Here is a 43,200-nt window from a genome sequence, read left to right as displayed (position 1 = left end):
TAGGTATGACACCGGACATGGGAGGCCACTATGGAGCAAGCGGATCTCAAGGCCAGGCTGGACGCCCTCGGACGCAATATCGAGAGGGCCGAAGAGCGTTTGAAGTTGAAACATCTTTTCTCGGCGGATCATCAGATCAAGGCGTCGGAACTTCGCGAGCGCTACAGGGTTTTGTGCCGGAAAGTGCAGGCCGAGGTGGCTCGGGAAGAGGCTCATGGTCGTCACGTGAGCAATCTGGAGAGGTCGCTTCGCGAGTGGTGGGATAGCTTCGAACTCGACGCGGACTGACCTTTTGGTGACGGTTCGACAGAGTTTTGCAAAGGCGCAAGTGGATGGAATACAAAGACTATTACAAGATACTGGAGGTCGATCGAAGCGCGTCGCAGGACGAGATCAAACGCGCCTATCGCAAGCTGGTACGCAAGTACCACCCGGATGTGAACAAAGGTCCGGGGGCCGCCGAGGCCGAGGCGAGGTTCAAGGATGTCGGTGAGGCTTACGAGGTCCTGCAAGATCCCGAAAAACGCGCGGCCTATGATCAGTTGGGCCCGAATTGGCAGGATGGTCAGGCCTTTCGCCCGCCGCCCGACTGGGATGACGGATTCGAGTTTTCCGGTGGTGGCTTTACGCAGGCCGATCCCGAGCAGTTCAGTTCGTTTTTCGAAGAACTGTTTTCACGCCGCGCCGGTTTCGGGGGTGGGATGCACGGCGGGCGTCAGGTTCATGCGCCGGGGCAGGACCATCACGCCAAGATCGTCATTGATCTTGACGAGGCCTATCATGGCGGCAGCCGTGATTTCACCCTGCGCAAACCCGAACTGGACCAGAGTGGCCACCTTGTCCTGCGCGAGCGTTCAATCCGGGTTGCGATCCCGAAAGGCGTCACCGAGGGCCAGCATATCCGCCTGACCGGGCAGGGTGCACCGGGCATGGGGCAGGGCAAAGCGGGCGATCTCTATCTGGAGGTGGCGCTGGAGGAACGGCCGGGTATGCGCATTGAGGGGCGTGATGTGTTCATGGACCTGCCCGTCACCCCATGGGAAGCGGCCCTCGGAGGGCGGATCGAAATCAAGACACCCGGGGGGAAGGTCAATCTGACCCTGCCGAAACATGCGCAAACCGGCAAAAAGCTGCGCCTCAAGGGGCGTGGCATTCCCGGCAAACCCGCAGGAGACCTATTCGCGGTCATCAAGATCGTCATTCCGCCAGCGGAAACGGCGAAAGCAAAGGCGCTCTACGAGGAATTGGCGCGGGAGGTCCGCTATAATCCACGGGCCCAACAGGGAGAATAGGTTATGGCACAGGAAAACGCGCTGGTCCCGGTCTGTGACGTGGTGACGTCACTGTCTCTCACCGAGTTGTGCCGCGTCAGCGGGTCGTCGGCGGACTGGATCATGGAACTGGTCGAAGAGGGTATCCTGGAACCTGCGGGCCCCGACCGGTCGGCGTGGATATTTGAAAGCACCAGCCTTTCCGTGATCCAGACGGTGCAGCGCCTGCAAAGCGATCTGCGTATCAACCTTCCGGGCGTAGCGGTTGTGTTGACGCTTGCTGAAGAAAATGCCCGGCTCGCAAGGCGCCTGACGCAGTTTGAAGCCGGTCCCGACCCATCGATCTGGATGCCTGCGCCAAAGCGCTAGGCAAGACACGCTCCGGCCACGCCCGATCCGCAGAATGACTTTAGCAATCCTTGAAAAGGAAGGACGCACCATGAGCAGGAAAAGCCAACCTCTTGCAAACCTGATGCCGCTCAGGAATCGCGGGCCAAAATGCCCGCAGACCCCGGACAGGCGCAGGGTAAAGGGAGTTGCCTTGTGACATTCAACACGGAACCTGCTGCCAGTATCGAACCCGGTACTGTCATCGCAAAGCTGCGCAGGGGGATTCTCTGGGCAGGCGGCATCATGATCGGTCTGGGGCTGTTGGCGCTTTTCCTGCCGCTGTTCAGTTCTCTGGTGATTGACATCCTGATAGGGTGGTTTTTGACGGTCAGCGGCTGCGTGGTTGTGGCCGGGGCGTTCTCACTTCGCGGAACCGGCGCGTTTCTGTGGCAACTCTTCACGGGTCTGCTTACCCTTGTGGCGGGTCTTTTCCTTTTCATCTTTCCGCAGCAAGGGTTGGTTGCGCTCACCCTGATTGTGGCTGTGGTCTTTTTGGCGACGGGGATCACCCAGTTCGCATTTGCGCTTTGGATACGCCCGGCTCCGGGGTGGAAATGGGCCATCGGTTCGGCCACGGTCAGTATTCTTCTGGGCGGCGCCATCCTGACCGTCCTGCCAGAGGCGTCTGGCATCATGCTTGGTCTTTTGGTGGGCATTGACCTCGTGAGCACGGGATTGGCGATGGTCGTGCTTGCCCGATCCATACCACGTGGTTTTGACCGCTGAGCAGTGAGTGTCTGACAGCGCGCCTCGTTTGGCCTTGCGCTCACCGTCGCGTTTTAAGGTTGGCGCGACGGCGCTACATTTGGCGGTCGGCGCAACAAATTGTTGCACTCGGGGTGAAAATCGGGGCAAACGGGCCTTCAACCGAAGAAAGCGAATGAGTTGTCTGAGCTGGAAAGCCCTATAAAACAGGGAAAATCCGACGTGACCCGCGCAGCCCGTCTTAGCGTGGCCCCGATGATGGATTGGACCGACCGACATTGCCGGTATCTCCACCGGACATTGTCGGGGCGGGCGTTGCTTTATACCGAGATGGTCACGGCGCCTGCTTTGGTGCGCGGTCATGCGTTGCATTTGCTGGATCATTCGGCGGACGAGCATCCTGTGGCGCTTCAGCTTGGGGGATCGGACCCGAAAGAACTGGCGCAGGCGGCGCGGCTTGGGTTTGAGGCGGGCTATCAGGAGATCAACCTAAATGTCGGCTGTCCGAGCGACCGGGTGCAATCGGGCACCTTCGGTGCGGTTCTGATGAAGGATCCGGGCCTTGTGGCCGAGTGTTGCTCTGCGATGATTGCCGCACAACCCCTTGAGGTGACTGTCAAATGCCGGATCGGCGTCGATGATCAGGAGCCACAGGATGTCTTGCCGGAGTTCCTGGCGCGGGTTGCTGCCGCCGGGGTGGGGCGGTTCATCATCCATGCGCGCAAGGCCTGGCTTCAGGGGCTGAGCCCTAAGGAAAACCGCGATATCCCGCCGCTGGACTATGATCTCGTGCAACAGATGCGGGGGCTGTTTCCGGCGCTGCACCTATCGGTCAATGGCGGGATCACCACGTTGGACGAGGCCGAGGCCTTTCTTGACGCCGGGCTTGATGGGGTGATGGTCGGGCGCGCGGCCTATCATCAGCCCACCGATGTCCTCGCCGAAGCCGACCGGCGGATTTTCGGCGATCGGGGGCCGGATGCCACCGCCGAGGGCGCCGTGCGCGCGATGCTGCCCTATATCGAGGCGCATCTTGTGTCGGGCGGGCGGTTGAATCAGATCACCCGGCATATGCTCGGGCTGTTCGCGGGGCGTCCGGGGGCGCGCGGCTGGCGGCGCATGCTGTCGGAGGGCGCACATCATCCCGGTGCGGGCCCAGAGCTTTTGGAGCAGGCATTGGGCGAAATCGAACTGGCATCGCGCGCCGCTACGGTGTAGGTCGCGCCCATACGGAACCCGGAGCGCGACATGACTGTGACATTGCCCGATACAACCCTTTTGCTGCAAATGAGCCTTATGCTGATGGCGATCGGCGGGTTTGGGGGCATTCTGGCGGGCCTTTTGGGCGTCGGCGGCGGAATCGTCCTCGTGCCGGCCTTTTATTACGCCTTCACCACGCTTGGTTATGGCGGCCCGCAATTGATGCAGATCTGTGTGGCGACCTCGCTGGCGACGATCATCGTGACCTCTGTGCGCTCGGTTCTGAGCCATCACAAGAAGGGTGCGGTGGACTGGCATATCCTGCGGGGCTGGGCGCCCGGTATCGCCATCGGCGCCGTGGCCGGGGTGAGCGTGGCGGCGAACCTGAGTTCGACGGTCCTTCAGGCGGTGTTTGGCGGGCTGGGCATCATCGTCGGGCTTTATCTCGGGTTCGGGCGCGACAGCTGGCGCCTTGGCAGCGAAATGCCCAAGGGCGTGACGCGGGCGGTTCTTTCGCCGATCCTTGGCTTTTTGTCGGTGCTGATGGGCATTGGCGGCGGTAGTTTCGGCGTGCCGATGATGACCCTCTACAACAGCCCCATTCACCGCGCCGTGGCCACGGCTGCGGGCTTTGGAATCACCATTGCCGTGCCCTCGGTGATCGGCTTCCTGTTCCTCGAAATTGCCCCGGAGAACCGCCCGCCCTTCACCGTCGGAGCGGTCAATCTCGTGGCGTTTTTCATCGTCATCGCGATGACCCTGATCACGGCACCGCTTGGAGTCAGGCTGGCGCATGCGATGGATGCCAAGCCTCTCAAGCGCGTCTTTGCCGCGTTCCTGACGCTGATTGCGCTTAACATGCTGCGCAAGGCGCTTGGGTGGTAAGGGGGCTGCTGGACAAGGGCTTTGCGGTCTTTGATCCGGAGCCTGACGTTCTGAGCTGGGCAGAGGCGGCGCGGCGCGCGGCCCTGGCGCGAATCAATGACCCCGAAGAGACGGCAAAAAGCCTGCAATGCGAAGGCACCTGGTTTGTTGGCGTTGATTGCCTGCCAAACGACCGGTGGGGTGCGGTGGCGACAAGCGGGCCATTGACCGGGTCGGGCTATGGCGCGGCACAGGCGCTTTACGGGGCGTTGCCACTGCATCGGGCGCAGGTGTCGGTGATCTATCCCGGCTATCCAAAACCCCGTGCAGGCGAGAGCGAAGCAGCGTTTCGCTATCGGCGCATACGCGATGCGGCGCATGTGGACGGTCTCTTGGCGATAGGCGAGGCGCGCCGCCGGATGCTGCGCGAACGGCACGCCTATATCCTCGGAGTCTCGCTGACGGCGTGCAACGCAGGGGCAAGCCCGCTTGTGGTCTGGGAGGGCAGCCATCACATCATGCGCCGCGCCTTTGAACGCGCGCTTCATGGGGTGGCGCCACGCGATTGGGGTGCGGTTGACCTGACCGAGATTTATCAGGCCACGCGGCGTGAGGTCTTTGAAACCTGCCCGCGTGTGATACTGCCCCTGGCAGTTGGGGGCGTTTGCCTGGTTCACCGGCTTGCGCTTCATGGGGTGGCACCCTGGGAGCAGGGCGCAGAGGCACCGCCCGAAGGCCGGATGATCGCCTATTTCCGCCCGGAATTTGGCGATTTTTCCCGGCCCTGCTGGCTGGCGCACCCCTAAGAGGTTTCGCCGAAAAACCTTACCCCCGGCTCAACCGCGCCGCGCGCCCGCCGCGGCGTTTTTTCAGGATGCTGTTGCGGTCGGGCAGGGCGGCCATAATTTCGCGCCGGGCTTCCGGGGTCATTTTCGACCAGCGGGTGATCTCATCAATCGTGCGCAGACAGCCGGTGCAGATCCGTGCCTCGGGATGGACGACACAGACCTTCACACAGGGCGAATCCACCTCATTGCGTTTCCACGGGGATTCATCGGTCACAGGGCGGCCCTCACATGTCGCAAACGATCAAGTACTCCCTGAAGGATATAGGCCGCAGCGATATTGTCGATCACCTGCTTGCGACGTTTTCGGGTCGCATCCGCCTCCAATAGCGCCCTTTCGGCGGCCACTGTGGACAGGCGCTCGTCCCAAAACCCGATCGGCAGGGTCGTCAGCCGCTCAAGATTGCGCGCAAAGGCGCGGGTCGATTGGCATCTGGGGCCTTCGGATCCGTCCATGTTGCGCGGCAGGCCAAGAATGATCCCGCCGACCTCGCGGCTTGCGGCGATCTCAAGCAGGCGCGCGGCATCGAGGCCGAATTTCTTGCGCTGGACGGTTTCATGCGGACTGGCCACCGACAAAAGCCGATCCGAGAGCGCAACCCCGATCGTCTTGTCGCCAAGATCAAGGCCCATGACCGGGCGTGCCTGCGGCAGGGCGGCGCCAAATTCCTGAATATCCTCGATGATCATTCGGCAATCCCCGCATTGGCTGCCGCCGCACGCAGCGTATCAAGCATCGCCGGATTGGCGGCAAAGACCACCTGTGCCTCGGTCCAGACCTGGCGCGCCTTGCCGAGCTCGCCCAGCACGCCGTAAGCGTTGATAAGCCGCGCCCATTCCTCGGCACTGCCGCCGGTCGTCGCGAGCCGCTCGGCCAGCCCGGCAACCATGCCCCGGATCATGTCCTGACGCCCCTCGGCGCTCAACCCGGCGGCGTTGTCCATATCTTCGGCCGTCGGTCCCCGCAGGTCACCAGCGGGGGGCAGGGCATATTTCACCCCGGCGCGCGCCGCCAGATCCTCGATCTGGGCGCGGATCGGCGCGACCCATGGCGCATCGGCGGTGCTTTCCTCAAGCAGCGCCTGCCAGGTGCGAAACGCGCCATCGGGGCGGTCGACCTGAATGAGGTAAAGCCCAAGGTAAAACCGCGCACTTGGTTCGCGCGGGTCCAGCCGTAATGCCTCGCGTAGCGCCGTTTCGGCCTCGGCCGAGACATAGCCCGCACTGGCATTGATCATCAGATCCGCCAACATCGCCTGATCGGCGGCAGTGGTCGCGTCACCCTTGAGCGCGATAAGCTGTTGCTGGGCGCGGCGTGCGGCGCTCATGTTCCCCAGTGCGGCCTCGCTGCGAACCAGGAATTGCAGGCCCTGCTGATCCTCGGGGCGTTCCTTGACGGTTTTGCGCAGCTGTTCGATCAGCGCGAGATAATCTTGCGATGTGCCCTCGGGTACGCTCTGGCCCTGCGGGCCGAAGCGGGCTTCGGCCTCGTCCTGCGACAGGCGCGCGGCGCGGGCCTCGTCCGAGGCGGCAATCCGCTTGGCAATCGGCAGGTCCCTGTATCCCGGTGCACCGACCTGGCCATAGATCAGGATGCCGCCCCCGGCGATCACCGCCACGATAAGACCGGCCGCAAGCCATCCCGCAGCGCGCGGCTGGCCGCCATCCTCGCCGCCCAGGCGCAATTGCGCATCGGCCGCCAGAACCCGGCGCGAGACCTCGGCGCGCAGCCGCTGTGCCTCGTCCTCGCCGATCACGCCACGGGCAAGGTCGCGGTCGACCTCTTTCAGTTGATCGCGATAGACCTGAAGATCATAGGCCGCGGGCGGGGCATCCCCGACGCGCCCCCGCAACAGCGTCAGCGCCAGAACCGCCCCGATCGCAATGGCCAATGCTGCGACGATGATCCAGAAACCCATGGTTTTCCCCTTCTTTCCCGTCCCATGTAACCCTGCGCGCGCAGGGAAAAAAGGGCCAAGTCGTCACGCCCCCGTCACCGGACAGCGCCGAGATGTCGCAATGTCGCAATTGATGCGCAAATCGCCGCCCAGAGTATCCTTTGAAATGCCGGGGCGTCGCATTACGGTCAAAGCCGCAGCATGGTCTGCGAATCCACTAGTCCTGAGGCCGCGCATGAAACGTTATTCCGCCTTTGCCATCGCCCGCGAAGCCCTTCGGTATCACACGGGATGGGAACGGGCCTGGGCCTCGCCCGAGCCGAAAAAGAAATATGATGTCATCATCATCGGCGCTGGTGGCCACGGCCTGGCCACGGCCTATTACCTTGGCAAGAACTTTGGCATCACCAATGTGGCGGTGCTCGAGAAAGGCTGGCTCGGGGGCGGCAATACCGGGCGCAATACCACGATCATCCGCTCGAATTACCTTCAGGATCCTTCGGCGGCGATCTATGAAAAGGCGCGCTCGCTCTACGAGACGCTGAGCCAGGATCTGAACTACAACATCATGTATTCGCCGCGTGGCGTGATCATGCTGGCCCAGACCGAACACGAGGTCCGCGGCTATCAGCGCACGGCGCATGCCAACGCCCTGCAAGGGGTCACGACCGAGTTCATCTCGCCCGCCCGCGTCAAGGAAATCGTGCCGATCATCAACCTCGACGGGCCGCGCTATCCGGTGCTTGGCGGCCTCTGGCAGGCGCGCGGCGGCACCGCTCGCCACGATGCCGTGGCCTGGGGCTATGCGCGGGCCTGTTCTGACATGGGCATGCACATCCTGCAAAAATGCGAAGTCACCGGCATCACCCGCGACGGCGGCAAGGTCACCGGCGTCAGCACCAATCGCGGCGATATCGCCTGTGACAAGCTTGGCGTCGTGGTGGCGGGTCATTCGGGACATCTGGCCGATATGGCCGGCTTCCGCCTGCCGATCGAATCCGTCGCCCTTCAGGCGCTTGTGTCGGAACCGATCAAGCCCTGCATGGATTGCGTCGTCATGGCCAATACCGTGCATGGCTACATGTCGCAATCCGACAAGGGCGAGATGGTCATCGGTGGCGGCACCGACGGTTATAACAACTTCACCCAACGCGGCTCTTTCCACCATGTCGAGGAAACCGTGCGCGCCCTGATCGAGACCTTCCCGATGGTCAGCCGCCTCAAGATGCTGCGCCAATGGGGCGGTATCGTCGATGTGACCGGCGACCGCTCGCCGATCATCAGCAAAACCCCGGTCGATGGCATGTTCATCAACTGTGGCTGGGGCACCGGCGGCTTCAAGGCGATCCCCGGATCGGGCTGGGGCTTTGCTGAAATGATTGCCAAGGGCCACTCGCCCCTGACCGACGCCTTCGGCCTCGACCGCTTCCACCAGGGCCGCTTTATTGACGAGAGCGTCGCGGCGGGGGTGGCGCACTAATGTTTATAGCTCCAGTCCTCCCAGTCCTCATCTTGGGTGAAGCGTTCTTCTTGAAGTTCCCCTATAACTTGGCAACTTTCCGCCCGCAAAATAGAGGCTTCTCTCAACTTTTCCTCCTTTGCGGACAATATCTCAAGAACCGCGTCTCTATCTTGAAGGCGCGCGTTGAAGAGTTCGTTTATTCCTTCTTTCGCGAGAAGTGCTTTACGCAAATCCCAGTCAATCATGGTCATGTAGTTGCTCAACCGCATCTTTCGGCCCCTTGTTCTCACTTCGTGCCGAATCAAACATATGCCGCTTTCAAGACGCATCGCAAATTGTATATGTCTGTGGATAGGCTGTTGATAACTAACGTTTACTTTAGGTTTCGGAGACAAACACTTGTGATGGATAACTTTTATAGCTCTGAAGCAAAGGGAGTCGTCCAATGCTGATCCTAGAATGCCCCTGCTGCGGCGTGCGCGGCGAAGAAACCGAATTTCATGGCGGTGGCGAGGCGCATCTCAAACGCTTCGGTCCCGGCTCGACGGATGACGAGTTCCACACCTACCTGTTTTCCAAGGAAAACCCCAAGGGGGTGCACTTTGAACGCTGGCGCCACAACAACGGCTGCGGCAAGTGGTTCCTTGCGGCCCGCGACACCATGACACTCGAGGTTTTCGGCACCTATTCCGCCCAGACCCTCGAACCGCCAAAACACATTCGCGATGCGATCACCGCCAAACGCCCCGGTTGGACATGGAGAGATTTCTCATGATCCTTCTTCTTGGCAAAAATACTCAAATTCTCACCGCAGCCACAGGCACGAGGGTCTAACCCATGAGCACACGTCTGGCCACCGGCGGCCGTCTTCTCGATACGGACCGCGCCGTCAATTTCACTTTCAATGGCAAGCGCCTGCGCGGCCATGCCGGCGACACGCTGGCTTCGGCATTGCTTGCCAATGACCAGATGCTGGTCGGGCGCTCGTTCAAATATCACCGCCCGCGTGGTATTGTCGCCAGCGGCGCCGAAGAACCGAACGCCCTCGTTGGCCTCGGCACCGGCGCGCGCTTTGAGCCGAACCAGCGCGTCACCACGACCGAGTTGTTCGACGGCCTTTCGGCGACAAGCCAGAACCACTGGCCGAGCCTCGAGTTCGATGTCGGTGCGGTGAACGCGAAACTTGGCCGTTTTATGCCGGCGGGCTTTTATTACAAGATGTTCATCCATCCGCGTCCGTTCTGGAAGCATGTCTACGAGCCGTTCATTCGCCATGCTGCCGGCCTCGGCAAAGCGCCGAAAGATCGCGATGGCGACCGCTATGAGCATTTCTATGCCTTTGCCGACGTGCTTGTGATCGGCGGCGGTGTGGCCGGGCTTCAGGCCGCTTTGCGTGCGGCTGAAACCGGCGCCAAGGTAATGGTCCTGGAACAGACCGCCCATTGGGGCGGCCGTGCGCCGGTCGATGGTGGCACAGTGGACGGCGCGCCGGTGGCAGAGTTTATCGAGGGTGTCATTGCAAAATTGCAGGACATGCCCAATGTGACCCTGCGCAATCGTTGCATGGGTGCAGGGGTCTATGATCACGGCTATGCGCTTGGCTATGAGCGGATCACCGATCATGCGCCCGAGCTTGACGCGCCGCGTCACCGCCTGTGGCGCATTCGCGCGCGCCAGATCATCACCGCCACCGGTGCCATCGAACGTCCGCTCAGCTTTGCCGGTAACGATATTCCCGGTGTCATGCTGGCCTCGGCGGTGCGCGATTACGCGGTGAATTACGGTGTGTCGATCGGTGACCGCACGGTCGTCGTGACCAATAATGACGATGCCTATCGCACCGCGATCACGCTCAAGTCTCTCGGGCTTGAAATCCCGGTGATCCTCGATGCGCGTGCATCGGGCGGCGGGGCGCTTGCCGATGAGGCGCGCGCGCTTGGCATCCGGGTCGAGAACGGCAAGGCGATCTCGTCGGTCAAAGGTGGCAAGCGCGTCACCGGCGTGGCGATTTGTGCGCAGGCAGGCGAAGGTGCCGTGCTTGAGGAAATCAAATGCGATGCCGTGGCCATGTCGGGCGGCTGGTCGCCGGTGGTGCACCTGTGGTCGCATTGCGGCGGCAAGCTGATCTGGGACGCAGATCGCGCCCATTTCCGCCCCGATGCAGCCAAGCCGCCACTCGGCGCAACAGGCGAAGGCTTTGTGATCGCGACGGGCGCCGCGAATGGCGCGGGCGATCTGGCGACGACGCTGGCGGACGGCGACGCTGCGGGCAAGGCGGCGGCGAAGGCCATCGGCAACAAACCGAAGAGCACAGCCGCGCCGCAAGGCTCGGCGAGTGAAGAGGCGCCGCTGATGCCGGTCTGGCTTATGCCGCAGGGCGCGGGGGTCAATCTTCGGATGAAATCCTGGCTGGATTACCAGAATGACGTCAAGGTCTCTGACGTGCAGCTGGCGGCGCGCGAAGGCTTTGAATCGGTCGAGCACGCCAAGCGCTATACCACGCTTGGCATGGCGACTGATCAAGGTAAGTTGAGCAATATCAACGGATTGGCCATTCTTTCGGATGCGCTGAACCAACCCATCCCGCAGACCGGCACAACCACCTTCCGCCCGCCCTATACGCCGATTTCCCTGGCGGCCATCGGTGGGGAGGCGCGCGACGAGATTTTCCAGCCTCTGCGCAAGACCCCGATCCACGGCTGGCACGAAGACAACGGTGCGCATTTTGAACCGGTTGGCCAATGGCGCCGCCCCTATTGCTATCCCAGAGGCGAAGAAAGCCACCGGGATGCGGTCAGCCGCGAGATCAACCAGACCCGTGGGCAACTTGGCCTGCTTGATGCCTCGACCCTTGGCAAGATCATCGTCAAGGGCCCGGATGCGGGCAAGTTTCTCGATATGCTTTACACCAACATGATGAGCACCCTGAAACCGGGTCGCTGCCGCTATGGCCTGATGTGCAACGAGAACGGCTTTCTGATGGATGACGGTGTGGTCGCGCGGATCGACGACGATACCTTCCTTTGTCACACCACCACCGGCGGCGCCGAGTCGATCCATGGCCACATGGAAGACTGGCTCCAGTGTGAATGGTGGGATTGGAAGGTCTATACCGCCAATGTGACCGAGCAATATGCCCAGATCGCCGTGGTTGGCCCCAAGGCCCGGACGGTCCTTGAAAAGTTGACCTCGGATGATATTTCCGCCGATGGCCTTAGCTTTATGGGCTGGAAGGATCTGACGTTGGCGGGCATGCCCGCACGCGCCTACCGGATCTCGTTCTCGGGCGAGCTGAGCTATGAAATCGCCGTGCCTGCAAGCTATGGCCGCGCGCTTTGGGATGCCCTGCAAGAGGCGGGTGCCGAGTTTGGCGTAATGCCCTATGGCACCGAAGGCCTGCATGTGATGCGCGCCGAAAAGGGCTTTATCATGATCGGGGATGAAACCGACGGCACGGTGATCCCGCAGGATCTCAACATGCAATGGGCGATTTCCAAGAAGAAGGACGACTATCTCGGCAAGCGCGCGCAAGAGCGCAGCCACATGGCCGATCCCAAGCGCTGGAAACTGGTCGGGCTGGAAACGCTTGACGGTTCGGTTCTGCCGGATGGCGCCTATGCCACGGCGCCGGGGCGCAACGCCAATGGTCAGCGTGAAACCCAGGGACGGGTGACCTCGACCTATCATTCGCCGACACTCGGGCGCGGGATTGCCATGGGCCTTGTGCTTGATGGGCCCGACCGGATGGGCGATGTGATCGAATTTCCAAAGGTGGATGGCGGTATCGTCAAGGCGAAGATCGTCGATCCGATCTTCTTCGACAAGGACGGGGAGAAGCAGAATGTCTAACGCAGTCAGCGCATTGGGCGGGGCCAGCTATGATGGCTTTGCCCGCATTGAGGATCAGGGCCTGCGCGGGATGATCACCCTGCGCGGTGATCTTGCCAGCAAGGAAATCAAGGCAGCCGTCAAGGCGGCGACAGGCCTTGGCGTGCCGGGCCAGCGTCAGGCGCTGAGTGGCGGCGATACGGCGGTGCTCTGGATGTCGCCGGATGAATTGCTGTTGATGTGCCCCTATGACGAGGTGAACGACAAGATCGCGGCGCTTGAAACCGCCCTTGCGGGCCAGCATTTCCTTGCGGTCAACGTTTCCGACGCGCGTACTTTCCTGCGCATCAGCGGCGCGGGCGCACGCGAGGTTCTGGCCAAGGTCTGTCCGGTCGATCTTTCGCCGGAGGCCTTTACCCCCGGCATGTTCCGCCGCACCCGCATGGCGCAGGTGCCGGCCGCCTTCTGGCTTGACGACGCGGGGGCGTTTCATCTGATCTGTTTCCGCTCGATTGCGGATTACGCGTTCAACCTGTTGAAGGTCTCGGCCAAGCCCGGCGGTGAAGTGGGATATTTCGCCTGATCCGGGCAAACCTGACGGATAAACTCTGTCAAACGGGGTTGACCTTGGGGCGTTCGGGCCACCATGTATGGTGCATCTGATTTGCATGAAATGAACAGGGGGATAACCCATGAGCTTTGAACTTCCCGATCTTCCCTATGCCCATGACGCGCTTGCGGCGCATGGCATGTCCGCGGAAACGCTGGAATATCACCACGACCTGCACCACAAGGCCTATGTCGACAACGGCAACAAGCTGATTGCCGGCACCGAGTGGGAAGGCAAGTCGCTTGAGGCGATCATTGCCGGCACCTATGACAAGAGTGCCGTGGCGCAAAATGGTATCTTCAACAACATCAGCCAGCTTTGGAACCACAACCAGTTCTGGGAAATGATGAGCCCGACCAAGACCGGCATGCCCGGCGAGCTTGAAAAGGCCATCACCGACAGCTTTGGTTCGGTTGACGAGTTCAAATCGCAGTTTTCGGCCGCTGGCGCGGGTCAGTTCGGCTCTGGCTGGGCCTGGCTTGTCAAGGACACCGATGGTGGCCTCAAGGTGACCAAGACCGAGAACGGCGTGAACCCGGTCTGCTTCGGTCAGACGGCGCTTTTGGGCTGTGATGTGTGGGAGCATTCCTATTACATCGACTTCCGCAACAAGCGTCCGGCTTACCTCAGCAACTTCCTCGACAACCTGGTGAACTGGGAAAACGTCGCCTCGCGGCTCTGAACCACGCAGATTTCGGGGGCAGGACCGTCCCCGCAGGAGTGCCCCGCTGACACGCGTCAGCGGGGCTTTTTCGTGGGCTGGCCTGAATATGATCGTGGCGGGGCACTATCGCCTTGCCTTGGCGCGGCGGATCAGGCAGCACTCCGATAGCCCGTAACCCCGACAGGAGACCCCATGCGCGAAGAGACAAAAGGCATCATCGCGATGGTCGCTACCTGCACGATCTGGGGGCTGTCGGGGATTTATTACAAGCTGTTGGCGCATATTCCGCCGATTGAAATCCTTGCGCATCGCACACTGTGGTCCTGTATCTTCTTTGCACTGGTCCTGACGGTGCAGGGCCGGATTTCGGTTCTGGGCCAAACCCTTTGGGTGAGGCGCTCGTTCCTCCTGATCGGGTTTGCGGCCTTGATGATTTCGACCAACTGGTTCGTATTCATCACCTCGATTCAGGTCGGGCGCGCGGTCGAGGCGTCTTTGGGCTATTACATCTTCCCGCTGGTTGCGGTGCTTTTGGGCGCAATAGCCTTTGGCGAACGCCTTGGCCGGGCACAGATGATGGCGGTTTCGCTTGCCATCGCGGCGGTGGTGACGCTGACCGCCGGACTTGGGGTCGCGCCCTGGATCGCGCTTATTCTGGCCTCGTCGTTCGGGCTTTATGGCCTTGTAAAGAAAGGGCTTCCCGTCGGCCCTGTGGTCTCGGTCACGGCCGAGGTCCTGTTGTTGTCACCGATCGCGCTGGCGGTTCTGTGGTGGTTTCATGCGGATGGCCAAGGCGCCTTTGGCACCTCCTGGCGCGACAGTGCCTTGCTGGCGTTTTCCGGGCCGCTAACGGCAACGCCGCTGATCATGTTCAGCTATGCCACCAAGCGCATCCGGCTGGCCACGGTCGGCCTTGTGCAATATCTGAACCCCAGCCTGCAATTCCTGGTGGCGACGCTGATCTTTCGCGAGGCGTTCAGCTTTTGGCACGCCATTGCCTTTGCGATGATCTGGACCGCGCTGGCGATCTATACCGCCGCTTCGCTGCGTCAGGACAGGGCCGCGCGCAGGGCGATCGTCAAATCCTGAACCGTATCAACGGCTTGCATGTAATCCCTAAGGGATGCATCGGCGAACCCCTGATCGACCACATGATCCATTAGCTGGACTAGGGGTGCCCAATAGCCGTCTGTATTCAAAAGGAAAATCGGCTTGCTGTGAAGGTCGAGCTGGCGCCAGGTCAGGACCTCGAAAAACTCGTCCAGCGATCCGGCGCCACCGGGCAGAACGACGATCGCGTCAGAGTTCATATACATGACCTTTTTGCGCTCGTGCATGTTTTCGGTCACCACAAAGCGCGTCAGGTCTTTTTTGCCAACCTCAAGGCTCATCAGGTGTTTGGGGATCACGCCGAAGGTGTCACCGCCCGCCGCCTGAGCGGCGCGCGCCGTCGCCCCCATAAGGCCGACATCGCCCGCGCCATAGACCAAGCGCCAGCCGTTGTGCGCCAACATCTCGCCCATGGCGGTCGCCTCTTCGCTAAACCTTGGGTTCTTACCGGGACGTGAGCCGCAAAAGACACAGACGGACAGGACTGTCATGAAATCACCCCAGGCTGATAAATGGTTGCTTTGACCCGTGATAGCCTTGTTGCTATTCTGCGGCAACCGTGCACTGTGCCGGGGGTGGAAGGAAAAACATGAGCAAATTCGCCGGTTTAGGGAGGGGGCCCGCGCTTGTCGCTGCGGGCGCTGTTGTGGTCGGCCTTGCCGGACTTGCCATGTATTTTGGCGGCGTCTTTGTGCCTGCGCCGCCGCCGCTGTCAGAGCCGGGCGTCACCGCGCAATCCGAGCAGCCTGAACAGCCCTGGACAGAGCCGGCCGCGCAGGTCGAACAGGCGGATAAGCCGGATGCAGAACCGGCGCCGCCGCTGCCTGACCCGCCGTCGATTGACACCTTTCGGCTTGACCCGGACGGGCAGATGCTTGTCGCGGGACAAGGCGCGCCGGGATGGGATATTTCCATTCTTGTCGATGGCCTGAGCATTGCGACGCTTGCCCCTGATAACGCCGGAAAATTCGTGACGTTTCTGGAGCTCCCGGCAAGCGATCAGCCGCGTATCCTGTGGCTTAGCATGACGTCGGGCGAGGGGGGGCGGACGCTGACCTCGGTTGATCAGATCATTATCGCCCCACCCCCGCGCGCCGTTGCTGCCGCACCTGTGGCGTCACCGCCCGAGCCGACCGTCGAAACGGCCAGCCAGCCCGAAGTGGTACCGGCGCCTGCCCCGACAGAGCCCATGGTGACGGACACAGCCGAGGCACAGGCGATTGAGCCCGCGCAACCGACGACGGACACGCCCGAGGCGGGCGCAGAGACTGCCGTAGCCGCCTCTGATGCCCCGACCCCGGCGGTGTCGCAGACGGTTCTTATGGCTGACGAGGGCGGCGTTCGGGTGCTTCAGGCGCCTACGCCTGATGCGCAGTCGCCCGATGTCATGTCCAGCGTCGCGCTTGATGCGATCACCTATTCTGATGCGGGCGAGGTACAGCTTTCCGGTCGTGCCAAGGGCACCGGCTTTGTTCGCATCTACCTTGACAACAAGCCCGTAACCACCTCGCGCGTTGCCGCCGATGGCAACTGGAGCAGCGAGTTGCCCGACGTCGGGACCGGGGTTTATACCCTGCGGGTCGATGAGGTCAGTAGCGAGGGCACCGTCGTGTCGCGTGTCGAGACGCCGTTCAAACGCGAGGATCAGGCGGTTCTTCTGGCGCAGGATGACGCCGTTACAGCCGAACCGGTCCGCGCCGTCACGGTTCAGCCGGGATCGACCCTCTGGGCCATCTCGCGCGAGGTTTATGGCGAAGGTGTCATGTATGTGCGGGTCTTCGAGGCCAACCGTGACCGCATCCGCGATCCCGATCTGATCTATCCCGGTCAGGTGTTCGCCCTGCCGTAACGGGGGGGCTGGCAATTGAACGGGGCGCAGCCTATGTGTGTGGCAAGTTATTGAAAAGGCCCGTTCATGCGCCACGCCCAGGTGACGACTTCTGAAATGCCCAAGAACGGCTGGCGCACCATCCGGCGTGTCGCGCCCTATCTTTGGCCTGCGGATCAGCCGTGGGTCAAGCGGCGTGTGCTGCTTGCGCTTCTGGCGCTGTTCGTGGCCAAGCTGGTCGCCGTGGGCACGCCGTTTTTCTACAAGGCAGCGGTGGATTCGCTTGCCGCTGAGGGGCAATCGGCGGCCTGGATGCTTGGCGCGGGGGCGGTCGGGCTTACCGTGGCTTATGGCATGGCGCGGTTGATGAATGTCGGCTTTCAACAGCTGCGCGACGTGATCTTTGCCCGTGTCGCACAGCGGGCCCTGCGCTCGCTGGCGCTTCAGACGTTCCGCCATATCCATGCGATGTCGATGCGCTATCACATCACCCGCAAGACCGGCGGACTAAGCCGGATCATCGAGCGTGGCGTGAAAGGCGTTGAATTCCTGCTGCGGTTCCTGCTGTTTTCCATCGGGCCGCTGGTGCTTGAATTGCTGATGATCGGTGTCATTCTCTGGGTGCTGTTCGATGTCTGGTATCTGGCCGTGGTGATGAGCGTGATCGCGGCCTATGTAGCCTTTACCTTCAAGGTGACCGAATGGCGGGTGAAGCTGCGCAAGCAGATGAACGATCAGGATACCGACGCCAATCAAAAGGCCGTCGACAGCCTTTTGAATTTCGAGACGGTCAAGTATTTCGGCGCCGAGGGGCGTGAGGCGGCGCGTTATGACGCGGCGATAGCGGGCTATGAGCATGCCGCGCTCCAGACCTCTTATTCGCTGGCCTTCCTGAATTTCGGTCAGTCCTTCCTGATCACCGGCGGGCTTGTGATGGTCATGGTGATGGCGGCGCTTGGCGTACAGGACGGGACGATGACCGTGGGCGATTTCGTCATGGTCAACGCCTATATGATCCAGATCACCATGCCTCTCAACTTTCTGGGGACGGTCTATCGCGAAATTCGTCAGGCCCTGGTGGATATGGGGGAAATGTTCGAACTGTTAGAGCAACCGCCGGATGTGAAGGACAAACCCGGCGCGGATGTTCTGAAGGTGAAAGGGGCATCGGTGCGCCTTGACACTGTTTCATTCGGCTATGACGATGCGCGACCGATCCTGAAGGGCGTCACCCTTGATGTGCCCGCCGGTCAGACGGTGGCGGTTGTCGGTCCGTCGGGGTCGGGCAAGTCGACAATCGGGCGGCTGTTGTTCCGCTTTTACGATGTGCAGTCAGGAGCGGTCCTGATCGACGGGCAGGACGTGCGCGACGTGACGCAGGACAGCCTGCATGCGATGATCGGTGTGGTGCCGCAGGATACGGTTCTGTTCAACGACACGGTCGGCTATAATATCGGCTATGGGCGCGATGGCGCCACCCAGGCCGAGATCGAAGAGGCCGCGCGCGCCGCGCAGATTCACGATTTCATCACCAGCCTGCCGGAGGGCTATGACACGCCGGTCGGGGAACGCGGGCTCAAGCTTTCGGGGGGCGAGAAACAGCGCGTCGGGATTGCCCGGACGCTTTTGAAGAACCCGCCGATCCTGTTGTTGGACAAGGCCACAAGCGCGCTTGATACCCAGACCGAGCGCGACATTCAGGGCGCGCTTGCCAAGGCTGCCGAGGGGCGCACGGTGATTACCATCGCGCACCGCCTGTCCACCGTCGCGGATGCCGACCGGATTGTCGTGCTTGAAGAGGGGCGCGTGGTCGAAGAGGGAACCCATGCCGAGCTTTTGGCGCGCCAGGGCCGCTATGCCGGTCTTTGGCAGCGTCAGGCCCGCGAACAGGATGAGGTCGCGGCCTGACTCATGGCGGGATCTGTCACATAAGGGTTACGCCAGGCGGCTAAGAATATCGGCAATCGGTCGCTACATATCGCACTTGCCAGTTCGCAAACGCGATATATAGTAGATACTAGGAAGGTGCAGGGGCGCCCGCCCCTGGACCTGTCGCAAGCTTGATCCGGGTGAGGGGAAAGTCAGTCAGATGGACGGCGATTTCAGAACGGAATTTGTCCGAGAACCGGCCGCGCTACGAGAGTTTCCGGCGCTTGTCTTGAATGCCGATTACCGGCCGTTATCCTATTATCCGCTGTCTCTCTGGACCTGGCAGGAGGCGGTCAAGGCGGCCTGGCTTGACCGGGGCGATATCGTGGCGGAATACGATCACTGGGTCCGAAGCCCGAGTACGGAAATACGCATACCCTCGGTCATCGTGTTGAAAGACTATGTAAAACCTCAAAAGCGCGTGGCCTTCACGCGCTTTAATTTATTTTTGAGGGACGAATTTCGCTGTCAGTATTGCGGGGCAAAGGGCGATCTTACCTTTGATCACGTGGTCCCGCGCGCCAGCGGTGGCGTTACCAGCTGGGAAAACGTGGTGGCGGCCTGTAGCCCCTGCAACCTGCGCAAGGGATCCAAAAGCCTGCGTCAGGCGGGGCTGAGCCTGCGCAAGGCGCCACGCCCGCCCGAGGCGGAGCAGCTTCGCAATCTGGGGCGCAAGTTTCCGCCCAACCACCTGCATGAAAGCTGGATGGATTTTCTCTATTGGGATGCTGAGCTTGATGCCTGAAGCGCGTGGGTTTCACCCAGCCTACAGATTTGAAAAGGCGCCGCTGCCATGGGGCAGGGCGCCTTTTGAACTGGTTGTCGAGGCTTCGCGTTAGGCCGGTTTGGCAGCGGCAGGTGCGGGATTGCCGGTAGCGGCGGGCTTGGGCGCGTTCGACTTGCCGCTAAGCGGGTCTTCCTGACGCTGGACCGAGCCCTCGAAGTGGGCGCCGGATTCGATGGCGATGGTCTTGTGGATGATGTCGCCTTCGACGCGCGCGGTCGAGGTCAGGCGCACCTTGAGGCCACGCACACGCCCGACGATGCGGCCGTTGATCACCACGTCATCGGCAATCACTTCGCCTTTGACGGTCGCGCCTTCGCCGATGGTCAGAAGATGCGCACGAATGTCGCCTTCGATGGTGCCTTCGACCTGAATGTCGCCGGTTGTCTTAAGGTTGCCCGTGACATGCAGATCCGAAGAGAGAACCGAAGCTGGCGGCTTGGCCTTGGGGGCCGAGGCCTTGAATTCCGTGCCCGAGGTATCGGGACGTGCGGAATCAAGCCGGTTGTCCGTCGGGGCCGGTTTGGCCTCGGTGGGCTTTTGCGCGGGTTCGTTGATTTTGCTCTTAGAAAACATTTTTTGCAGCCTTGATATATATCATGGGATTGACGGGCTTGCCGCCGACGCGGACTTCGTAGTGTAGATGTGTGCCCGTGGAACGTCCAGAGTTGCCCATATCACCTATCTGTTCCCCGCGCGAGACCCTTTGCCCGACCTTCACGCGGATTTTCGACAGATGGGCATAGCGGGTCTCTATGCCGAACTCGTGTTTCACCTTTACCAGGCGGCCATAGCCCGAAAGCCAGCCGGCGTGGGTCACAACGCCGTCGGCGGTCGAGTGGATCGGCGTGCCATGGGCGGCGGCGAAATCGGTGCCCTGATGCATCCGGCCCCACCGCATGCCATAGCCCGAGGTGAAACGGAATGCGTTCTTGACCGGGATGGCAAAGGGCGCCTTCTGGGCGGCGATCCGATAGAGGTTAAGCTCGTCCATCTGGCCAAGGATGCGATTGGCGCGCTCTGCATCGGGCGAGGGCGCTTCGCCACGGGTTGAAAACGACAGCGGTGTCAGCGGGCCGCCCTGGCCGGTATGGCCGCGGCGCACGCTGCCTATCAGGCTCTCGGTGTTTAGGCCTGCATCGCGGAACATCTTGTCGAGCGGTTTGACCGAAATGGTCATCGCATCTTCAAGCTGGCTGAATATCTGTTCGTTCTGGTCCTGCATGAGGCGAATCTGATAAGCCATTTCATCGGCATGAACCAAGGCATCCTGGGCGTTGGCGATGGTCTCATCGCGTTCACGGGCGGCGTCCTGAAGGGCGGCCGTGAGGAAATCAAGGGTGCCGTCGTCGACCGCGCCGCCGCTTGCGCCATCGCCGGACGCCTCTCCGTCTTCAAGCGCAAGCGCCAGGGCGGTGCTTTCTTCGCGGGCGGTTTCGCGCTCGTTCATGGTGCGGCGCAGGGTGGTCTGGATCACTTCTATCCCGGTTTCAAGTTCGCGGCGGCGGATCTCGGAGGCCAGCAATTCGGATTGCATGACCGAAATCTGATCCAGTGCCGAACTAAAGCGTTCCTGCGCGGCAATCGCCTCTTCGGCGCGTTTGTCGCGTTCATGCGACAGGGAATTCAGACGGTTTTCATAGGTGCGCTGATCGCGCTTGGCCTGTTCACGGAAGTTTCCGGCGCCAATGCTGTCCATCAGCAGGATCGACGTTGCGATGATCGCCCAGGCCACAATCGCCGCGGCACCCGAGAAGGCAACAAGCTGAGTTGCGGGGCGAAGCCGGATAAACCGCGTTTCCGTGTCAGAGCGCAGAAAGACCCGCCGTTCGGGGAAATAACGCTCTAGAATGGCATGCACTTTGATAGCAAGTCGTGTTCTCACGCGGTCTCGTCCCTGTTGTTACCCTTCGCAACGGATGACGCTCTTATTATCAGGTGTGGCGTCCTGCAAAGTGATTAGCCAGTGGTTAACCTTTGGGCAAGAATTTTGACCAAATGTGATAAAATTCTGAGCTATTTCTTGCCAGAGTGGCGAAAAACCGCCGATCACCAAGGGTTTGGCTATTTTGCCGCTGGGGCGATTTCGGTCAGCGGCCAGTAGAAATCCGGCGGTATTCCGGCCTCTGCGCGCTTTTCCTCGTTGAAGGGAGGCTTGAGGGGGCCATGGAAATAGCGTCGCACAAGATCGTGGAACACATCCTTGGGATCAAGATTGTGACGCCCGCAGAGAAAGTGAAACCACTTCGACCCGAAGGCGACATGCGCCACCTCTTCGGCATAGATCACCTGCATAGCCTCGACGGCGGCGGTATCGCCGGCCTTGGTGAACAGGGCGATCATGCCGGGGGTCACGTCAAGCCCGCGCGCCTCAAGCACCATCGGCACCACGGCGAGGCGACCCATGAAATCCTGGGCGGTGTCCTCTGCGGCGCGCCACATGCCGGCATGGGCGGGCAGGGCGCCATAGTGACTTCCCATTGCTTCAAGGCAGTCGCTTATCAGGTTGAAATGCTTTGATTCTTCATCGGCGGACTTGACCCAGTCGTCATAGAAACCGATCGGCATTTCGGTGTCCGTAAAGCGCGCGATGATATCCCAGTGGAGGTCGACCGCGTTCAGCTCGATATGCGCCACGGCATGCAGCATGGCAATGCGGCCCTTTTCCGAACCGGGACGGCGGCGCGGCACATCGCGCGGATCAAGCAGTTCCGGGCGAGCGGGCCGGGCCGGTTGCATCGGCGGAACCGCGTTGCCGAGGGGAATGTCCCGCCCGGCGGCGCGGGCGGCAAACCAGGTTTTGGCGTGGGCCCGCGACAGGGCGGTCTTTTCACGACCGTCGGCGGTGCCAAGCACCTCGACGGCCATCTGCGACAGACTCTGCACGCTCATAGCGCCTTGACTGCGTCAAGCACCTCTTCGGCGTGGCCGGGCACCTTGACCTTGCGCCAGACCCGCGCGATGCGCCCCTCGCCGTCAATCAGGAAGGTCGAGCGTTCGATACCAAGGAATTTCTTGCCATACATGCTTTTCTCCTTCCATACGCCGTAGGCCTCACAGGTTTCGGCCTCTGCATCCGAGACAAGCGGCACGCTAAGCGCCTGTTTGTCGCGGAATTTTTCGTGGCTGGCAACGCTGTCTTTGGAAATGCCCAGAATAGTGGCGCCTGCCGCCTCGAACGTGTCCCTGAGGCCGGAAAAGGCGACCGCCTCTTTGGTGCAGCCCGAGGTGTTGTCGCGCGGATAAAAGAACAGAACCACCGCCTTCGGGCGCAGGGCAGACAGGGTAACGGTGCCGCCGCCATCGCGCGGCAGGGTGAAGTCGGGGGCGATATCGGAAGTCTCGGGCATGGGCACTCCTTGTGATGCGAAATTGTGAGTTCCATATTAGGACGCAAAAGGCGAGAATAAAGGCAAGAGGCAGCATCGGGCGGCGCAAAGCCGCCCCCAACGGATCAGATGAGCAATAAAGACAAGCAAGTCACGCGAAAACGGCGGCTTAGGCGATTTGGGCTGGGCCTGACTTTTTGTGTCTGCGCGCTGGTTCTGGCGGCGACGGTCGCGGCGATACTTGCGATCGGTACGCGGCTGACGGCGCCGGACTGGCTTCATCAGCGGATTGCGCAGCGGATCAATGCGAACCTGCCGAACTATCAACTGGCCTTCGGCGATATGTCGATGGTGGTCAGCGACGATCTGGTGCCGCGACTTCTATTGCGCGATGTGGCGCTTTCGGGGGGCGAGAGCGGGCAGGTGGCGAACCTCTCCGAGCTTGAAATCACAGTCGCGCCAAGCCCGCTTCTGGAGGGCAAGGTTCAGGCCTCGGCGGTGCGGCTTTCGGGGCTGCGGCTTATTCTGCGGCGCCGGGCCGAGGGCGACCTCGCGATTGCGCTTGAGGGGCCTGCCACGACCGGGCCGGAAGGGGCGCGATTTGCCAATGTCACCGATCAGATCGACGCGATCTTTTCGCGCCCGCAATTTGCCGCGCTGAACCGGGTCGAGGCGGGCAATCTGACGCTTCGTTACGAGGATGCGCGAGCGGGCCGCGCCTGGAGTGTGGATGGCGGGCGCGTGGTTCTGACGCGCGACGGCGGGCAGATCGGCATTCGCGGCGATGTCGCCCTGTTGGGCGCGCGTGATTATGCCACCACCCTGGAACTTAGCTATAGCGGCGAAATCGGGCGCAAGGACGCCGAATTTGGCGTCAAATTCGACGACATGCCCTCGGGCGATATTTCAGGTCAGTCCCCGGCACTTGCCTGGCTTGACGCGCTTGATGCGCCGATTTCGGGCGCGCTTCGGGCCTCGGTGGATGGGGCGGGGCGCCTTGGGCCTCTGAGTGCGACGCTTCAGATCGGTGCCGGCGTTTTACAGCCGACCCCGGCCACGGCGCCGATCGCGTTTCAATCCGCGCGCAGCTATTTCACCTATGATCCTGTTGCCAATGAAATCCGGTTCACCGAACTTTCGGTCGATAGCAAATGGGTTACGGCGCAGGCTGAGGGCACGGCCTTTCTGGTCGGGATGGAAGATGGCTGGCCGCGAGAATTGCAGGCCCAGATACGGGTCAGCAACATAAGCGCCAACCCGGCAGAGTTTTATCCCGAACCGATCCTGCTTGATCGGGCGGCGGCGGATATCCGGCTTCAGCTTGATCCCTTCGTTCTGTCGGTGGGCGAGTTGAGCCTTGCGGATCAGGGCCAGCATTTCGTGCTGGATGGCGTTGTGCGCGGCAAGACGGACGGCTGGGACCTGGCGCTGAATGGCCGGATGGGGGGGCTTGCACCAGAGCGACTTATGGAATTGTGGCCCCTGTCGCTTAAGCCGAAGACGCGGAAATGGATTTCCGAGAACGTGCAAAAGGCCGACCTCGGGAATATTCAGTTGGCCTTGCGCGCGACGCCCGATAATCGCCCGGATGTGTTTTTGGGTTTCGATTTCAAGGGGTTGCAAACCCGCTTTTTGAAAGATGTGCCGCCGATCAGGGAGGGTGCAGGGCATGCGTCGATTTACGACAACCGCTTTGTAATCACCGCCGAAAGCGGCCATGTGGTGGCCGCGCAGGGTGGGCGGATCGACATTGCGGGGACCAGTTTCATCATTCCCGACGTGCGCCTGAAAAAGGGACCCGCGCGCACACGCTTGCACACCGAGAGCACGGTGACTGCTGCGCTGTCACTGCTTGACGAAAAGCCGTTCCGCTTTCTGAGCAAGGCCGGACAGCCGGTGACGCTTGCCGATGGGCGCGCCACGCTGTCTGGTCAGCTTGATCTGTTGCTCAAACCCAAGCTGACCCCTGCCGAGGTGGCGTTTGACGTCACCGGGACGCTGGAAGAGGTGCGCAGTGAAACCCTGGTCAAGGACCGGGTACTTGCGGCGAGCGCATTGCAGGTCAGGGCCAGTAACGCGGGCATCGAGATCGGCGGCGATGCCCGCATCGGCCGGGTGCCGGTCAGCGGCGCCTGGCGTCTGCCCCTGGGCGAGGGCACGGGCGGCGACAGCAGCGTTTCGGGCGTGATCGAACTGTCGGAACAATTCGCCGATGAATTCAACATCGGCCTGCCACCGGGCAGCATCTCGGGCGCGGGGGAGGCCAATATCGAGATCAGCTTTGCCAAGGACCAGCCGGGGCAGTTTGTGCTGACCTCCGATCTTGCGGGGGTGGGGCTTGGGCTGCAACAGCTAAGCTGGTCCTTGCCGCCCGCCGCCACCGGGCAGCTTGAGGTGGCGGGCACGATTGGCGAGCCGCCCGAGATCGAGAGGCTCGACTTTACCGGCGGCGGGCTCGAGGCGAACGGTCGCGTCACCCTTCACGCCAGCGGCGATCTCGACCGCGCCGCCTTTTCGCGCGTCAGGATCGGTGATTGGCTTGACGCGCCGGTCACACTGGTCGGGCGCGGGGCCGGGCAAAGCCCGCGCGTCGAGGTGCGCGGCGGTATGATAGACCTGCGCCAGACCTCGCTCAGCGGGGAAGGTGGCGGGGCCTCCGAAGGCGGTCCGGTGTCGCTGCGGCTTGACCACCTTCAGGTTTCGGACGGGATAGCGCTGAACGATTTTAGCGCAGAACTGGACACGACCGGCGGCACCGATGGCAATTTCACCGGCAAGGTCAACGGCTTTTCGGTCGTGACCGGGCGCGTGGTGCCGATGGACGGGCGCAGCGCGTTTCGCATTCAGTCCGAGGATGCGGGCGGGGTGCTGCGCTCGGCGGGGCTTTTGAAACAGGCGCGCAAGGGCAAGATGGACCTTATCCTGACCCCGGCACCCGAACCCGGAAGCTATGACGGGGTGCTTGGAATCGATCAGTTCCGCATCAAGGAAGCGCCCGCGCTTTCGGCCCTGCTCAACACGATCAGCGTCGTCGGCCTTTTGGAACAGCTCAATGGCGAGGGTCTGCATTTTTCGCGGGTCGATGCCAAGTTCCGCCTGACGCCAGAGCGGCTTACCCTGCTGCAAGGCAGCGCGGTCGGCGCCGCCCTCGGGGTGTCGATGGATGGGTATTATTTCATGGAGAGCGGGCAGATGGACATGCAGGGGGTTGTTTCTCCGGTTTATATGGTGAATGCGATCGGTGGCATTTTCAACCGCGCGGGCGAGGGGCTGATCGGGTTTAACTATACGCTGAAAGGGGCCGCATCGGACCCGCGCGTTTCGGTCAATCCGCTTTCGGCGCTGGCACCGGGGTTCCTGCGCGAGATATTTCGCAGGCCGGCGCCGGTGCTCGGGGATACGCCGGGGGCGGTGACTTCGGGACAGGACAGACCGGACGAGGCCGAACCGCCCGCTTATCAAAGACAGGACAGATGAAGCTTAGTGATTTTGATTTCGAGCTGCCCGAGGCGCTGATTGCCACGCGGCCCGCCCGCCCGCGCACCTCGGCGCGCCTTTTGGTGGCCGATGGCGGGACGATCGCCGACACGCGCGTCCATGCGCTTGGCACGTGGTTGCGCGCCGGGGATCGGCTGGTGCTGAATGACACCAAGGTCATCCCCGCACGGCTGAGCGGGCTGCGCCACCGGGCCGGCGCGCAGGGACCCACCGCCGCACGTATCGAGGTCACCCTTCTCGAGCCGGGCGCCGATGGCACCTGGGGCGCGCTGATTAAACCGCTCAAAAAGATATCGGTGGGCGAAGAGGTGGTGTTTTCGCCCGACCTGTCGGCCCGGCTGGAGGCCAAGGAAGACGGGCAGGGGCGGTTGCGCTTCAACCTGCTGGGCGAGGATTTCGATGCCGCCCTGGCAGAGGCCGGGGCCATGCCCCTGCCGCCCTATATAGCGGCACGTCGCCCGGCGGATGCGCAGGACAAGACCGATTATCAAACCGTATGGGCGCGCCGTTCGGGGGCGGTGGCGGCGCCCACGGCCTCGCTTCATTTCGACGAGGCGCTCCTGGCCGAGCTTGCCGGGATGGGGGTGACATTCAGCCATGTCACGCTTCATGTCGGGGCGGGAACGTTCCTTCCGGTCAAGGTTGAGGATGTCACGAGCCACAAGATGCATGCCGAATGGGGCGAAGTGAGCGTCGAGGCCGCCCGTGAGATCGCCGAGACGAAAGCGGCGGGCGGGCGTGTCATCCCGGTCGGCACCACGGCGCTGAGGCTGATCGAGACGGCCGCGAGGGCCGCCGGAGAGATCGCCCCCTGGCAGGGCGAGACCGATATTTTCATCTATCCCGGTTTTGACTTTCGCGTCACCGACGCGCTCATGACCAATTTTCACCTGCCGAAATCAACCTTGATGATGCTGGTCTCGGCCCTGGTCGGGCAGGATCGCCTGCGCGAGATTTATGAACATGCCGTGTCACAGGAATACCGGTTCTTTTCCTATGGGGACGCTTCGTTGTTGATCCCGGACTGAAAGGCTGTCACCGGGGCCGCGCAGGACCTAAACTGAGTCGCCTTTGACGTCCCGGTTGATGTCCTGTCTGATAAGGTGGCAAAGAGAAAACAGGAGTCTGCGATGTTCAAGGTGCTGACGGGATCATGGGCCCTTTTGCTTGGCATGATGATGTTGCAGGTCGGCAATGGCATGCAGGGCACCCTTCTGGGGGTGCGCGGCGCGCTGGAAGGGTTCTCGACCTTTCATATGTCGATCGTCATGGCCTCGTATTTTCTTGGCTTTCTGGCCGGGTCGCGGATGGCGCCCGAGATGATCCGCCGGGTCGGGCATGTGCGGGTCTTTGCCGCGCTCGGCTCGCTGATCTCGGCGGTTCTAATCATGTATCCGACGATTGCCGATCCCTGGGCCTGGGCTGTGGGCCGGGTGATGATCGGCTTCTGTTTCTCCGGCGTTTATGTCACCGCCGAAAGCTGGCTCAACAATTCGGCCACCAATGAGACGCGCGGAAAGGCCCTGTCGCTTTACATGATCGTGCAGATGATCGGCATTGTTTCGGCGCAGGCGTTGATGGTTCTGGCCGATCCGGCGGGCTATGTGCTTTTTGTGATTCCCTCGGTGCTCGTGTCGCTGGCCTTTGCTCCGATCCTGCTCTCGGTCAGCCCGACCCCGGCGTTTGACACGACCAAGCCATTGTCCCTGCGACAGATCATGAAGATTTCGCCGCTTGGCTGTGTCGGCATGTTCCTGACCGGGGGCGTGTTCGCCGCACAGTTCGGCATGGCTGCGGTCTATGGCTCTGAGGCGGGGCTTAGCGTCGGGCAGATTTCGACCTTCGTGGCGGCGTTTTATGTCGGCGCGGTGCTGGCGCAATATCCGCTTGGCTGGCTGTCGGACCGGATGGACCGTCGCAAACTGATTGCCTGCGTGTCCGTGGTGACCGGTGTGGGCGCCCTCGTCGGCATGGCGTTCGGCGCGAATTTCTGGATGCTTCTGGTGGCGGCCTTCATGGTGGGCGGCACATCCAACCCGCTCTATTCGCTGCTGATCGCCTATACCAACGATTTTCTGGAACATGACGACATGGCCGCAGCCGCAGGCGGCATGGTGTTCATCAACGGTCTCGGTGCGATTGCCGGGCCGCTTCTTGTCGGCTGGATGATGGGGGTGATGGGGCCCGCAGGGTATTTCCTCTACATGGCGGTGCTGATGTTCGCATTGGTCGCCTATGCCATCTATCGGATGACACAGCGGGCCGCACCCTCGGTCAGCGAAACGGACAGCTACACACCGGTATCGCCTTCTTCTTCACCGATGGCCGTCGAAATTGCGCAAGATTACGCCATTGAGACCGCGCAGGAGACGCAAAGTGACTGATAGGCCTGTTTTATGTCCCTTTTGTAGTAATAAGTTACTGTGAAGAATGGCCTTTATGGCGTTATCCTGAAATCAAGTATCATAGGAAAATGAGGAGTCCCCTATGGTTGCGCCCGAAGATGTATTGAGTTTCTGGTTGGATGAAGTTGGCCCGAAGAGGTGGTATGAAGCCTCTGACGAGCTTGATCAGATGGTTCGCGACCGTTTTGAGGCTGCGTGGAACAAGGCGCAGGAGGGGGCATACGGGTTGTGGCTGACCTACCCGACGGGAACGCTCGCCTATATCATCCTGACGGATCAGTTTCCGCGCAACATGTTCCGTGGCAAGGCACAGGCCTTTGCATCGGATCATCCGGCGCTTGCGGCGGCCAAGGTCGCGATCAAGCGCGGCTGGGATTTGCGGATCGATGAGCCGGCGCGCCAGTTCTTTTACCTGCCCCTGATGCATTCCGAGAACCTCTGTGACCAGGAACGCTGTGTGCGCCTGTTGTGTGAGCGGATGCCGGAGTATGGCCCCGAGAACCTGTTGCATGCGCGCGCGCATCGCGAGGTGATCCGACAGTTCGGCCGCTTCCCCTATCGTAATACGGCCCTGTCGCGCCCCTCGACCGCGCAGGAGCGCGAATATGTGGCCGATGGTGGCTATGGCGCCACCCTGCGCCGCTTCAAGGCAGCCGCCTGAAGCCTAACCCACTGAAATGCCGGACAATGGCGCGCAAACACATCCTGACCGGGTGTTTGCGTCGTCGCCATGCGTTGCTCCGTTGTGGTCTGTCCGGAAATAGTTTAATACCAAACTAAATTTGAAAACGGAGGGCCGCATGGCGTCTAAGGCTTTTGACATGATTGTAATCGGGGCGGGCCCCGGGGGCTATGTTGCCGCGATCCGGGGGGCACAGCTTGGCCTTGATGTGGCGGTCGTCGAGCGCGAGCACATGGGCGGGATCTGTCTGAACTGGGGTTGTATCCCGACCAAGGCGCTGCTGCGCAGTTCCGAGGTGTTCCACCTGATGCACCGCGCCAAGGAATTCGGTCTCAAGGCGACGGGTATCGACTATGATCTCGACGCGGTGGTCAAGCGTTCGCGTGGGGTGGCCAAACAGTTGAACGGCGGGGTCGGGCATCTTCTCAAGAAGAACAAGGTGACCGCGATCATGGGCGAGGCGACGGTGCCCGCAAAGGGCAGGGTAACGGTCAAGACCGACAAGGGCGTTGAAGAGCTGACGGCCCGGCATATCGTTCTGGCCACCGGCGCGCGGGCGCGGGAATTGCCGGGGCTTGAGGCCGATGGCGACCTGGTCTGGACCTACAAACATGCGCTGGTTCCGCCGCGGATGCCGAAAAAGCTTTTGGTGATCGGCTCGGGCGCGATCGGGATCGAATTTGCCAGCTTCTACAATACGCTTGGCGCCGATACGACCGTGGTCGAGGTGATGGACCGGGTGTTGCCGGTGGAAGACGCCGAGATTTCCGCCTTTGCCAAGAAGGCCTTTGTCAAACAGGGGATGAAGATCATGGAAAAGGCCATGGTCAAGCAGCTTGATCGCGGCAAGGGCAAGGTCACCGCGCATATCGAAGTGGGCGGAAAGGTCGAAAAGCAGGAGTTTGACACGGTGATTTCGGCCGTGGGTATCGTCGGCAACGTCGAGGGGCTTGGGCTTGAAGCGCTTGGCGTGACCGTGGATCGCACCCATGTGGTGACTGATGAATATTGCCGCACCGATGTCGAAGGGCTTTATGCCATCGGTGATATCGCCGGGGCGCCTTGGCTGGCGCATAAGGCAAGCCACGAGGGGGTGATGGTGGCCGAGCTTATCGCAGGCGGGCATCCGCATCCGGTAAAGCCCGAGAGCATTGCTGGCTGTACCTATTGTCACCCGCAGGTGGCCAGCGTCGGCATGACCGAGGCCAAGGCGAAAGAAGCAGGATACGAGATCAAGGTCGGGCGTTTCCCGTTCATCGGCAATGGCAAGGCGATTGCTCTTGGCGAGCCGGAGGGTCTTGTGAAAACCGTCTTTGACGCCAAGACCGGCGAGCTTTTGGGCGCGCATATGATTGGGGCCGAGGTGACGGAGTTGATCCAGGGCTATGTGGTCGGGCGCCAGCTTGAGACCACCGAAGAGGACCTTATGAACACCGTGTTCCCGCATCCGACCCTAAGCGAGATGATGCATGAATCGGTGCTTGAGGCCTATGGCCGGGCAATTCATATCTAGGGTTGAATCCGGGGGCGCTGCCCCCGTCGCGCAAGCGCGACTCCCCCGGGATATTTAGAGCAAGAAGAAACAGAAGGGCGCGGGCGGGTGACGCTTGCGCCTTTTTTCCGGCACCTGCACTATGAGGCGTGGAGCAAGCAGGGGACGGCCAGTGGCGAGTATCAATCGGATCGTGATGCAGAAATCCTCGCGCCGGTGGATGGCGGCGCTTGATCCGGCGACGATGGATGCAGCCGAGGTGTCGGGCAAATACGGGCGGCGTTTCGAGTTCAGGAGTTACGAGCGGTTTCGTTATCCGAAATATGACATCTGCAAGGGGCCTTATCGTGACGCACAGGGCAATGTTCTGAGCTTTGACCTGGTCCTGGCCAATCAGGTTTGGGAACATCTGGACCGCCCCTACGCCGCGACGCGCCATGTCCTGGAGATGTTGCGCCCGGGCGGGTATTTCTGGGTGGCGGTGCCGTTTTTCATTCCCTATCACGGCGACCCGGTGGATTGCTCGCGCTGGACGGCGCGGGGGTTGAAGAACCTGTTGATCGAGGCGGGGTTTGACGAGAGCAAGATCAATGCGCGCCAATGGGGCAATCGCCACGCGGCGCGGCGCAATCTTGAGGGCGAATGGCCGCCGGTTTATGACCCTGAGACCGATGATCTTACGGATGACCCGGATTTCCCGATCTGTTCCTGGGCGCTCGCGCAGAAATAATCCGTTGACGGTACGTGTTCATGGAATGTTCGCGATTTTGGCTTGGAACTGTGGCCAGTCTCACCTATTTGTAGTCGACGTGAACCCCGGGGGGCAGAATGGCCGATCTCAAGTATATCGAGGTGCGCGGCGCGCGCGAGCATAATCTCAAGAATATCAATGTTGATATTCCGCGTGACCAACTTGTTGTGATCACCGGGCTTTCCGGGTCTGGCAAGTCGAGCCTCGCGTTTGACACGATCTATGCCGAGGGGCAGCGGCGGTATGTCGAATCGCTTAGCGCCTATGCCCGCCAGTTCCTTGATATGATGGAAAAGCCGGATGTGGATCACATCAGCGGGTTGAGTCCGGCGATTTCGATCGAGCAGAAGACGACCTCGAAGAACCCGCGCTCGACCGTTGGCACGGTGACCGAAATCTATGATTACCTGCGGCTTTTGTTTGCCCGTGTCGGTACGCCCTATTCGCCCGCCACGGGGCTTCCGATCGAGGCGCAGCAGGTGCAGGACATGGTTGACCGGGTCATGGCAATGGAAGAGGGCACGCGCGCCTTTCTTCTGGCGCCGATCGTGCGCGACCGCAAAGGCGAATATCGCAAGGAATTCCTTGAGTTGCGCAAGCAGGGCTTTCAGCGGGTCAAGGTTGATGGCGCGTTTTACGAGCTGGATGAGCCGCCCACGCTCGACAAGAAATTCCGCCACGACATTGACGTGGTGGTTGACCGTCTGGTGATCAAGGAAGGTCTTGAAACCCGGCTTGCCGACAGTTTCCGCACCGCGCTTGATCTGGCGGACGGGATCGCGATCCTTGAAACCGCGCCGAAAGAGGGCGAGCCGGAACGGATCACCTTTTCGGAGAAATTCGCTTGTCCGGTCAGCGGCTTTACCATCCCCGAGATCGAACCGCGGCTGTTTTCGTTCAACGCGCCTTTTGGCGCCTGTCCCGAGTGTGACGGGCTTGGGGCCGAGCGGTTCTTTGACGAACGCCTTGTGGTGCCCGATGAGGCGCTCAAGGTCAGTGATGGGGCGATTGCGCCTTGGCGCAAAGGCAAGTCGCCTTATTTCACCCAGACGATTCAGTCGATTGCAAAGCATTACGAGTTTGACAAGAACGCCGCCTGGAAGGACCTTCCGGCCCATGTGAAACAGGTGTTTCTCTATGGGTCGGGCGAAGAGGAAATCCCGTTTCGTTATGACGAGGGTGGCCGGATTTATCAGGTCAGCCGGGTGTTTGAGGGGGTGATCCCCAATATGGAGCGGCGTTATCGCGAGACCGACAGCAACTGGATCCGCGAGGAATTCGAGCGCTATCAGAACAACCGCCCCTGTGGCAGCTGTGGTGGCTTCCGCCTGCGGCAAGAGGCCCTGGCGGTTCGGATTGGTCCCGCCAAAGGCGGGCCTGATGAGTGCCTGCATGTGGGGCAGGTCGTGCAGATGTCGATCCGCGAGGCCCATCAGTGGTGCGAAACCGTGCCGGAGCATCTTGGCAAACAGAAGAACGAAATCGCCCGCGCGATCCTCAAGGAAATCCGCGAGCGGCTTGGGTTCCTGAACAACGTCGGCCTGGAATACCTGACCCTTAGCCGCAATTCCGGCACCCTGTCGGGCGGCGAGAGCCAGCGGATCAGGCTTGCCAGCCAGATCGGATCGGGCCTTACCGGGGTGCTTTATGTGCTGGACGAGCCAAGCATCGGGTTACATCAGCGGGACAACGGGCGGCTGTTGACCACGCTGCGCAACCTGCGCGATCAGGGCAATACGGTGATCGTGGTCGAGCATGACGAAGAGGCCATCCGCACTGCCGATTACGTGTTCGATATCGGCCCCGGTGCCGGTGTTCACGGGGGGCAGGTGGTCAGCCATGGCACGCCGGAAGAGGTGACCGCCGATGCCGGGTCGATCACCGGGCAATACCTGTCGGGCGCGCGCGAAATCCCGATTTCCGAAAAGCGGCGCAAGGGCAATGGCAAGAAACTCAAGGTGGTCGGGGCCACGGGCAACAACCTCAAGGAGGTCACGGCTGAATTCCCGCTTGGCAAGTTTGTCTGCGTGACCGGCGTGTCCGGCGGGGGGAAATCGACGCTGACGATCGAGACCCTGTTCAAGACCGCGAGCATGCGGCTGAACGGGGCGCGCCAGACACCGGCGCCCTGTGAGACGATCAAGGGGCTAGAGCATCTGGACAAGGTGATCGATATCGATCAGCGCCCCATCGGGCGCACGCCAAGATCCAATCCGGCGACCTATACCGGGGCGTTTACGCCGATCCGCGACTGGTTCGCCGGGCTGCCCGAGGCCAAGGCGCGCGGATATAAGCCGGGGCGGTTTTCCTTCAATGTCAAGGGGGGGCGATGCGAGGCCTGTCAGGGCGATGGCCTTATCAAGATCGAGATGCATTTCCTGCCCGATGTCTATGTCACCTGCGAAACCTGTCAGGGCGCGCGCTATAATCGTGAAACTTTGGAAATTCGTTTTAAAGGCAAGAGTATAGCCGACGTTCTTGATATGACGGTTGAGGACGCGCAGGGTTTTTTCAAGGCGGTTCCGGCGATCCGCGACAAGATGGATGCGCTGGCGCGGGTCGGGCTTGGCTATATCAAGGTTGGCCAGCAGGCGACCACCCTTTCAGGGGGCGAGGCGCAGCGCGTGAAGCTTTCAAAAGAGCTGGCCAAGCGATCCACGGGACGCACGCTTTATATCCTGGACGAGCCGACCACGGGCCTGCATTTCGAGGATGTGAAGAAGCTTCTCGAAGTGCTGCATGAACTGGTCGATGGCGGCAATACGGTGATCGTGATCGAGCATAACCTCGACGTGATCAAGACCGCCGACCATATTATCGACATTGGCCCCGAGGGCGGCGATGGCGGGGGGGAGATCGTGGCCGTGGGCACGCCTGAGAAGGTCGCAGAAGAACCCAGAAGCCATACCGGGCATTATCTCAAAGAGATGCTTGCGGCGCGCCGGGTCGCCGCGGAATAGGATCGTCTGGCTTCGGGGCCGCCTGAAATGTGGCGCGGCCCCGGACAAAGTCAATCATACGCTCAGTTCAGGATTGCCGCAGCCAGGCCGACCAGGTCAAGCACCCGGCGCGTGTCGCGATCAACCCGGTAGATGTAATCGCCAACGCGGTAATAGGTTTCATCACGCCCAAGGCCGTAGCGGCCGGGATTGCGCAGGATGATGTAATCACCATCAATCCTGTCGCCGATACCATAGCGATACCCATATATCTTTTTGGCCTGTCCGGGGGGCAGGCAGCCGTTATGCTTTTGGGCCAGACCCGGTGGGCATCCCCTTGGATCGGCCTGTGCCGTGAGTGGCGGCAGGGCCAGAGTAACGGCGGTGAAAAGTAGTATGAAACGCATGGCTGGTGCCCTCCTTCTCCTCATTGAGGTGGGGGGAAACAGGGCGCCTGGCAAGTGCATCCGCCTGTCATTGGCGAAAAGCCGCCTTTACTTCTTTTCCATCGGGCAGGTGCGCAGGCCGAGGATCGTATAAAGCGGGCAGCTTGACAGCAGGCCGGTCACCAGCGGAATGATCCCGATCAGATAGAGCCAGCTATAGGCCCCGTCACGATTGAGGAAAAAGCCCGCCAACAACGCAAGGCCGACGATGATCCGCAGGGCGCGGTCGATGGATCCGACATTTTTCTTGAGCATGATAACACCTTTGACTGATCGGGCCGGAATGGCCCGTTATCTACGCAAGAATGATATCATGCCGGGGCCGGGCGGTCTGTGACATGGTCACAGAGGCCGCAACTTTATCTGAAATTGCGGCTGTCCTTGAGTTGTTCCCAAGCCCAGACCACTTGTTGAAGCTGTTCTTCCTGGCTCCGGTCGCCGCCGTTGATGTCCGGGTGAAGCACCTTGATCAGGGATTTGTAAGATTTGCGCAGATCGGCCTTGGTCCAGGTATCCTCGGCCTCGAGGATCTCGACAGCGCGCCGTTCGGTGGGGGGAAGCTTGCGGCTTCCGCCGCGCTTCTTGCCGGGGTTCTGCGTGGCATTGCCGCCCAGAACCTGATGCGGATCCTCGATGCCAAGCCGGGCCCAGGCTCGCGTCTCGGGGTCCGTAAAGGCCTTGGTTTCACGTTCCCACACCTTGTCCTTGGACATCTGCGCGTTCAGTTCGGCCTCGGTGGTGCCATCAAAGAAGTTCCACTTGAGGTTATATTCGCGCACGTGTTGCTGGCAGAACCACAGGTAGTCATCAAGCACATCGGGCGCCTTGGGGGCGCGGAACTTGCCGGCCTCGTTACACCCCTCATGTTCGCAGACCCTCACCGATGTCTCGGATGCGCCCGACATGCCGCGTCGGCCACGCGGGTTTTTCTTCTTGGCCGAAGAAACGGACATATCGAAACCGAAGGGATCTGACTTGGACATGGGACTTACCTTTTCGAGTCGGAGACGAGAGTGTATGCAAAAATGCGGCGAATTGAAGGGGGGCCGGTAAAAATATTTCACCTCACCTGTTCGGATCAAAATCCGCTAGCTGATGAGAGATGTTCGCCCAAGTCCTTGTTGTGAAACACAGAACTGGCCTTGTTCGTCTAGGTTTTGTGATTTTCCGGCACCTCGTCGGCGGGGTCCTGCCGGTTTTCGGATGTGTCGGCCGTGGCGGCGGTCTGTGCGGGGTCGCGCATCGGTGTCTCTGGCGCGGTCGCACGGCGAAACACCAGCACAGAACGATAGACCGTACGGCTTGAGGTCAGGCCCTGACGCTCTTCGCTGGGAAGGATATCGGTGCGCTGATACTCCCATCCTGCCTGCCCCATTTCATTCAGCATATCTTCGAGTCCGAGCGCAAAGCGGGCCTCGGGGGATTTGACGCCGGGGGCCTTGCGACCGCGGGTCGGGGCGGGGATAACCTTGTATTCGTAAACGGGCATGAAACCTTCCGGATTTGTCAGAGCGGTGCATCCTACGCGACTGGCCGCCCGGCGCAAGGGGGCATGCAAAACCCCCGGACCATCTGGCCGGGGGTCATGACATCTTGGACAAGGGGTTTGGCCTTATTTCGGGCCGGGGCCGATGATCATGATCATCTGGCGGCCTTCCATCTTGGGCATGTTCTCAACCCGTCCTATGCCATTGATATCGGCAGCGATCCGTTCCAAAAGCTGGCGGCCCAGATCCTGGTGGGCCATCTCACGGCCGCGGAAGCGCAGGGTAATCTTGACCTTGTCACCGTTCTGAAGAAACTTGACCACGTTACGCATCTTGACCTCATAGTCGTGCGTATCGGTGCCGGGGCGAAACTTGACCTCTTTCACCTCGATGATCTTTTGCTTCTTGCGTGCCTCGGCCTCGCGTTTCTGGGTCTCGTATTTGTATTTCCCGAAATCCATGATCTTGCACACTGGCGGTGCGGCATTGGGCGAAATTTCAACCAGATCAAGCCCGGCATCAGCGGCCATTTCCATTGCCCGGTCAGGGGAGACCACGCCGACGTTCTCGCCATCCGCGCCAATCAGGCGGATTTCATCACAGCGGATGCGTTCATTGATACGGGGGCCGGTGTCGCGTGTAGGGGGCGCGTTATGAGGTCTGCGGGCTATGGCTTTGTTCCTTCGATCGTTTTGATTTGGTGGTGAATTCGAGGGTGCAACGTAAACCTGGCCGGGGCAGCTTTCAAGCGCCAAAATAGGCTGATCTGAGCCGATATAGGGGTTATTCCCCCTTGTACCTTTCCAATTCCGGCTTCATCTGAGAGCAAGAGCCAAAGGGGCCGCGATGAACCGACCCCGCTAATGTATGAGGAGAGGGTTATGAAAAACCTGATATGGATTGTTCTGGCTGTCGTCATTCTTGGCGGGGGCTATATGTTGTTCACCGGCAAGTCGGTGACAGAGGTTGTCGACACGGTCAGCGAGACCGCCCAAGAGGTCGAGGCCCCCGCCGCGCTGGAAGAGGCCAGCGAAGCGGTTGGCGAGGCGGCCGATGCGGTGGCTGATACCGCCGCCGAGGCTGTGGATGCCGCAACCGAAACCGCCAGCGAGGCGGCCGATGCCGCGTCAGAGGCTGCGGATGCGGCGGTTGAAGGGGTGACCGAGGCTGTTGATGATGCTGCCAATCTGGCCGATACGGCCACCGAGGCCGCGTCAGACGCCACCAACAGTGCCGCCGAAGCCGTGACCGATACCGTTCAGGACGCTGCGGAGGCCGCTCAGGATGCTGCAAGTGAGGCCGTTGATGCCGCCACCGGCGAAAGCGCAACCGATGCTTCGCAAGAGGCTGTCGAGGCCGCACCCGCGCCCGAGGCCGCCGCCGCAGAAGAGGCCCCCGAGGCCCTGACGCTGGATGGCTTCAGCATGGACAAGGCGCGCGACCTGATCGAGGGCGCCGATCTTGGGGCGATGAAGGAAACCGTTTTGTTGCAGGCCATTCAGGCGGCGCAGGACGATCCCGAGCTTCTGAAGGCCGCACTCGAGGCGGCCCGCAGCGCGCTTGGCTACTGATCATCGGCCCTGACAGAATGAACCCCGCGCCGGACATCCCCGGCGCGGGCTTTTTTATGCGCTGAAAGCAGGGCGGGCGTTAGCGACAGCCCGACGTCGCGATAAGGGCCTGCGCCGCTGCCTTCGCGTCAAGCGCGGGGTCGCCATTGCCCCACATGACCGCCGTCACGATCGCGCCCTCCTTGAGAAGCATGAGTTGGCGCGCAAGGCCGGCGGGATCGTCCGCACCGGCCTGCACGGCGATTTTCTGGACATATTCAAGCAGCATCCGCTTGTGGGTCGCGGCCTGAATGTGAATCGGGTCCTCGGGGTTCTGGAACTCCGCCACCGCCTTGATGAACATGCAGCCCTTAAAGCCGGGCGAAGTCATCCATTCGTGCAGCGCATCAAAGACCGCAAGCAGGCGCTCTTTGGGGGTGTCGGCGATCTCTTCGAGGCGTCGGCAAAACCAGTTGCGAAACCGCTCGTCGCGCAGCCTGAGCACGGCAAGGATCATCTCTTCCTTGGTGCGAAAATGTTTGTACATCGAGGTTTTCGAGATGCCGGTCTGCGCCACAAGCTTGTCCATCCCGGTGGCGTGAAAGCCGTCGCGATAGAACACGTCGAGCGCGTTTCGTACCAGTTCATCTCGTTTGTTGGGTCGCATGGAGTGCCTTTAATGTACCGATTTGTCCACAATATAGGGCAGGGAGGGTGGTTTCTCCAGAAAAATAATTCTCTTTTTATTCAAGCATAAAAGTGAATGCTGCACTCTGATCGCCGCTTCCTTGATCAATAATAATTTGACAAAGGTTACTGATCGGTACATTTAGTGTCAGTGTAAGGTGTACCGATTGGTACTTATTCGAATCCCGCTGAAAGGACCCCGCCATGACCCGCCCGCCGCTGCCGCCATTTACGCAAGAGAGCGCCACCCTGAAAGTTCGCGCCGCCGAGGATGGCTGGAACAGCCGTAACCCAAAGGCCGTCGCGCAGGCCTATACCCCCGACAGCCAATGGCGGAATCGGGCAGAGTTTCTGACCGGGCAGGCCGAGATCGAGGCCTTTCTCACCCGTAAATGGGCCCGCGAACACGATTATCGCCTGATCAAAGAGCTGTGGAGCTGGACCACCAACCGGATCGCGGTGCGCTTTGCCTATGAATGGCACGACGCAGAAGGCCAGTGGTTTCGCGCCTATGGCAACGAGAACTGGGAATTTGCCGAAGACGGTCGCATGCGGCGCCGCATCGCCAGCATCAATGACCTTGCGATCACCGAAAGCGAGCGGCTGTTTCACTGGCCGCAGGGGCGTCGCCCCGATGATCACCCCGGTCTTAGCGAACTTGGCCTTTAGCCCCTGACAGGAGAGTGACATGCCCCGCGCCTTCGCTGAAATCGCCTTTACCCCCAATGTCCGTGCTGCGCAGGCCCGCCATGGCTCTGCGGCGGGTTATGAGAAATTCCTGTCACCCGAGATCAGTGGCGGGGCAATCCTTGGACCCGACGAGACCGCCTTCATTCAGGCCCGCGACGGGTTTTATCAGGCAACCGTTTCTGAAAGCGGCTGGCCTTATGTCCAGTTTCGTGGCGGCCCCAAGGGGTTTTTGCGGGTACTTGATGCGTGCACCATCGGTTATGCCGACTATCGCGGCAACCGGCAGTATGTGAGCCTTGGAAATCTTGCGGGGGATGAGCGTATCGCGTTGATCCTGATGGATTATCCCAATCGCAGGCGGATCAAGATATGGGGCAGGGTGCGGATCGCCGAAGGCGCCGCCGCCGCCGATATCCTGCCGATGCTGCATGACCCGGCCTATGTGGGGCGTCCTGAACGTGCGATCCTGATCACGGTCGAGGCATTCGACTGGAACTGTCCCTCGCATATTCCGCAACGTCTGACCGAGGCCGAGCTTGCCCCCTACCTCGCGGCATTGCACACACAGATTTCCGATCTCACCACAGAGAATGCACGGTTGAACGACCTGCTTGGCGCCGCGCGCTAAGCGTCACCTTTCAAGCATAGGAGCCAATCCCGTGACCCCCTCTTTCAAATATGCATTGCAATGCGGCGCACTTCTGGTGTTGCTCGTCTTGGGCGCAATCCTGCCGCAGAGCGCCGAGGCGCTTGATGTGGTCTTGCCCGATCACCTGGCTTTTCGGACCACGAACAATGACGCAAAAGATGGACGCGCCCCTTCAGAGGCGCGTCCATCCTTCTCCTTGGGCTTTGGCATTGCTGCGGATCAGTCGAGAAAGGCCTTTTCGACGACATATTCCTTGGGCGAGGAATTGGCGCCTTCGCGCAACCCGTAGCCCTCAAGCATTTCCTTGATTTCAAGGTTGAAGGCCAGGTTGCCACAAACCATCGCCCGGTCGGTTTCCGGCGCAAGCGGCGCCACGCCCAGATCTTCGAAGGCCTCGCCCGAGCGCATCAGATCGGTGATGCGGCCCATTTTGGTGCTCTGTTCGCGGGTGGTGGTCGGGTAATAGCGCAGTTTGTCGGCAAAGCCTTCGCCGATCAGCTCGGCCAGCATTTCGTCCTGGCGGATATCCTCGATCAGCCTGCGGCCATATTCAAGCTCGCCGACCTCGCGGCAGGTATGGGTGATGATGACCTCGTCGTAATCCTCATAGGTTTGCGGATCGCGCAGCAGCGAGGCAAAGGGTGCAAAGCCGGTGCCGGTGGCAAAGAACCAGATCCGTTTGCCGGGCAAAAGCGCGTCATGCACCAGCGTGCCCACCGGTTTGGGGCGCAGGATGATCTCGTCGCCGACTTCGATATGTTGCAGGCGGCTTGTCAGCGGGCCGTCCTGCACCTTGATCGAATAGAATTCAAGTTCGTCATCCCAAGACGGCGAGGCGATGGAATAGGCGCGCAAAAGCGGCTTTTCACGTCCGGTTTTTTCATCGGTCTGCATCAGGCCGATCATGACGAATTCGCCCGAGCGGAACCGCAAGGAAGCGGGCCGTGTCACGCGGAATGAAAACAGCCGGTCGGTCCAGTGGGTGACCTCTGTCACTTTCTGCGCATCGGGCAGGGTTGGCTTTTGGGCCAGTTTTACGGCGGCATCGGTCACTTGGGTCATCTCATTCATAGCTTCTTTTGCCGGTCAGATACACCGGCACCTCTGCATAAACATTGATCTGGGTCAGGGAAAGGGCGGATAATGCCTAGCCGCGCAGGCGCGCCTGGTAGTCATGCGATTGCCACTCGGCGCGGAACAGCCATTGCGCCTCGGGCTGGCGTTTGGCAAGGGCGTCCGAGATCTCAACCTCGTCAAAGCCCGAGCGGCGTGCCATCGCGTATTGATCGGATATCACGTGCCCATGTGCCCGCAGCCGCCCCTCATACCCCATCAGCCGCAGTTGCCGCGCGATGGAAAAGCCGCGCCCGTCGGCGGACCCCGGAAAATCGACGCGGATCATGGTGATGCCCTTAAGCCGTCCGGCAAGATCGGCGGGGTTGGCATCGGCGCCAAGATCAAGCGCCGTCGTGGCGCCGTCGGCCTCGGCTAACGCGGTGAAGGGGGCGGTGAAGTCCTCTGGGGCAAAACCCCGGTCATTGACGATGACGCTCATGCGGTCACTCCTTTTCGCACCATTTTGCCATCGACAAAATGGATGCCACATTCGGTTTTGGTCTGATCGCGCCAGCGGCCCGATCGCGGGTCTTCGCCGGGCGCCACGGCGGTGGTGCAGGGCATGCAGCCGATCGAAGGATAGCCCTTGGCCACCAGCGGATGCCGGGGCAGGCGGTTCTCATCCATATAGGTCTGCATATCCTCGGGCGCCCAATGGGCCAGCGGATTGACCTTGATCCGGCCCGTGCCCTCCTCAAGCTCGAAGAACTCAAGCGCGGCGCGGGTGCCTGACTGATAACGTTTGCGTCCGGTGATCCAGCCGTCAAATCCATCAAGGGCGTGTTGCAGGGGCACCGCCTTGCGCAGGGCGCAGCAAGCGTCGGTATCGCGCTGATGCAATGTATCGTCGGGGTCCTGCGCGGTCTTTGCGATCGCGTCTGCGCGGATGATGCGCAGGTCGCGCAGGGCCAGCCGCTCGGCCAGTTCCTGCTGATAGACGAGGGTTTCGGTGAACAGCATCTCGGTGTCGATGAAGATCACCGGCGTGTCGCGTCGGGTGACCGACACCATATGCAAAAGCACCACGGATTCCGCGCCAAAGCTTGACACCAGCGCCAGTTGCCCGGCTTGCGGGTCGCGCAGCGCGTGCTCTATCACCGATATCGCCGAATGGTGGCGATATCGGTCATTGAGGGCGCTGACCCTGCGTGCAAGATCACTCTGCGGCATAGGCCCGAGCCTCGGCATCATAAAGCGCGGCCTTGAACGGGGCCATGCCGACACGGTTGAAGACCTCCAGAAAGGTTTCCTCGGGGACTTCGCGCAGGTCGAGATAGGCAAAGATAAGCCGCTCGATGGCGGGCACGATCTCGTCATAGGCGAAACCGGGGCCGGTGCGTGTGCCGATGGCCGTGGTTTCCGAGGCGTCGCCACCAAGGGTGATCTGATAGTTTTCCACACCTGCGCGATCAAGGCCAAGGATGCCGATATGGCCCACGTGGTGATGCCCGCAGGCATTGATGCAGCCCGAAATCTTGATCTGAAGCTGCCCGACCTCATGCTCGATCTTGAGCTCTTCAATGCGCGTGGCAATGCCTTGCGCCACGGGGATCGACCGGGCGGTCGCAAGGGCGCAATAATCCATACCCGGGCATGCGATGATATCCGAGGCCAATCCGATATTCCCGGTGGCCAGCCCCAGGGTTTTCAAAGCAGCGTGAACGGCCGGAATATCGGCGAGCGGCACATGTGGCAGAACAAGGTTCTGGGCATGGCTGGCGCGGATGTCGTTGTGGCCGTATTTCTCACCAAGATCGGCGACAAGGCGCATCTGATCGCCCGAGGCATCGCCCGGCGTCGCGCCATGGGCCTTGAGGCTGATCGTGACGATGCCATAGCCGGGCACGCGGTGCGCGCTGACATTGGTGTCAGTCCAGGCGCGGAACACCGGGTCGGCGTCGCGCGCGGCAAAATAGGGCGCGGGATCGCTCTGCTTGAAGGCGGGCGGGGCAAAGGAGGCTGTGATATCGGCCAAGAGGGCCTGATCGACGCCACCAAAGACCGCGCGGCGGCGCGGGAATTCATCCTCGACCAAGGCGCGGATCTCATCAAGCCCGTTTTCATGCACGGTGATCTTGATGCGCGCCTTGT

General features: G+C 61.1%; 45 protein-coding genes. 26 read left to right on the top strand and 19 right to left on the bottom strand.

The genetic code is table 11. The features are described from left to right. The first annotated feature begins 30 nt into the window (after positions 1-30). The 7 genes from QZ522_RS04485 (at position 31) to QZ522_RS04455 (ending at position 5,236) form a co-directional block, all read left to right on the top strand. A complete protein-coding gene (locus tag QZ522_RS04485) occupies positions 31-288 on the top strand; it encodes a 3-ketoacyl-ACP reductase (protein WP_294608031.1) in 258 nt (85 codons plus the stop codon). 44 nt (positions 289-332) lie between these two features. Continuing rightward, the gene (locus QZ522_RS04480; RefSeq protein ID WP_294608029.1) at positions 333-1,292 is read left to right on the top strand and encodes a DnaJ C-terminal domain-containing protein; all 960 of its coding nucleotides are present in this window, start codon (positions 333-335) and stop codon (positions 1,290-1,292) included. A 3-nt stretch (positions 1,293-1,295) separates the two neighbouring features. Further along, the gene (locus tag QZ522_RS04475) at positions 1,296-1,640 is read left to right on the top strand and encodes a chaperone modulator CbpM (protein WP_294608026.1); all 345 of its coding nucleotides are present in this window, start codon (positions 1,296-1,298) and stop codon (positions 1,638-1,640) included. Positions 1,641-1,814: 174 nt separating this feature from the next. Next, positions 1,815-2,387 (top strand): DUF308 domain-containing protein, encoded by a 573-nt coding sequence (locus tag QZ522_RS04470; protein ID WP_294608023.1) that lies wholly within the window; start codon positions 1,815-1,817, stop codon positions 2,385-2,387. Between the two features lie 201 nt (positions 2,388-2,588). Next, positions 2,589-3,584, top strand: a complete 996-nt coding sequence (gene dusA, locus QZ522_RS04465; protein WP_294608020.1) for a tRNA dihydrouridine(20/20a) synthase DusA — start codon at positions 2,589-2,591, stop codon at positions 3,582-3,584. Between the two features lie 42 nt (positions 3,585-3,626). Beyond that, positions 3,627-4,451 carry a sulfite exporter TauE/SafE family protein gene (locus tag QZ522_RS04460; RefSeq protein WP_294608035.1) on the top strand — a complete coding sequence of 275 codons (825 nt, stop codon included), beginning with the start codon at positions 3,627-3,629 and terminating at the stop codon, positions 4,449-4,451. Then, positions 4,445-5,236, top strand: a complete 792-nt coding sequence (locus tag QZ522_RS04455) for a hypothetical protein (RefSeq protein ID WP_294608019.1) — start codon at positions 4,445-4,447, stop codon at positions 5,234-5,236. Before QZ522_RS04460 ends, QZ522_RS04455 begins: the two co-directional genes overlap by 7 nt. A gap of 19 nt (positions 5,237-5,255) precedes the next feature. Here QZ522_RS04455 and QZ522_RS04450 read toward each other — a convergent pair whose 3' ends face one another. Genes QZ522_RS04450 through ccmI form a run of 3 tightly spaced genes read right to left on the bottom strand, consistent with a single transcriptional unit; the run spans position 5,256 to position 7,194 of the window. Beyond that, entirely contained in the window at positions 5,256-5,492 is a 237-nt protein-coding gene (locus tag QZ522_RS04450) for a DUF1289 domain-containing protein (RefSeq protein WP_294608016.1), read from the bottom strand. Then, entirely contained in the window at positions 5,489-5,965 is a 477-nt protein-coding gene (gene ruvX, locus QZ522_RS04445; protein WP_294608013.1) for a Holliday junction resolvase RuvX, read from the bottom strand. Before ruvX ends, QZ522_RS04450 begins: the two co-directional genes overlap by 4 nt. After that, positions 5,962-7,194, bottom strand: a complete 1,233-nt coding sequence (ccmI, locus tag QZ522_RS04440; RefSeq protein WP_294608010.1) for a c-type cytochrome biogenesis protein CcmI — start codon at positions 7,192-7,194, stop codon at positions 5,962-5,964. The genes ruvX and ccmI overlap by 4 nt, the downstream gene beginning before the upstream one ends. Before the next feature lie 214 nt (positions 7,195-7,408). On the opposite strand from ccmI, the gene QZ522_RS04435 reads away from it, so the two are divergent. Further along, positions 7,409-8,653 carry a sarcosine oxidase subunit beta family protein gene (locus tag QZ522_RS04435; RefSeq protein ID WP_294608008.1) on the top strand — a complete coding sequence of 415 codons (1,245 nt, stop codon included), beginning with the start codon at positions 7,409-7,411 and terminating at the stop codon, positions 8,651-8,653. Here QZ522_RS04435 and QZ522_RS04430 read toward each other — a convergent pair. Next, the gene (locus QZ522_RS04430; RefSeq protein WP_294608006.1) at positions 8,650-8,904 is read right to left on the bottom strand and encodes a hypothetical protein; all 255 of its coding nucleotides are present in this window, start codon (positions 8,902-8,904) and stop codon (positions 8,650-8,652) included. The two genes, QZ522_RS04435 and QZ522_RS04430, sit on opposite strands and share 4 nt — an antisense overlap. Positions 8,905-9,080: 176 nt before the next feature. Here QZ522_RS04430 and QZ522_RS04425 point away from each other — a divergent pair, with 176 nt between their 5' ends. The 5 genes from QZ522_RS04425 (at position 9,081) to rarD (ending at position 14,826) form a co-directional block, all read left to right on the top strand. Beyond that, positions 9,081-9,410: a sarcosine oxidase subunit delta gene (locus QZ522_RS04425; protein WP_073199014.1), complete on the top strand. Its 330-nt coding sequence runs from the start codon at positions 9,081-9,083 to the stop codon at positions 9,408-9,410. 62 nt (positions 9,411-9,472) lie between these two features. Next, the gene (locus QZ522_RS04420) at positions 9,473-12,484 is read left to right on the top strand and encodes a sarcosine oxidase subunit alpha family protein (RefSeq protein WP_294607995.1); all 3,012 of its coding nucleotides are present in this window, start codon (positions 9,473-9,475) and stop codon (positions 12,482-12,484) included. Continuing rightward, the gene (locus tag QZ522_RS04415; protein WP_294607993.1) at positions 12,477-13,046 is read left to right on the top strand and encodes a sarcosine oxidase subunit gamma family protein; all 570 of its coding nucleotides are present in this window, start codon (positions 12,477-12,479) and stop codon (positions 13,044-13,046) included. The genes QZ522_RS04420 and QZ522_RS04415 overlap by 8 nt, the downstream gene beginning before the upstream one ends. A 109-nt stretch (positions 13,047-13,155) precedes the next feature. Continuing rightward, positions 13,156-13,755 (top strand): superoxide dismutase, encoded by a 600-nt coding sequence (locus QZ522_RS04410; protein ID WP_294607990.1) that lies wholly within the window; start codon positions 13,156-13,158, stop codon positions 13,753-13,755. Positions 13,756-13,929: 174 nt separating this feature from the next. Beyond that, positions 13,930-14,826, top strand: coding sequence for an EamA family transporter RarD (gene rarD, locus QZ522_RS04405; RefSeq protein WP_294607988.1), 897 nt, complete (start codon positions 13,930-13,932; stop codon positions 14,824-14,826). Here rarD and QZ522_RS04400 read toward each other — a convergent pair. Further along, entirely contained in the window at positions 14,787-15,338 is a 552-nt protein-coding gene (locus QZ522_RS04400) for a TIGR00730 family Rossman fold protein (protein ID WP_294607986.1), read from the bottom strand. The two genes, rarD and QZ522_RS04400, sit on opposite strands and share 40 nt — an antisense overlap. A gap of 98 nt (positions 15,339-15,436) precedes the next feature. Here QZ522_RS04400 and QZ522_RS04395 point away from each other — a divergent pair, with 98 nt between their 5' ends. The 3 genes from QZ522_RS04395 to QZ522_RS04385 all read left to right on the top strand — a co-directional run bounded on the left by QZ522_RS04395 (position 15,437) and on the right by QZ522_RS04385 (position 19,349). Next, on the top strand, positions 15,437-16,696 hold the full coding sequence (locus tag QZ522_RS04395; protein ID WP_294607985.1) for a LysM peptidoglycan-binding domain-containing protein: 1,260 nt from the start codon (positions 15,437-15,439) through the stop codon (positions 16,694-16,696). A gap of 66 nt (positions 16,697-16,762) precedes the next feature. Further along, positions 16,763-18,583, top strand: coding sequence for an ABC transporter ATP-binding protein/permease (locus QZ522_RS04390; protein ID WP_294607983.1), 1,821 nt, complete (start codon positions 16,763-16,765; stop codon positions 18,581-18,583). Positions 18,584-18,764: 181 nt separating this feature from the next. Next, a complete protein-coding gene (locus QZ522_RS04385) occupies positions 18,765-19,349 on the top strand; it encodes an HNH endonuclease (RefSeq protein WP_294607982.1) in 585 nt (194 codons plus the stop codon). A 90-nt stretch (positions 19,350-19,439) separates the two neighbouring features. Here the strand turns inward: QZ522_RS04385 and QZ522_RS04380 are convergent, their stop codons facing one another. The 4 genes from QZ522_RS04380 to QZ522_RS04365 form a co-directional block, all read right to left on the bottom strand. Next, complete coding sequence (locus QZ522_RS04380; protein ID WP_294607980.1) at positions 19,440-19,964, bottom strand: polymer-forming cytoskeletal protein; 525 nt, start codon at positions 19,962-19,964, stop codon at positions 19,440-19,442. Beyond that, on the bottom strand, positions 19,954-21,273 hold the full coding sequence (locus QZ522_RS04375; protein ID WP_294607978.1) for a M23 family metallopeptidase: 1,320 nt from the start codon (positions 21,271-21,273) through the stop codon (positions 19,954-19,956). The genes QZ522_RS04380 and QZ522_RS04375 overlap by 11 nt, the downstream gene beginning before the upstream one ends. Positions 21,274-21,452: 179 nt before the next feature. Continuing rightward, on the bottom strand, positions 21,453-22,280 hold the full coding sequence (locus QZ522_RS04370) for a ferritin-like domain-containing protein (RefSeq protein ID WP_294607976.1): 828 nt from the start codon (positions 22,278-22,280) through the stop codon (positions 21,453-21,455). Further along, positions 22,277-22,738: a peroxiredoxin gene (locus QZ522_RS04365; protein ID WP_294607973.1), complete on the bottom strand. Its 462-nt coding sequence runs from the start codon at positions 22,736-22,738 to the stop codon at positions 22,277-22,279. Before QZ522_RS04365 ends, QZ522_RS04370 begins: the two co-directional genes overlap by 4 nt. 108 nt (positions 22,739-22,846) lie before the next feature. On the opposite strand from QZ522_RS04365, the gene QZ522_RS04360 reads away from it, so the two are divergent. From QZ522_RS04360 to uvrA, 7 genes are all read left to right on the top strand, one after another. Continuing rightward, a complete protein-coding gene (locus tag QZ522_RS04360) occupies positions 22,847-26,194 on the top strand; it encodes an AsmA-like C-terminal region-containing protein (protein ID WP_294607970.1) in 3,348 nt (1,115 codons plus the stop codon). Beyond that, positions 26,191-27,243, top strand: coding sequence for a tRNA preQ1(34) S-adenosylmethionine ribosyltransferase-isomerase QueA (gene queA / locus QZ522_RS04355; RefSeq protein WP_294607968.1), 1,053 nt, complete (start codon positions 26,191-26,193; stop codon positions 27,241-27,243). The genes QZ522_RS04360 and queA overlap by 4 nt, the downstream gene beginning before the upstream one ends. Before the next feature lie 102 nt (positions 27,244-27,345). Beyond that, entirely contained in the window at positions 27,346-28,599 is a 1,254-nt protein-coding gene (locus QZ522_RS04350) for an MFS transporter (protein WP_294607965.1), read from the top strand. Between the two features lie 103 nt (positions 28,600-28,702). Further along, the gene (locus tag QZ522_RS04345; protein ID WP_294607963.1) at positions 28,703-29,281 is read left to right on the top strand and encodes a DUF924 family protein; all 579 of its coding nucleotides are present in this window, start codon (positions 28,703-28,705) and stop codon (positions 29,279-29,281) included. Positions 29,282-29,420: 139 nt separating this feature from the next. Further along, entirely contained in the window at positions 29,421-30,815 is a 1,395-nt protein-coding gene (gene lpdA, locus QZ522_RS04340; protein ID WP_294607961.1) for a dihydrolipoyl dehydrogenase, read from the top strand. A gap of 151 nt (positions 30,816-30,966) precedes the next feature. After that, positions 30,967-31,524: a methyltransferase domain-containing protein gene (locus QZ522_RS04335; protein ID WP_294607959.1), complete on the top strand. Its 558-nt coding sequence runs from the start codon at positions 30,967-30,969 to the stop codon at positions 31,522-31,524. A 98-nt stretch (positions 31,525-31,622) separates the two neighbouring features. Next, entirely contained in the window at positions 31,623-34,505 is a 2,883-nt protein-coding gene (gene uvrA / locus QZ522_RS04330; RefSeq protein ID WP_294607956.1) for an excinuclease ABC subunit UvrA, read from the top strand. A gap of 62 nt (positions 34,506-34,567) precedes the next feature. On the opposite strand, the gene QZ522_RS04325 is transcribed toward uvrA, so the two are convergent. The 5 genes from QZ522_RS04325 to infC form a co-directional block, all read right to left on the bottom strand. Further along, positions 34,568-34,891, bottom strand: a complete 324-nt coding sequence (locus QZ522_RS04325; RefSeq protein WP_294607954.1) for an excinuclease ABC subunit A — start codon at positions 34,889-34,891, stop codon at positions 34,568-34,570. A gap of 87 nt (positions 34,892-34,978) precedes the next feature. Then, positions 34,979-35,185, bottom strand: coding sequence for a DUF2892 domain-containing protein (locus QZ522_RS04320; protein ID WP_294607951.1), 207 nt, complete (start codon positions 35,183-35,185; stop codon positions 34,979-34,981). Positions 35,186-35,289: 104 nt separating this feature from the next. Beyond that, positions 35,290-35,913: a J domain-containing protein gene (locus QZ522_RS04315; RefSeq protein WP_294607948.1), complete on the bottom strand. Its 624-nt coding sequence runs from the start codon at positions 35,911-35,913 to the stop codon at positions 35,290-35,292. Positions 35,914-36,080: 167 nt separating this feature from the next. Then, positions 36,081-36,419, bottom strand: a complete 339-nt coding sequence (locus QZ522_RS04310; protein WP_363319815.1) for a hypothetical protein — start codon at positions 36,417-36,419, stop codon at positions 36,081-36,083. A 123-nt stretch (positions 36,420-36,542) separates the two neighbouring features. Then, positions 36,543-37,088 carry a translation initiation factor IF-3 gene (infC, locus tag QZ522_RS04305; protein ID WP_363319818.1) on the bottom strand — a complete coding sequence of 182 codons (546 nt, stop codon included), beginning with the start codon at positions 37,086-37,088 and terminating at the stop codon, positions 36,543-36,545. A 210-nt stretch (positions 37,089-37,298) separates the two neighbouring features. Here infC and QZ522_RS04300 point away from each other — a divergent pair, with 210 nt between their 5' ends. After that, a complete protein-coding gene (locus QZ522_RS04300) occupies positions 37,299-37,988 on the top strand; it encodes a translation initiation factor 3 (protein ID WP_294607943.1) in 690 nt (229 codons plus the stop codon). 79 nt (positions 37,989-38,067) lie between these two features. Here QZ522_RS04300 and QZ522_RS04295 read toward each other — a convergent pair whose 3' ends face one another. Further along, on the bottom strand, positions 38,068-38,634 hold the full coding sequence (locus tag QZ522_RS04295) for a TetR/AcrR family transcriptional regulator (RefSeq protein ID WP_294607941.1): 567 nt from the start codon (positions 38,632-38,634) through the stop codon (positions 38,068-38,070). 224 nt (positions 38,635-38,858) lie between these two features. On the opposite strand from QZ522_RS04295, the gene QZ522_RS04290 reads away from it, so the two are divergent. Together QZ522_RS04290 and QZ522_RS04285 are read left to right on the top strand one after the other, a co-directional pair. Further along, positions 38,859-39,323 (top strand): nuclear transport factor 2 family protein, encoded by a 465-nt coding sequence (locus QZ522_RS04290; protein ID WP_294607939.1) that lies wholly within the window; start codon positions 38,859-38,861, stop codon positions 39,321-39,323. Between the two features lie 19 nt (positions 39,324-39,342). Continuing rightward, positions 39,343-39,972: a pyridoxamine 5'-phosphate oxidase family protein gene (locus QZ522_RS04285; RefSeq protein ID WP_294607936.1), complete on the top strand. Its 630-nt coding sequence runs from the start codon at positions 39,343-39,345 to the stop codon at positions 39,970-39,972. Between the two features lie 240 nt (positions 39,973-40,212). Here the strand turns inward: QZ522_RS04285 and QZ522_RS04280 are convergent, their stop codons facing one another. The 4 genes from QZ522_RS04280 to QZ522_RS04265 form a co-directional block, all read right to left on the bottom strand. Further along, entirely contained in the window at positions 40,213-41,064 is an 852-nt protein-coding gene (locus QZ522_RS04280) for a ferredoxin--NADP reductase (protein WP_294607934.1), read from the bottom strand. Between the two features lie 76 nt (positions 41,065-41,140). Continuing rightward, positions 41,141-41,548, bottom strand: coding sequence for a DUF934 domain-containing protein (locus QZ522_RS04275; protein ID WP_294607931.1), 408 nt, complete (start codon positions 41,546-41,548; stop codon positions 41,141-41,143). Further along, a complete protein-coding gene (locus QZ522_RS04270) occupies positions 41,545-42,279 on the bottom strand; it encodes a phosphoadenylyl-sulfate reductase (protein ID WP_294607929.1) in 735 nt (244 codons plus the stop codon). Before QZ522_RS04270 ends, QZ522_RS04275 begins: the two co-directional genes overlap by 4 nt. Continuing rightward, the coding region (locus QZ522_RS04265; protein WP_294607927.1) for a nitrite/sulfite reductase at positions 42,266-43,200 on the bottom strand (935 nt) is incomplete at its 5' end. The genes QZ522_RS04265 and QZ522_RS04270, both read right to left, overlap by 14 nt.

Origin of the sequence: uncultured Roseovarius sp., from assembly GCF_913054395.1 — a bacterium.
In the GTDB taxonomy this organism is placed as follows: domain Bacteria; phylum Pseudomonadota; class Alphaproteobacteria; order Rhodobacterales; family Rhodobacteraceae; genus Roseovarius.
Note: the sequence above shows the minus strand (reverse complement) of the source record. Positions and strands in the feature narration are given on the sequence as shown.

What these genes read in the sequence shown, in the direction of transcription:
- QZ522_RS04485 (WP_294608031.1), top strand. Translation starts at nt 31, where the DNA reads ATGGAGCAAGCGGATCTCAAGGCCAGGCTGGACGCCCTCGGACGCAAT.
- QZ522_RS04480 (WP_294608029.1), top strand. Translation starts at nt 333, where the DNA reads ATGGAATACAAAGACTATTACAAGATACTGGAGGTCGATCGAAGCGCG.
- QZ522_RS04475 (WP_294608026.1), top strand. Translation starts at nt 1,296, where the DNA reads ATGGCACAGGAAAACGCGCTGGTCCCGGTCTGTGACGTGGTGACGTCA.
- ruvX (WP_294608013.1), bottom strand. Translation starts at nt 5,965, where the DNA reads ATGATCATCGAGGATATTCAGGAATTTGGCGCCGCCCTGCCGCAGGCA.
- ccmI (WP_294608010.1), bottom strand. Translation starts at nt 7,194, where the DNA reads ATGGGTTTCTGGATCATCGTCGCAGCATTGGCCATTGCGATCGGGGCG.
- QZ522_RS04435 (WP_294608008.1), top strand. Translation starts at nt 7,409, where the DNA reads ATGAAACGTTATTCCGCCTTTGCCATCGCCCGCGAAGCCCTTCGGTAT.
- QZ522_RS04430 (WP_294608006.1), bottom strand. Translation starts at nt 8,904, where the DNA reads ATGCGGTTGAGCAACTACATGACCATGATTGACTGGGATTTGCGTAAA.
- QZ522_RS04425 (WP_073199014.1), top strand. Translation starts at nt 9,081, where the DNA reads ATGCTGATCCTAGAATGCCCCTGCTGCGGCGTGCGCGGCGAAGAAACC.
- QZ522_RS04420 (WP_294607995.1), top strand. Translation starts at nt 9,473, where the DNA reads ATGAGCACACGTCTGGCCACCGGCGGCCGTCTTCTCGATACGGACCGC.
- QZ522_RS04415 (WP_294607993.1), top strand. Translation starts at nt 12,477, where the DNA reads ATGTCTAACGCAGTCAGCGCATTGGGCGGGGCCAGCTATGATGGCTTT.
- QZ522_RS04410 (WP_294607990.1), top strand. Translation starts at nt 13,156, where the DNA reads ATGAGCTTTGAACTTCCCGATCTTCCCTATGCCCATGACGCGCTTGCG.
- rarD (WP_294607988.1), top strand. Translation starts at nt 13,930, where the DNA reads ATGCGCGAAGAGACAAAAGGCATCATCGCGATGGTCGCTACCTGCACG.
- QZ522_RS04400 (WP_294607986.1), bottom strand. Translation starts at nt 15,338, where the DNA reads ATGACAGTCCTGTCCGTCTGTGTCTTTTGCGGCTCACGTCCCGGTAAG.
- QZ522_RS04395 (WP_294607985.1), top strand. Translation starts at nt 15,437, where the DNA reads ATGAGCAAATTCGCCGGTTTAGGGAGGGGGCCCGCGCTTGTCGCTGCG.
- QZ522_RS04390 (WP_294607983.1), top strand. Translation starts at nt 16,763, where the DNA reads ATGCGCCACGCCCAGGTGACGACTTCTGAAATGCCCAAGAACGGCTGG.
- QZ522_RS04385 (WP_294607982.1), top strand. Translation starts at nt 18,765, where the DNA reads ATGGACGGCGATTTCAGAACGGAATTTGTCCGAGAACCGGCCGCGCTA.
- QZ522_RS04380 (WP_294607980.1), bottom strand. Translation starts at nt 19,964, where the DNA reads ATGTTTTCTAAGAGCAAAATCAACGAACCCGCGCAAAAGCCCACCGAG.
- QZ522_RS04370 (WP_294607976.1), bottom strand. Translation starts at nt 22,280, where the DNA reads ATGAGCGTGCAGAGTCTGTCGCAGATGGCCGTCGAGGTGCTTGGCACC.
- QZ522_RS04365 (WP_294607973.1), bottom strand. Translation starts at nt 22,738, where the DNA reads ATGCCCGAGACTTCCGATATCGCCCCCGACTTCACCCTGCCGCGCGAT.
- QZ522_RS04360 (WP_294607970.1), top strand. Translation starts at nt 22,847, where the DNA reads ATGAGCAATAAAGACAAGCAAGTCACGCGAAAACGGCGGCTTAGGCGA.
- queA (WP_294607968.1), top strand. Translation starts at nt 26,191, where the DNA reads ATGAAGCTTAGTGATTTTGATTTCGAGCTGCCCGAGGCGCTGATTGCC.
- QZ522_RS04350 (WP_294607965.1), top strand. Translation starts at nt 27,346, where the DNA reads ATGTTCAAGGTGCTGACGGGATCATGGGCCCTTTTGCTTGGCATGATG.
- QZ522_RS04345 (WP_294607963.1), top strand. Translation starts at nt 28,703, where the DNA reads ATGGTTGCGCCCGAAGATGTATTGAGTTTCTGGTTGGATGAAGTTGGC.
- lpdA (WP_294607961.1), top strand. Translation starts at nt 29,421, where the DNA reads ATGGCGTCTAAGGCTTTTGACATGATTGTAATCGGGGCGGGCCCCGGG.
- uvrA (WP_294607956.1), top strand. Translation starts at nt 31,623, where the DNA reads ATGGCCGATCTCAAGTATATCGAGGTGCGCGGCGCGCGCGAGCATAAT.
- QZ522_RS04325 (WP_294607954.1), bottom strand. Translation starts at nt 34,891, where the DNA reads ATGCGTTTCATACTACTTTTCACCGCCGTTACTCTGGCCCTGCCGCCA.
- QZ522_RS04320 (WP_294607951.1), bottom strand. Translation starts at nt 35,185, where the DNA reads ATGCTCAAGAAAAATGTCGGATCCATCGACCGCGCCCTGCGGATCATC.
- QZ522_RS04315 (WP_294607948.1), bottom strand. Translation starts at nt 35,913, where the DNA reads ATGTCCAAGTCAGATCCCTTCGGTTTCGATATGTCCGTTTCTTCGGCC.
- QZ522_RS04310 (WP_363319815.1), bottom strand. Translation starts at nt 36,419, where the DNA reads ATGCCCGTTTACGAATACAAGGTTATCCCCGCCCCGACCCGCGGTCGC.
- QZ522_RS04300 (WP_294607943.1), top strand. Translation starts at nt 37,299, where the DNA reads ATGAAAAACCTGATATGGATTGTTCTGGCTGTCGTCATTCTTGGCGGG.
- QZ522_RS04295 (WP_294607941.1), bottom strand. Translation starts at nt 38,634, where the DNA reads ATGCGACCCAACAAACGAGATGAACTGGTACGAAACGCGCTCGACGTG.
- QZ522_RS04290 (WP_294607939.1), top strand. Translation starts at nt 38,859, where the DNA reads ATGACCCGCCCGCCGCTGCCGCCATTTACGCAAGAGAGCGCCACCCTG.
- QZ522_RS04285 (WP_294607936.1), top strand. Translation starts at nt 39,343, where the DNA reads ATGCCCCGCGCCTTCGCTGAAATCGCCTTTACCCCCAATGTCCGTGCT.
- QZ522_RS04280 (WP_294607934.1), bottom strand. Translation starts at nt 41,064, where the DNA reads ATGAATGAGATGACCCAAGTGACCGATGCCGCCGTAAAACTGGCCCAA.
- QZ522_RS04275 (WP_294607931.1), bottom strand. Translation starts at nt 41,548, where the DNA reads ATGAGCGTCATCGTCAATGACCGGGGTTTTGCCCCAGAGGACTTCACC.
- QZ522_RS04270 (WP_294607929.1), bottom strand. Translation starts at nt 42,279, where the DNA reads ATGCCGCAGAGTGATCTTGCACGCAGGGTCAGCGCCCTCAATGACCGA.